Origin of the sequence: Psychrobacter sp. AOP30-A2-5 (assembly GCF_052378115.1) — a bacterium.
In the GTDB taxonomy this organism is placed as follows: Bacteria; Pseudomonadota; Gammaproteobacteria; order Pseudomonadales; family Moraxellaceae; genus Psychrobacter.
Genome location: NZ_JBQSXK010000002.1, coordinates 115,344 through 173,014 on the forward strand (window position 1 = coordinate 115,344; position 57,671 = coordinate 173,014).

Consider the following 57,671-nt stretch of genomic DNA (forward strand, 5'->3'; position numbering starts at 1 on the left):
TGGTCGATAATGATTGATGGCTATAGTAATGCTGCTCACCATCGAAACAGCGGTTGACGCTGATCTGCGTGATTTTTGAGTTAGTAGATAGACTGTGTTTATAAGAGTTGTTCATAAGCGACATCCTTTTTATCCAAAGTAAAGTACACGATGACTTATAAAAAGCATTGGTAAAGTAATACTAGTACTTCTCCAAACTCACTTAGTACTCAATCATTATACCATTCACAAGAATTAAAGTAGTAAGGAAAGCGAGTGTCAGTATTACAGATTCTAGACTGAACGAGCTTAATACGGCTCATCGTGATTTTTGGGTTGCGGGTTTGGGGTTTACTGTTAGTTGTTAATTGGCAGTGATCGCAGTATTAGCCACTGGCTGACCAGAAGCACTATCCTCTACGATATTAATGGCGATAGAATCACTGTCATTAATAATGCTGGCAACTGGTGGTCGGGTTTTATCAAACAATACTTGTTCGAACGCTGGCAAAGCAGTCTCCATCAGACTACCAATCACCATCTGCGGCTCTGATGGTTCAAAACCCATCGCACTTTCACGCTCATTCACACGCAAACGGGCAGCTTTAAAGGCAGATTCAAAACTGGTATTGCTACGCAGGCTTTCAGCAAAAAACGCTTGCCCAAAATAGGTCATCTCAGCAGTATTGGTACAGCCAAACGATGCCTTATCCACCGCTGATGCGGTAATCACCACCGTGGTTGGAGAGGCCAATTCATCGATAAATGAGCCTGAATAGCAAGCAGATACCACAATCACCCGCCAGCGAATACCTGAAGCGTCTAGCGCCTCCCGTAACCATGCGGCGTCTAGATTCTCCATTGCTAATGGTGGATTTGCTAATTGAATGATATTTTCGTTGCCGTGTGAAGACAAGGTTAGGAATAACACATCCTCATCGGCATTCATCTGCTGACCAATTTTCTTTAATCCACGCAGAATACTGGTTTTGGTAGCGATTGGCTCATCAAGCCAACTATAAGTATTGTTGATCAACGAGAGTGAATGTCCACTAGTGCCAAAACGCACATCGAACAGCTCACGCACTTTATTAATCTCAGAGCGAAAAACGTCTTGACCAGAGAATCCTGCCACACCCATAAAATACCAGTCGGTCTTGCCTGAAGTGCTGGGATCGATACTGTTTAATGCTTGCTGTAACAAACGAGGCTGCTCGTATAATGCCGCTTCTGCTAAAACAGGCTCTACAGGAATCTGCTTAAATATAGGCTGGTCCGCGACATTACGCTGCCAAATCGTCAACAGTGCGACTGCACCTACCAATACAATGACCCGCTCCCACCACGGTATACGTAGACGACGAGAAAAAATCCATAATAACGCGAGCGTCTGCCATAAAAACAGCACCAAAAACAGTATGGGTAAAAGTGAATAGCTCCAATCTGGCAACCAACCATAACTGCCTAAAAACTGCACCAAACTTTGTAATAGTGCAGATAAGGTATCAGCCACTAACCACAATACCACGGGCACAAACACCAACGTTTGATTGCCAGAACGCCGTGCCAAAATGATGCCGCCCAATAAAATTATCATCGGCCAAATCAAGTAGCTGACCAACCCTTGCTCATTAAAGATACTGCCATTTTCCGCGGCTAACCAAGAAAACAGTACATTACTACCGAGTGCCAATAGTGCAAATACGGCAAACTGGATAAAGGTAGGTTTTACCCAAGAAAACGCGCGCGTCGACCCTACTAGCATCCACAAGGTTGCAATAATATTGGCAGCGAAATTGAGCGAAAAACGCTGAAGCGATACGGTTTTTAACGACGCAAGTGACAAAGACTTAGACCTCTAGCCAGTCGAGAAAAGAAAGTGAGTTGATGATGATTTTTGGTGTGGCAGCTACCTACGAAATGTCATTAATTCACATTTTTTATATAGCATATGGACATCAAGATTACATGCAATTCACAATGAGATGATTTTAAGAGACGAATAGCAAAGACTAAAAATATGACTAAACAGTTTAGCTCGCTAATATAACGCGATTGTAACGGATTGTCGGTCAAGAGGATAAGGCTGATTTGTAAAATGCGCTTAAATTTGGCTAAGAACATATAAAAAAGGAGGTCTTGAATCCAAGACCTCCTTTTTTCTCAATCATGACTGTATCAAAGACTCACTACTATCTCATCAAAAGCTCATTCACACGTCTTAAATAAGCGGCTGGATCATCTAATTGACCGCCATCTGCTAGTAAGGCTTGGTCAAAAATTACTTGCGCCAATTTATCAAAATCGACGTCAGATTGCTCGCTACTTTCAAGCTTTTTAATCAATGGATGATCAGGGTTGACCTCTAATGTCGGCTTGCTTTCTGGCACATCTTGACCCATTTGTTTAAGCATCTGAATCATTTGTGGTGATAGCTCACCTTCACCAACGACCAAGCAGGCAGGACTATCAACCAAACGCGTCGATACTTTAACGTCTTTGGCACGTTCGCCTAACGCTGCTTTAAGTTTATCGACAACAGGCTTCATGGTTTCTTGCGCTTTTTCAGCTTCCGCTTTTTCGGCTTCGTCTTGCAAGTCGCCCAAATCAACGGCACCTTTCGCGATGTTTTGTAGCGGTGTCTCATCAAATGAGGTCAAGAAGTTCATTGCCCATTCATCGACACGGCTGGTCATCAAAATAACTTCGATACCTTTCTTTTTAAACAGCTCAAGTTGTGGGCTATTTTTAGCAGCTGCTAGATTGTCAGCCGTTAGATAATAGATGGCTTTTTGACCCTCCTTCATACGCGCTTTATAGTCTTCAAAGCTGGTCGTCACACTATCCTGAGTACTGGTCGCATAACGTAGCAATTTGGCAATACGTTCTTGATTGCCCATGTCTTCGCCAACGCCTTCTTTGATAACATCACCAAATTCAGCGTAGAACTGCGCGAATTTTTCTTGCTTATCACTGTCTTCACTGTTGGCTAGACTGGCCAGCAACGTCAAAATACGACGGGCGTTACCATCGCGGATAGACTTCACATCACGCGACTCTTGTAATAGCTCGCGGCTGACGTTCAATGGCAAGTCTGCTGAATCAATCACCCCTTTTACGAAACGCAGGTACATTGGCAATAATTGCTCAGCTTCATCCATAATAAAGACGCGCTTCACGTATAGCTTTAGTCCATGCTGCTGGTCACGAGTATATAAATCGACAGGGGCTTTTTTCGGAATATATAGCAGCTGAGTATACTGAACACGACCTTCGACACGGTTATGCGTCCATGCTAGTGGCGCATCCATGTCATAGGTGATGTTTTTATAAAAATCGATATACTCTTCATCTTCAATCTCAGATGCCGTACGTGTCCATAGCGCGCTGGCTTTATTGATAGTTTCCCATTCATCGGTCAATACCATCTCGCCGCTGGTTGGAGCGCTGTTTTCTTCAGAATCGTCGCCCTCTTCTTTGACATCTTCTTGCCAAACTTCTTTACGCATCTGAATCGGCAAGCTGATATGGTCTGAGTATTTATTAACCAACTGCTTAATTTTGCCACGGTCTAAATAGCTGTCTTCACCCTCACTATATTGCTCTTTTAAATGCAAAGTAATGGCGGTGCCACGAGTTTCTTTCGTGATAGGCTCAACAGTAAAGCTACCCGTACCATCAGATACCCAGCGCACGCCCTTATCCGCAGGCTCGCCCGCTTTACGTGATTCGACGCTAATCGTATCGGCAACGATAAAACCTGAATAGAAGCCAACCCCAAACTGTCCGATTAATTGACCATCTTGCTTTTGTGATTCAGATAGCTTGTCTAGGAAAGCCTTAGTACCTGATTTAGCAATTGTACCCAAGTTTTCGATGGCATCGACTTCATTCATGCCAATACCATTATCGGTAAAGGTGATGGTTTTGGCATCTTCATCGACAGCAATGCGAATTTTTAGCTCACCATCGTCTTCATAAAGACTGTCATCATTGGTCGCTTCAAAGCGCAATTTATCACAAGCATCAGAGGCGTTTGAAACCAGCTCACGCACAAAGATATCAGAATTAGAATAAAGCGAATGGGTGACTAGATGTAGCAGTTGCGCTACTTCCGCCTCAAAGGTATGTTTTTTTAATTCAGGGCTGCTTTTATTAACATTGATGCTATCAACTTTTTGGTTATCAACTGGGGTCTGTTCACTCATAAAAAACTCCTTTAATTTATGTCAAAAACGTATCATAAAATAGCAAGCATTCAACTGTCTCTACTCAGCTACAAATTAAGCAGTTCAATTTCGAATATCGCTAAGCTGTTTATACTAATAGGGGCGCAGCAGAAAATTTCAAGCTAAAAAGCACAATTCAACAAAAACACCGCCCTAGTTTCCTAAGGCGGTGTCGTTATATCGATAATAGATTTAGTAATACGTTTTTAGATAGACCTATCAACTATAAGCAGCTAGGCAAATGCAGCGCTGGATCTGACTCACGAGCATTCATCGCATCTTCAACCGTTAAGCCTAGTGCTTTGGCAACGCCTGCGCCATAAGCAGCATCACACCAGTTACAGTTGCGAATGTGGCGATATTGAATAAAGTCCGGCACACCAGCCATATTATTCGCTGTGTTTTCAAATAGCACTTGTTGTTGCTCAGCACTCATCAAATTAAACAATGCGCGAGGTTGACTAAAATAATCGCTATCGTCTTCACGGAAGTCATAATGCGCCGCATAGCCGTCAATTTTTAATGGTGGCTCAGCATAATCAGGCTGCTCTTGCCACTGGCTAAAGCTGTTTGGCTCATAATGCGGGCGACTGCCATAGTTATCATCGACACGGCCTTGGCCATCACGATGATTGCTCATCACAGGGCAACGCGGCTTATTTACCGGAATCTGTTGATGATTGACACCGACACGATAACGCTGAGCATCGGCATAGTTAACCAAGCGGTTTTGTAGCATTTTATCCGGTGAAACGCTGATACCCGGTACTAAATTACTTGGGGCAAATGCGGCTTGTTCCACATCGACAAAGTAATTGTCAGAGTTTTTGTTTAATTCAAACTCACCCACTTCAATCAGCGGATAATCCCCTTTTGGCCATACTTTGGTCAAGTCAAACGGATGATAAGGAACGGTATCCGCCTCAGCTTCTGGCATGATTTGCACATACATTTTCCATTTAGGAAAATCACCATTTTCGATGGCATCGTACAAATCTTTTTGATGACTCTCACGATCAGAACCAACCACCTCTGCTGCTTCGGCATCGGTTAAGTTCTTGATGCCTTGTTGCGTGCGGAAATGGAATTTGACCCAAAAACGTTCTTTGGCTTCGTTCCAAAAACTATAGGTGTGCGAGCCAAAACCATGCATATTTCTATACGATGCTGGTAGACCGCGATCACTCATAACAATAGTAACTTGATGTAAGGCTTCAGGTAATAAAGTCCAAAAGTCCCAGTTGTTGGTCGCCGAACGCATATTGGTACGTGGATCACGTTTGACGGCTTTGTTTAGGTCTGGGAATTTGCGCGGATCACGTAAAAAGAACACAGGTGTATTATTTCCCACCATATCCCAGTTACCTTCTTCGGTGTAGAATTTCAAAGCAAAGCCGCGAATGTCACGCTCGGCATCAGCTGCGCCGCGCTCACCTGCGACGGTACTAAAGCGCGCGAACATCTCCGTCTGTTTACCCACTTCGCTAAAAATATCCGCACGGGTATATTTAGTGATGTCATTGGTCACGGTAAAAGTACCAAATGCGCCAGAACCTTTGGCGTGCATACGGCGCTCTGGAATCACTTCACGGACGAAATTTCCTAACTTTTCATTGAGCCAAACATCTTGCGCCAATAATGGACCGCGTTTGCCGGCGGTCATGCTGTTTTGATTGTCTGCCACTGGTGCACCATTGCCCATGGTCAATTGGGTCGGTGCATAAGGACATTTTTTATCGCTCATATCATTGTTCATATCGTTGCTCATAGTCATACTCCTGTGAATAGCAAATGGATTAAAGTACAAAACCTATTCTGAATACGCTTCTATTAATAGTTCCAGAATAGTTGTCAGCTTGTTCGAAAAACGGTTTGTTTTTTTCATAGTAATGTCTAATGACAGTCATGTTCTGTGGTTAGATACTATTACAACCCATTACCATTGATTTGTATAATTAATTAATTACATGCTTTCGTTTTGTTTTTCAGAACCACTTAACTTGTTTTTACTCATCCAAATACTTTACTCCTTAGGATGGTTGTTATTAACAATGATAAATATTAACAGTGCAAGCACTCTCTATCAGCCTTGCTATTACTTTTTTAAAGCGAATCGACCATATTAAATAGAGCTTAATTAAATACCACCGAGCAATTAACGCGGCATCGGACGAATGGTCAAAATTTGCTCACTACGACCAAAAGGGCCATGAACGTCATGCAACACGGCGCTCGTTAAGCCAATGCCATCATTGCCATACTGCTGCACCGCTTCGATGCCAAGCCAGCGACCTTGCGGCGCGCGGTGCATATGAATTTGCAAATCCGTATTGGGAAACATCCATTCTAATTCTGACAAGCCAAGCCCAAGGCGCGGCACAACGCCATTGGCCGTGTCGACCATGCCCAATAGATGCACCAAGTCATCAGTTGGCTTGCCCTCGATCATATCCAAATCATTAGTAATCCAGACCATACCGCGTCCTGGGCGACGCTGCGTATCATCAGCGACCAAGCGCACACTCTCAATAAACCCGCCCGGCCAGCCTTTCATGTCTTCCCAGATGGGCAATTCTTCGGGCTTATGTACCGCTTTTTGGTCTTCAATGCCTGCAATCTCGCTGGTATCTTGGGTCATTAGACGCCATGCCCGCGCAATAATCGCATCACGACCGCGACTGCTCATCACTGCTTCAATAAGCTCAATGGTCTTGCCCGGACGAATACAACACGTAGTAATGGTAAAGTCATCCAGTGGAATCAATCCTAAGATATCTAGGCTGATACGAGCGATACGCATGTTTTCTTGCGGCGCATAACCGTTGAGCTCAGCCGTGAGCAATCCTGTCGCTGGTGCCATATGCTGTTCATGCTCATTCCAAGCGCCTTGGGCATGTTTGGTTGGCTGATAATGTGCGACGTTGACGCCGTCTTCTCGCTGTTCTCGTTTGATAAAGTTATAATAAGCTGACATGACTGTCCTATGATTTATTTGATAAGCTCTTGTTGTTTTAATTTAAGAACCTGTCGACTCTTAATGACAAAAAATAATGCAACGACCATCGCGGCAATTAATACGCCATAAAAAACACTCTTTTCTCGCATAAAATGCAGAATATTACTACCTAACACGAATCCCACCACCACGATGACAAACAAATTCACTTTCAATTGCTTGTTAACCTCACCGAGAGTGGCTTCTGCCAATACAAATCCTTTTTTTTGCTTTTTCATTTTGTGTTACCTACTATACGTTACCTATTAGATGTCTTGTACAAAGCCTTATCTATTTACCCACTTGGGTGACTGGGATACGCAAGGCTTTAGGCAGACTGAAAGTGACATTTTCTTCGATGCCTGATAGCTCACTCGGTAAATCACCACCCCAATCTTGCAGCTGCTGTAGCACTTCTTGAATCAGTACTTCAGGTGCTGATGCGCCAGCGGTGACGCCGATACTCTGCACACCATCCAACCAGCTTTTATCCATCTCACTGGCATTGTCGATTAAATACGCACGGCAATTCATCCGCTCAGCCAGCTCACGCAGACGATTAGAATTGGAAGAATTGGGCGAGCCAACCACCAAGACCACCTCACAGCGACTGGCTAAGTCTTTTACCGCATCTTGGCGGTTTTGCGTGGCATAACAGATATCGTCTTTGCGCGGACCTTGGATACTAGGGAATTTTTCACGCAGTGCATCGATAACGCGTGCGGTGTCATCCATCGACAAGGTTGTTTGAGTGACAAACGCCAAACGCTCGGCATTCTGTACGCTCAATGCTGCCACATCAGCTTCGTTTTCAACCAAATGAATGTGACCGCCGTGGCGACGGTTAAAGCGCCCCATCGTGCCTTCCACTTCGGGATGTCCAGCATGCCCAATCAATACCGCATCCATACCCTCTTGCGCAAATTTAGCAACTTCGATATGTACCTTAGTGACCAGCGGACAAGTGGCATCAAATACGGTCAAATCGCGGCGTTCAGCCTCATCTTCGACAGCTTTTGATACACCATGAGCAGAAAAAATAACGATAGAGCCATCTGGCACTTCATGAAGTTCTTCCACAAAGACCGCACCGCGATTGGCCAAATCAGAGACGACAAATTTATTATGTACCACCTCGTGACGAACATAAATGGGCGGTTCAAAACGTGTCAATGCTTCGTTCACAATCGCAATCGCGCGATCCACACCAGCACAAAATCCACGTGGATTGGCAAGATAAATTTGCATAAGAGGGCCTATCATTAGATAATTTATTATTAAAGCTTAAATACACAACATTACTGTCAAAAGCTTTAATTCAAAAATTGGGATGAATTCATTACGCTACTTTAGCATAATTTACTTTTATTGCCTTTGAAAATAGCACGGTACTAGAGGCTGTTTTAACTAGAAGCACACACATATTCATACGTTCAAAGTATTTATCCATAGTGGCAGCGTTAACTGCACTCAATGCACCAAAAACGTGATTTATACTGTGTCATCCTATGCCATCTTTACATCGCTTCGATGATAACGACTGGTCAAAGGCGGCTTTAATTAAAATAAAAGCCACAAAAGCAGTTTATAATAGTGCATCGATGACAATGTCTATCGCCATACATGATGGCGATTTTTCTTTTTACCAGTTTTGAATTGTTTACTAAAACAGCTTTGGCTCTTTTACTCGCACAGATTTGACTAGCACACACTCCATTAGGACACATTGTATGACAGGTTCATTATTTATTATTACTGCCGCCTCAGGTACGGGCAAAACCTCACTGGTAAAGCAGCTACTTGCCACGACTAACGACTTAACCGTCAGCGTATCACACACCACGCGCACGCCGCGTCCCGGCGAGATTGATGGTCATCATTATCATTTTACCGATGTCGAAAAATTTGTGACTGCCATCGGTGAAAACAAGTTTTTAGAACATGCTGAGGTCTTTGGTAATTACTATGGCACCTCGGAGCAAAGCGTGCGAACGCAATTAGAAGCAGGCGTCGATGTTATCTTAGAGATTGATTGGCAGGGCGCATTACAAGTCAAAAAAATCTTTACTGACGCCATTATGATTTTTATTTTACCGCCAAGTATTGCCACTTTACGTCAGCGTCTATCGACGCGTGGGCAAGATACTATGGAGGTAATAGAGCAACGTCTGGCTGGCGCAGTGACTGAGATGGCGCAATATGTCCATTTTGATTTCGTGATTATTAATGACAATTTTGAGGTCGCTTTGACTGAGCTAAAAGCCATTATCGTGGCGGACAGGCAGACGCTTAAGCGTCAACAGCAGCGGTATCATCGCACCATCAGCAATCTACTTAGTAATAAAGTAGAAGAGTAAAGCAAGAACGAAATACTACTGTCAACACAGTCGATGAGCGCTTATTAATAGATACGTTAATAGACACGCAAAAAGCAACTACGCGGCTGGGCAAAAAATGCTATAATGTCTCGCTATCCCCCTTTATATTTTGATATTATTTTTATTGAGTGGCGGGCAAGCTCCGTGACTAATAAAAACAACCGAGGTAGCTACATATGGCACGAGTGACGATTGAAGATTGTTTGGATAATGTTGATAATCGCTTTGAACTGATTTTAGTGGCAAGCAAACGCGCACGTCAATTGGCTAAAGGTATCGCTGAACCATTGGTTGATGTGGATAATGACAAGCCTACGGTATTGGCATTGCGTGAAATCGCTGCTGGTAAAATCACTCGCGATATCCTAAATCAGCCAGAGCACAACTTTGCCACCAGTTCATTAGATTTGGCACTGTCAGGCGATCATGGTTTTTAAGACACTGTATTATTAAGATACAGCATTGAAGATTTGTCTTATAAAAACTATAAAGCTAACCACTACCTTATAAGACAAATACACACAGTGATGACATATTGACGAGAGACCACAGCATAGGCTGTGGTTTTTTGGTTGTAATAGCTGGTTGCTGTGATATTGCTTTGACTGTTTTAGTCACCATTTATACCTGAAAAACTACCATTGAGTTAGAATTTCTAAATTTTTATAGCACCTGTTCGCTTAGCAGTTGACATTGAATGCGATTTACGATTAATTAGAGGATGGTCTACCTATTTTTGTCTTTTTTCTCGAAATTTTTTATATTGATAGTATTCCAGCATTCATTCAGTCACCATTTACCCGATAGACAGTCAGGCAAACAGGTAATGGAAAATAGGATCGTTACTTTATGAGTCAAACCTTACCCAAACTCAGCCATCATTTAGTCGATGAGGCTCAATACAATTTACTGCGCTCAGTAGGTTACCTCACTGCTGCTGAACGCCGTGATATTATTGATGCCTGTGAGTTCGGTGATATTGCGCACATCAAAGATAAGCGTAAATCAGGAGAGCCTTATATCACCCACCCGATTGCGGTGGCCGAGATACTGGCAGGTTTTCGTTTGGATCGAGATACGATTATTGCAGCGATTTTGCATGATACGGTCGAAGACACCGAGGTGAGCGATGAGCAGATTGAGCAGCGCTATGGCAAAATAGTGGCGAGACTGGTCGACGGTGTGACTAAGCTAAAGTCGTCCTCCCACAATAAACAGCAAAACAAAGCAGCCACCTTCCATAAAATTTTGACAGCCACCCTTGCCGACCCACGTGTATTGATTATTAAGCTTGCAGACCGCTTACATAATATGTCGACACTAGATGCAGTACGCCCAGAAAAACAACGCACTACAGCACAAGAAACATTGGACTTTTATGTGCCGTTTGCGCGGCTGATGGGTCTTAATGATATTGCCGATTATATCGAAGTGCTCTGTTATCGTAATCTTGATTCTGACATGTACAACAAACTGTCTGACAAGCTACTACAGCACGGGCTTGGGCGTAACTTTCAAAGAGAGGCCATCCATCGCTATCTGAGCATTGTCCTCAATAATTTGGGGTTGAATGGTCTGGTCAAAGTTTTAGACAATCGCGTGGTCATCTACCGTCAGTTTTTCCGTAATCGCGGTGAAATCAACGCTCTACTCCGTCATTATGCCTTTGAGATTGTCCTCGATAATGTCGAAGCCTGTGACAAGCTGGCCTATTACTTAATTAAAAAATACCAGATTGATGACTCTCATATCGCTGATAATATTCGTCGTCCGCTACCGGGTGGCAATCAGTCGCTCACGCTTATCTATGAGCGCGATAACGATGTCGTCAAAGTGACGATTTTGACCAAGCAAATGCAAAGCGCAGCGCGGCTTGGTGTCATCGGTGCAGAGCATGCCTCAGACGTTAGCCAATCGGTTATCCAAGCCTCATTACGCAATATGAAAGACTTGGTCGATGAAGACAGCTTAGATGAAAATAGCCCAGACTTTTCAGCGGCAGTCTCTACCATTAATGAGCTGATGGATTACCTACACTCCAGTAAAATCATCTGTTATAGTCCAAAGGGTCGCGCTTATGAGCTACCACAAGGCGCAACCGCACTAGACTTTGCTTACGCTGTCGGACCGATGGTCGGCAATGTAGCCGTTGGCGCCAATATCGATGGCAAAAAAGCCAAACTTGGCACAGTCGTTAAGAATGGGCAGCTGGTTGAAATAGAAGTCAATAGCCACTCAGAACCAAAAGCAGAATGGCTAGGATTTGTCGTGACCAATAAAGCGCGTGAAGAGATTTTGCGTTGGTTTAAAGACTTGTCTCCTGCTGATAAGCAACACCATGGTCAACAAGCCTTAGATCGGGCGCTAAAAACCTATCAAAAAAGTCTCGATGACTTAACCGATAGTGACTGGAAAAACCTCACTGAATGGCGTGGCTTGACCGAAAAATCCGAACTGTTTGAGCAAATAAGCTCTGGTACGTTATTACCACAGCTGGTAGTAACTCGCTTGTTTAGCGATGAAGTCAATGATTTACAAGCACAAGAACACAGCGATGATATGACCCAACCACAGCAGCTGATCGTCAATGCGTCTGGGGTTGAGCTTGATTTTGCCAATTGTTGTCACCCTATTTATGGTGATCCTATCGTCGGTCACTTGTCCCGTCACGGTCTGGTTGTTCATCGACACAAGTGCTTTTCACTTGACGATATTCGTAAAGACAATCCTTATCAGGTTATACAGTTGCGCTGGCGTAATGACAAGGCAGTAAAACAAGGTGACGCTGGCGAACATGACATAAAAAATACCGGAAAGATTCGCTTTCCAGCCTATTTAAAACTATCTATTGCCCTCAGCGACGAACAAATTACTGAAGTAATCTATCATTTGCGCCAATTAAATATAGGGGTAGAAAAAGTAGATGTGCGTAGCAGTGATACCATTATTCATATCATCGTTCGTAGCCGCAATCATCTAGCACAAGGCATTCGCGAACTACGCTCCTTGCTAGGTTTCCCAAACATCATCAGGCTGTATCAGCTGTAGTGCTGGTAACAAGGTATAGTGCGCGTGGTGTAGTGCGCGTGATAAATTGCCACCAACACTCACTCAATAGAACATTGAATAATGGATTTAGAAAATTTTAGAAAGACCTGAAATAATGATAAACTGTGTTTTTTGATTTTTAGCAAATAAACGTAGAGCGTGTCATCATTTGTATGGTGAAAAACGAGATGTAAATGATGAATAATGCGCCCTTACCTACCAAACCAGAAAAAGATAAAAAGGATATAATATGACTCGTCAAACCATTCAAACTGATAAAGCACCTGCTGCCGTTGGTACTTATTCACAAGCCGTCAAAGTCGGTAACACCGTCTATATTTCAGGACAATTGGGTTTTGACCCTGATACCATGGAATTAAAAGAAGGTTTTAAAGCACAGGCTGAGCAAGTGTTCGAAAACATCAAAGCCATCTGTGAAGCGGCTGGTGGCAGCTTAAATGACGTGGTTAAATTTAACGTATCATTAACAGACTTGAATGATTTTGCTGTTTTAAACGAAGTATTCGTTGCCAATTTGAGCGAGCCATATCCTGCCCGTGCAGCCGTCCAAGTAGCGGCGTTACCTAAAGGCGGTGTGGTCGAGATTGAGTCAATTTTATATATTGAGTAACTTAAGCCATATCATCATGTAAATAGTAAGGCTTAATACATAGACGCACTTAATTCTCAAGTCATTACGCCAAAAAAGCCACTGCTAAAAAGTAAGGCCAAAGTAAGCCCAAATATCAATATTTGGGCTTATTGCTATTATTCTTATCAATATTACAATCTAGATATCTAAAAGCTGGTTATCTAAAGTCCATTTACCTAAAAACTGTTTATCCAAAAACCATTTACCTGAAACTGGGAACGCATTCTATGTTGGTACAAGTTGCTCTACCCGTGCCCCTTTATCGGGTATTTGACTATAGCGTACCAGCAGATATAAACACCTTATCAAGCCCTTCTTTACCCCCTATTGGCTGCCGTGTCGAAGTATCCTTTGGTCGTCAAACTTTAATCGGTATCGTCGTCGCTCATATTCCAGAAGCAAATAGCAGCGTGCCACTTAATAAGCTAAAACCTATCAATAAATGCTTGGATGCTGAGCCTATTTTAGAGACCAGTATGCTAAAGCTGGCACATTGGCTAGCGCGTTATTACCACTACCCGCTTGGTGACGTTTTAGCAGTCATGCTGCCAACTCTCGTTCGTCAAGGTAAGCCGCTGGATTTACTGATTACCCATTGGCGAATTTTGCCACAGGTAAGCGACGCTGACTTTCGTGCCAACGCCAAAAAACAAAAACAACAATTTGATATGCTTAAGCTGCATGGCGAGCGCGGCGCGAGTGAAGATGTTTTATTACTAGAGGGCATGGAAAGGAGTTTTTTAAAGGCGCTCGAAGACAAAGGGTTAATCGAGCGCTATATTCAGCCCAAACAATCACCTGCGCCTGTTAAATTAGCAAAAATGCCCCTTGATCTCAATGACGAGCAACAACTCGCCGTTACCGCCATTATTGCGGCTCATGAAGCCAATCGCTACACGGGATTTTTATTAAATGGCATCACTGGTAGTGGCAAGACAGAAGTCTATCTGCAAGCGATGCAAGCCGTATTGGAAGCTGGCAAGCAGGTATTGATTTTGGTACCAGAGATTGGATTGACACCGCAAACACGCGCGCGTTTCGCCAGTCGCTTTGCCGCTCACATTGTCTTATTGCATTCTGGCATGAATAATACTCATCGCTTACAAGGCTGGCAAGACTGCCGTACGGGTCATGCTCAAATCATTATTGGCACGCGCTCAGCGGTGCTATATCCTTTTGCAGATCTGGGCTTAATTGTCGTGGATGAAGCGCATGATGGTTCTTATAAGCAGCAAGATACCTTGCGCTATCATGCCGCTGACGTCGCGCTGTATCGTGGACTACAAGCCAATATCCCTGTCGTATTGGGTACGGCCACGCCATCTCTTGAGCATCTAAAACTGGTCGATGACGGTAAGCTGGTGGAGCGCCAACTGCAAACTCGTCCCGGTAATGCGAAGCTTGCGACCATGCAGCTGATTGATGCGCGCCTGCAAAGTACTCATCAACAAACAACGGACGACGGCGCGCGCTATGATACTGGGCTGACCGATGCGCTTATTGGGGCAATACGGCAAACGCTAGAAGCGGGTGATCAAGTATTGATATTTTTAAACCGCCGCGGCTATGCGCAAGTTTTGCTCTGCGAAGCTTGCGGCTGGCAGGCTGATTGCCCGCGCTGCGACGCCCATTTAACCGTTCATTACAATAGCCAGTCCCAACACAACGCTTATAGTAGCTCCTATTTAAAATGCCATCACTGTGATTGGCAAGCCTATATTCCAACAGTTTGCCCTGATTGTGGCAGTCAAAATTTGGATGCCAAAGGGATGGGCACGACGAGGCTTAGCGAAAACCTGCATGCGATTTTTGCCAATCCGCAAACCAGTAAAGAGCTTTACCCCATTATCCAAATCGATCGCGATACCACCAGACGTAAAGACAGCTGGGAGAATATCTATCAGCGTATCAATCAAGGCAATCCTGCCATCTTGGTTGGCACGCAGATGGTCGCCAAAGGTCATCATTTCCCCAATGTTACGCTTGTCTGCTTACCCAATGCTGATCGTGGCTTTTTATCAGCCGACTTTCGCTCGCCGGAACATACCGCGCAGCTCATGATTCAAGTCGCAGGGCGTGCCGGTCGTGGTGATAAGTCGGGGCGCGTACTCATTCAAACATTGCAACCTGACAATGAGCTGCTATTAAAACTGGTCAAAGATGGTTATTTGTCTTTTGCTCGCGAGCTATTGCAAGAGCGTAAAATGATGGGTTTACCGCCGCATAGTCATGCTGCCCTGATACGCTGTGAAGGCAAAACCCTTGCCGCCACGACGCAAGCCCTTAAAGATGCGATTGCCATTTTGCCAAATGGCCATAATCTCGCCGTACTAGGACCTATCGATGCACCAATGAGCAAAAAGAACAGTCGCTACCATGTGCAATTGCTGCTGTTAGGCAAAGACAGACAGCAATTACACCATGTATTAAACCAATGGTGGCAGCCCGTATTGACCTTGCCAAGTGCCAAGTACCTTAAACTCACTTTAGATATCGACCCTGTTGGTTGGTAGCCGCCAACGCCTAACCATCACTCTTTAAGCCCAATTACTCTTCTATAGCTCGCCGTTAATAAAGAACGTTATTCAAAATAGGAAATTCATCGTTTACTGCCTAGATACAGCAAGCGTTTATTAAATATGCTAAATTCTTTATATCTGGCTAGTTTGCGAATAGCAAGCCCAGCCTTATAAGCAATCAAATTTCCTCTTCTGTCATTCTGAGTGTTGTTATGAGTCAAAATAAATCAAACGCTGAGCAAGGCAACCATTCTCTTCAGAATGATACTGTTAATGTGGCTAACCATCTGCATAAAGAGGATGAGAGCAACTACACTCATGACAATCAAGCCACTCACGATCACGATGAACACTTAGAGCAAACAACAGCCCCGCGAGATACCAAGGGCTATCAGCGCACCTTGCTGTTTAGCTTTATCATTATCACAGGCTATATGTTTATTGAAGCCATCGGTGGCTGGCTGACTGGCAGTTTGGCGCTATTATCTGATGCAGGTCACATGCTCAGTGATGCAATCGCACTTGGCGCAACGTTAATGGCATTTAAAATTGGAGAAAAAGCAGCCACTCATCAAAAGACGTTTGGTTATAAACGCTTTGAGATTTTAGTCGCAACAGTCAATGGTGCGACGCTGGTCATTATTGCGCTAATGATTTTTTATGAGGCGATTAAGCGCTTTAATTCACCGCCTGAAATTGCTACCCAAGGGATGCTTATCGTTGCTACTATCGGTATGTTGGTCAATATTTTGGTTGCGTGGCTGATGCATCGAGGCAGTCGCGGCGAAGATGCACATGGTCACAGTCATGCTGGTAGTCACAAAGACAGCCACGAGGACAGTCAAGGAAAAAATGAGAGTAAAGCACCGGTCAATCTTAATATGCAAAGTGCTTACCTGCATGTATTGAGTGACTTAATGGGTTCGGTTGCCGCTATTGTTGCCGCGCTTTTGATGATGAGCTTCGGCTGGGTTTGGGCAGATGCAGCGGCCTCGGTGATTGTCGCAATACTGATATTATTTAGTGGTTATCGCGTCGTGCGTGATTCCGTACATATTTTGATGGAAGGCACGCCAGAAGGCATATCCTTAGTGGATGTAGAAAAAAAACTGCTTACCCATCCGCAAGTACAAGAAGTCCATGATTTGCATGTTTGGAGTATTACCAGTGGTTTAAATGCCTTGTCTTGTCACGTCGTTGTCGATGGTGAGATGAGTATTCATGAATCCAGCATATTGATTGCCAATTTAGAACAAAGCTTGCTTGAGCTCGGCATCCATCATGCGACCATTCAGGTAGAAAGCGCATCACGTCAGCAGACTGAGGCACATAGCGATGCGCTGGTCTGCGACATCTCAGAACAACAAACAGAGGGTAATAATCATATTGGTCACAATCATTAAGCATGAAACATTGAAAATCAGACTTTGAAAGTCAGACATTAAACATTGAAAAGACCATTCTTCATTCAAATATCAATTTAAACGTTGCCTATGATTGGCGACGTTTTATCAAATGGTGGCAATAATAACGCCGAATGCACCACATTAGCCAAAGCGCTGTGATTAACCAGATACCTAACCCCAACGATAAGAATATGATTCGAATCCAAAAATCTCATGCGTCAGTCCTGATGTGCATTAAATAATCAGATGCCAAATAATCAGATGCCATATATGACGCAACTAGCAACTAAAACTAAAACTAAAACTAAAACTAAAACTAAAACTAAAACTAAAACTAAAACTAAAACTAAAACTAAAACTAAAACTAAAATAATAGCGCCAGTCCTGCCCCGAAAACCCTTAAAATTATTTTGCTAAAAATCTTCAATAATCCGCGCAATTTACTATCAGTTGGCTAATCATCGTGCATGAATTTAACTTCTTATGCGCCGACATAAACAGGCTTTATTTTAAATAAGCTTATATCACGCCGATTTTTAGCATTGTAATGGCATGTTAAAAATGATGGGAAATTTAGCCTCGCCGCCATATTTTTCATATAAATTCTGTATACTTAAAGCTGAAACACCCAATTTACCACTAATGGATTATTTTCTGCCATGTCGAGACGCTCAGCTCCTTTTGTTGCTCCAAGCTACATTGATGACCCTATCTCAGCAGAGGGTAAAAAGCATGCCAAAGCATTGTTATCAACATTGCAAGAGGACATTGCTAGCTTTCGAGATGAGCAGTTTCCACCTGATATTTTGCGTCAAATTCGTGATATGCCAATTTATGAAGGCAATATCGCCGAAGTCCACGCCTATCAGCAGCGTTGGCATAATCTGCTTGAGCGCGCCATGGCGTTTTATCCTGCGGCCACCCTACCGCCCGATCACCTGCCGCTACCAGCCAGCCTTGAGATACCGCAATTTATCTATCATGTTCAAAGGCTACATTTGACCAAGACCCGTGCAAAAGAATCCAAAAGCTTCGGTTCGGTCGGTGCGCTTACTGATAAGTGTGGTGATTATAGTGCTGATGAAATTGCGCGTATGAGTGCAGTATTTGATAATGATGATGAGGCGCGTTTGGTGGCGCATCGTGAATTTATTGATTTGCGCGCCTATGTATTTTGCCGTGATAGCAAGGGCGAGATGCTGGAGCCTGAACGCGTACGTTTTTATCGAACGGGTCTTATCGTCCATGCTCTGCCCGATTTCAAAATCGTAGACAGTCGCCAGACCCCGCGTAAACGCCGTAACGATGCTTATAACAATCCACTTGCCGATAATGGTGTGTGGAAGATTTATCGTAAAAAATAACGTATGCTAAGATTTTTTATTTTTGCCATGCCCATATTGTGTTGCTTATTTTATCATGACTGCTAAGGATTCCAGATGTTCGCTGCCGCCACCGGCTCACCAAATTTAATGTTACAAGCTACAATCTTCTTAGGAGCAGCCCTGCTCTTTGTACCCCTTGGTAAACGTTTTGGCATTGCGACGGTCTTAGGTTATCTCATTACAGGATTGATATTGGGGCCCAGTGGTCTAGACGTCGCAGGCGATGCTGAGAGCTTATTACACTTCTCTGAGTTTGGCGTGGTCATGCTGCTATTCATTATCGGACTTGAGCTGCAACCCTCACGATTATGGGCACTGCGGCGTTCGATATTTGTCCTCGGTGGTTTGCAAGTTGGTCTGACTGGCACATTATTAATGGGGCTGTTACATCAAATTTTTGGCTTACAGCTCGATACTGCTTTTATCGTCGGTTTTGGCCTTGCCTTGTCATCCACAGCTTTTGTATTACAAATATTGACGGAAAAACAGCAGCTTTCTAGCACCCACGGTCGTGAAGCGTTCACGATTTTATTATTCCAAGATATTGCAGTTATCCCTTTGTTAGCCGTCATTCCTTTCCTATCAGGGGTGCGCGAACAAAGTTATGATTTGATTTATTTTGGCAAAGTTTTTGCGGTTTTTGCTGGACTGATTTTTGCTAGTCGTTATGTCGTTCGTCCCTTTTTTAAGTTTGTAGCCTCTAGTGGCGCATCAGAACTGCTGACCGCCGTTGCGCTATTTATCGTGATGGGTGTGTCTATTTTGATGGGTCAAATTGGTTTATCGATGGCATTAGGTGCTTTTTTGACAGGGGTGTTGCTCGCAGATTCTGAGTATCGCCATGAGCTAGAAGCCAGTATTGAGCCGTTTAAAGGATTGCTACTTGGCTTGTTTTTTATGTCGGTCGGTATGTTGACTGATGTCAAACTCATTTTGGCAAAACCTATCTTTATCATCGGCTGTGCAATGGCATTGATGGCTATCAAATTTGGTGTCATTACCGCCATTGCAAAGATATCAGGCAATCGCTGGCCAACCAGCATCAGACTGGGTGTGACGCTCGCTCAAGGTGGTGAATTTGCTTTCGTGTTATTCAGTGTCGCTACCGCTCAAAATGTGTTGCGACCTGAGCTTGCCAACACCCTGAACCTTATCGTCACTATCTCCATGGCGCTCACACCGCTGGCATTTTTGTTACTTGAAAAAATCGGTGAGCCGTTATTTGCCAAAAGCAAACCCAGCCGCGAATACGATGCCATTCCCGATCATGAACATCAGGTCATTATTGCTGGCTTTGGGCGCGTCGGTCAGATTATCGGTCGTGTACTACGCATGCACAACATCGAATTTACCGCCATTGAACGCTCAGCGAATCGTGTCGATTTCGTTCGTAAATTTGGTAACCAAGTCTATTACGGCGACCCAAAAAACCCTGAGATATTGCGCGCGGCTGGTATCAAAAAAGCCCGTGTGTTTATTTTGGCCATCGATGATTTAGAGCGCTCTATCACCACGGCTCAATACTTGCGTAAAAACTATCCAGACTTGATTGTCTTGGCACGGGCACGTGACCGCCAGCATTATTATCGGTTGCGTGAGGTCGGTGTGCGTCATATTTGGCGTGAGACTTACCTATCATCCTTGGATATGTCGCGTGAGTCGCTACAACTGCTTGGCATCTCACCAGAAAAAGCGCGCGAGACGGTGCAAACTTTCCGCGATTACGACGATGACTTGATTGAACGTCAGCAAGCGATCTATGATGATGAAGCCAGCATGATTGAATCCGCACAATCAGCGATGGCAGAGCTAGAAAGCTTGTTTGATGAAGACATTGATAAGGCACGAAAAATGGACTTAACGGATTTTTATGACGCGCTAAAAAGTAAAGCAACACCCGTTGATAAAAAGGACGACGTTGCAACTGACTCTAACACCTAAGTATTTATATATTTTAAAGCGTGTTTGATGACTCACAAATAGGCACTGTCAGTGTCATGGTTAGATCATCAAAAATGCCCTAATCGGGCATACAGCTTGCTGGTGCCAGTTTCTTATTTAGCGAACTTGTACAGCTCCAACTATCGCTGTCTGGCACATGGTAAAAAACCAGTGTCTGCTGATTTAGATAGCGGATAGGGAACTGAACATTTTGTATGGTCGCAATGACTGCACAATCCGTTTCTACTACGCCAGCGGCCTCTTTATCGATATCAATTCGTATCTGCTGAGTGCCTGTATCAATAGGTAAATTCATTGGACATTGCCCTGTCTGTTGATAAATCAGTGCCACACGATTTTGTACCGTTTTGGCTGTATCATACGCATCGAACAGCACTTCATTGGCTTTTGGCTTGGCAATAATTGGCAGAAACTGTATCTTAATGACCATTAAAGCAAAAGCAAAAATACCAAACCCCAATCCTAACCCAAATAAACTGACCCCACCTTCTCGGCGCAGATGCACCTTTTGCGCTGCTTCATCACGCGGATAATCATCGATAGCATCTGCAATCTCACGTCGCGCCATGCGGTAATAATACGCATCCGTCCAACGCGCCACCATGAACGACCAAAATAACCAAATGATCGCGGCAATACCTATGCGTGTCGCCATCTGGTAAGCATCAGGGATGAAGGACATTGCCAAAAATTCAAACGCAACCAATACCAGTGCCACATTGAGCTGAATAAACGACCAGCCAGCCACGCTATAGACAATCGCATCCATATAGCGTTTGCGATAGAGGAGCCAAGGAAACGTCACAAAAAATGCTGCCCAATGCCATTTTGGCGAAAGATAACCTTGTGCATCGAACTGCTCAAAGCGTTTTAGATAATAATGCTGGCTACGGTGACCGATGAACCATTTATCAAGTTGTGTACGCTTAGCAGGAGTCAGCTGTTCTTGGTAAAAAGGGGGCGGCGAATCCGTCTCGATAAATAGCATAGATGACCCCTATTAACGATGAAGAAAAATTTAAATCCATTACTCACTTTATATGATAACGCCAAAACCGATGTGCAGAACAGTAAAACGACAGATAAATACCGCTAATTCAATGTAAAAGAGCGTCAAGGCAGCCGAATGGCAATCTATATGTGATACGTCAAACAAGGTCAACGCTTTCACTCTTTTATGCTGGATCAGCGATAACAATATTAAAAAAGGATTGTGCGTTCACAGCTGTATAGATTTAACTTATAATAAGCATACATCACCCATTTTATTAAGCCTTGTCAATCCTATGAGTCAACATTCTGATCTTAATGATAACATCGATAGTACGAATACTACTGATGAGCAAAAAGTCCTCAGCACTAACACCGAAAGCAATACTGATATTGACATTGAAGCCAGTATTAGTAATGAGAGTAAGCCTGAAGAAAGCAAACATCTACGTATCGTCAATACTTTTATGAAACGACGTACGCACATGAATAAAAATGCCGAACTGGCACTAACCGCGCCAGAATTTTCTGAGTACCTGGTCAATAACAGTTTCGGTGATGGCAATCTTGATGGTATTGACAATCTACGAACGCTATTCGCTGATAGCCCTAACGGTAGTGAAGCACCGCTTACTTTAGAGATCGGTTTTGGACTGGGTGATTCGTTCATTGAGATGGCGGCAGCAGAACCTAGCCGCAATTTCGTTGGTGTCGAAGTGCACGAGCCAGGCATCGGTAAATGCGCCTATATGGCAGGTACGCAAGCGCTAACCAATGTCAAAATCATCAACGGTGACGCCATCCAATTGCTCAAGCAACTACCAGAAAACCATATTGATCGCATCCAGCTTTACTTCCCTGACCCATGGCAAAAAAAGCGCCATCACAAGCGCCGCTTCGTCAGCCCTGAACGTATGGCGATTGTGACTCGTAGTCTAAAGCAAGGCGGCTGGTTTCATACCGCAACCGACTGGGAGCATTATGCCTTTTGGATGGTTGAAGTATTAGACGGTTTTACTGGTTTAACCAATCAAGCAGGCGCAGGTAACTTCACCGACCGCCCTGACTTTCGTCCAATGACCAAATTTGAGCGCCGCGGTATAAATAGTGGACATGGCGTTTGGGATTTAATCTATATCAAAGACTAGATTTGGCTCACTTATCTTCGGTGACTTCTGCATAGCGGCTAAATTATTTAGCCGCTTTTTTGTGCTTGCAAATTATCTAATGACAATATTATTTGATTTTTTTCAGCTACAACCCTTAATAGACAAGCTATAAGTATTTTTATTAAAAATAATAAAAATTTTTTAATACGTGAAACATCGTCTATTTTCATAGAGTTTTTAAATTAATAATGCTATATATAGGGGTAAAAAATATATTGCAGCGCCACACTCACAGGTTACCTACCTACTCAAACATTGATAGTATAAGGGATTCATGAGTTCTCCCCATAAGCTGTGGATAACCCTGTGCATAAGTACGCACTTGACAACAATTTTCCTAGATAGCTCAAAGGATGAGGTAAAATCGTTCATTTTTTATACAATTTAAAAAACCTTTTAAATCAGTAAGTTACACGGTATTTCATAATACTGTAATTTATTTTTAATATATTTTTAAATTAAATTAATCCTCACTGATGTTTCACAAAAGCTAAATTCAGACGCTTTATTTCTTGTGGACAACTTTTAATGCTATTGACAAACGGCAGTATTATCCTATCCAAAATTAGGATATATTCATCAACTAGATTACACAAGTTATCACTTATATACAATGCGACAGTTAGTGTCGTTTAGCATCATTGTATCCTCTATATGCTCCTTGGTTTTTGTTATAATCACCTTATCTAATCAACCGCACTTTAGAAAACAGTTAAGGCTCAACGAGCATAATGTTACCTACAAATTACACCTGTTGGCGCTGATTATGAACTTAATTTTACTTTTATCGTTATTTGATTTTACTGTATAGTAGAGTGATATATCCTATATTACTGTCTACACCACCGATACCCTAACCCATTCATCCTAGATAGACATTGAACGAACGCTGCCTATTATTTAGATAGCCATCAGCACTATTGAGCCGTTAACCTTCGTAGCTACAAACATTTTATTTATCATACCAAATTTATAGTTTTAACCAATGATTGAAGACAAGGAATCCAGTATGGACGACAATAAAGCCAAAGCCCTTAAAGCAGCACTCGGTCAAATCGAAAAGCAGTTTGGTAAGAATACCATCATGCATTTAGGTGACGACTCAGCTATTATGGATGTCGATGTAGTATCAACAGGTTCGTTGGGTCTGGACATTGCACTTGGCATTGGTGGTCTACCAAAAGGCCGTATCGTAGAGATTTATGGTCCAGAAAGCTCAGGTAAAACGACCATGACGCTACAAGCTATTGCAGAGTGTCAGAAACAGGGCGGTACCTGCGCCTTTATCGATGCTGAGCATGCCCTTGACCCTGTTTATGCGCGTAAGCTTGGCGTGAATACTGACGAGCTATTGCTGTCTCAGCCTGATAATGGTGAGCAAGCACTTGAAATCACCGACATGTTGGTGCGCTCTGGTGCTATCGATATGATTGTCATTGACTCAGTCGCTGCCTTGACGCCGCGCGCAGAGATTGAAGGCGAGATGGGCGACTCACATATGGGTTTGCAAGCACGGCTCATGAGCCAAGCACTACGTAAAATCACTGGTAACGCCAAACGCTCTAACTGTATGGTGGTATTTATCAATCAAATTCGTATGAAAATTGGTGTGATGTTTGGTAGCCCTGAGACCACGACTGGTGGTAACGCGCTCAAATTCTACGCCTCAGTGCGTATGGACATTCGCCGTATCGGTGCGGTCAAAAATGGTGATGAAATCATCGGTAACCAAACCCGTGTCAAAGTCATCAAAAACAAAATGGCACCGCCTTTCCGCCAAGCAGAGTTTGAAATAACTTATGGTGAAGGTACCAACCACTTAGCCGAAGTGATTGACTTGGGTGTTGAAATTGGTGCAGTTGGCAAAGCAGGCTCTTGGTATAGCTATGGCGACGAAAAAATCGGTCAAGGTAAAGCCAATTCTGTGCTGTTCTTAAAAGAAAACCCTGCGATTGCGCAAGAAATCGAAGCTAAAATCCGTGAAGAAAAGCTTGGATCAAAGAAAGAGATTAAAGCCGAAGATAAAGCCAATGAAGCGTTGGTTTCTGATCCTGTACAATAACGGCGCAATGATTAACCGTTATCAATAATCATGACTTGTTATGAAAATTAAATTGTTATGAACATTAAAACCTTAGCTGAAATACTCGCTGAATCCGATGCCGATTCAGCGAGTAGTCCTACTATCAAATCAAAAAAACCTTCCAAATCTTCCAAACACTCTGAATCCTCCAAATTTTCTCAGCATTCCTATCAAGGCAATCCTAAAAAAACGGCTAAGACACGCAAGCATTTAACTTACTACCGTGAAAACCATTCATTATCTGACGATGCTGACTTTTCAGTAGAATCCGTTGAGGCTCAATCTTCTACCAATAAAAATCCTGCTAAAACCAAGAAACATAAAAAGCGTTTTCACCCAGCGGCTAACTTTAACCCTGAGCCTAGTGATGTGCCCGCTTATCAGCAACCAGAAGCACAAAGTATCAAAGAGATGCTGGCTGAAGTTAAAAAAAATATTCATGGTGAACCAAACGATAGCGCGGCTACTTATGATGAATTTAACAAAGAATCACAGTATACAACCGATGCTGCCATTACCAACACTTCTGCGCACAGCACAGTCGACAGTCAGATGGATAACCTACCTGCTGCTCTTAAGGCCTATTTGCGCACGCCTGAACAACGACAAGCAGAAATAGATGAGATCAAAGCCGAAAGCCGCTTGCGTTGGTTGGCGTTTTATTATTTATCACACCGTGAGTACGGCAAGGCTGAGCTTAAGCAAAAGCTTATTGATAAAGAGCAAGCCCCAGATAAAATTGATGCGCTACTCGATGAGTTTGAGGAAAAAGGCTACCAAAGTGATTATCGCACGACGCTCATGCTCATTCGTGAAAATATCCGTAAAGGTCGGGGACGTGGGCGTATCAAGCAGGAGTTTTATCGTAAAAAGATTGCCATGCCCAGTAATATCGATGAGTTAATCGATATGGCAAATGCAGAGTCAGAAGAGTTTAGGGAGTTTGTAGATGATAGTGCAGATAATCTAGTAGATGGTGTCGATTGGCTCAAACTGGCAGTCACAGCGCGCACTAAGAAGTACGGCGATGACATACCTATCGAACAAAAAGACAAAGCAAAGCAGCTACGGTTTTTGCAATATCGAGGCTTTCAGAGCGATATCTGTTTTGCCGCGCTCAATTATACATTAGACACATTAGATGAGCGCTTTTAAGCCACCCTCACTTTTTTTAAAAACGACCATCTGTACATAAGACAATATGACTTGAGCGATCTATTAATAATAGCCGAGCACTTTCCACCAAATCAAACCAGCACCGATCCAGATGACCAAATTGACCACACTCATTATTGCACCAATACTCCACCACTCTCTTAACGTCACATAGCCAGAGTTAAAAATGACTGGCGCAGTACCGGTTGCATAATGCGTAAGCGTCATCATGATGTTGCCCGCTGCGGCTAAGATCAGCGCATATAACATCGGCGGTGCGCCCAAGCTTAAACCCACCGCATAAAATGCTGCAAATAGTGCAGTAATATGAGCCGTGGTGCTAGCAAAGAAATAATGAATATATAAATACACTAGGGTCAAAATAGTCACAGCCCCTATCCAGCCAAGCCCAGTCGTGCCAATCATCGATTCGATATTGCCAGAGAACCAGCTTATCAGTCCAAGCTTATTAAGATAAGCGGCCATCATAATAAGGGCACCAAACCAAATAATGGTATCCCATGCTGACTTCTCTTTTAAAATATCGTCCCAAGTCAGCACGCCCGTTAATATTAAGGTCGTCAAACCAATAAATGCTGTGGTGGTAGCATCAACGCTATATTGCTCACCTAACATCAATGCGGGAATATTCGCCCACAATAACAGCATCAGAGCAAATACCCCGAGCATGATTTTTTCTTGGCTGCTTATTTTTCCCATTTCTGCCAAATTTTCCTTGGCAAAACCTTTTGCATCGGGCGTGATTTTAACATCAGGTGGATAAATTATATAAATGAATAACGGCATCACAAGCAAACATAGCATACCAGGTACAAACATCGCCACTGCCCAAGTGGTCCATGACAGTTGAATATCACCGCCTGTGGCTTTATTCACCAAATCTACAACCAAAGGATTGGGCGCAGTAGCCGTAATAAACATCCCAGAGGTAATAGGATTGGCATGATAGTTCACCATCGCCAAATAACGACCAATTTTATTTTGAGTGCCTTCTTCTGGCGTCGAATGAAAGCTTTGCGCGATAGACTTCATAATAGGATGAATAATACCGCCGCCACGCGCCGTATTAGAAGGCGTAATGGGTGCTATCATCAATTCAGCTGCAGTCAAAGAATAAGCCACGCCGATGGTTTTTTTACCAAAAATAGAAATAAAATAATAGGCAATACGTCGACCCAAACCCGTTTTTATCAAGCCACGCGATATCATGACTGCAATACCAATTAGCCAAATCAACGGACTTGAGTAGCTTGATAGTGCATCGCTAATAGCTTGTGCTGGGCTATCACTAGTCACACCTGTAAGTGCGACTAGGGTGACGGCAATGATAGCAATGGCACCAATGGGTAATACTTTGCCGATAATGGCGACAATAGTGGCGATGAATAACGCCAGCATGTGCCATGCTTCAGGGGTGACGCCAGTAGGCACAGGTATCACAAACCAAATGATCAAGCCGACCAAAATGGCAACCGCTGCTTGAATAGGCTTAAATGGCATGATTAACTATCCTTATAAATGCTTATACCATCACGCAGTCATATTATATAAAGGATCATCAAAGTAGCCACTGCGACAAAAGACTCAATGAATCATATGACCATCTTATAAGATTTATAGAATTATTTTTCTATTATTCACCATTTTTAACATATCTATTTAGAATAAAGAGTAAATATTCAGTAATTGAGTACCAATAGTAGGGTTAAACTAACAGCCATAAAAAAGAGCACGTTGGATAACGTACTCTTTTTTATAGTACTAACTTTGTGGCATTAACGATTACGACTTTCTTTAAAAAATAAATTTATTTTAACGCACCTAATCGACTAGATAGCTGATTGATGATTTGATCAATCTCTTCATCGGCTTCAGATTCATTATCCAAATTGCCACTTGGTGTCAGCTGATTCATTACTTCTGGCAGCAATTCAGCAAGACCTTGACGGACTTCTACGTCGTTAGCACCAGTATGTGCTGCAACCTGCTGAATCTCATTTTCATCGAATAACTGACTGATATCATTTGGATCAAGATTGTCATTGTCTTGCTGGTTACTCATCCAAGAACGCGCTTGGTTTTCATAACCCATACCTGTAATTTTAGATAATGCACCACTCAAGCCACCATTGCGTTTGATCCAGCTTAGTACCATTGGCATGAGTGCAGCGATTAGCATACCTTTACCACCGAATCCAGATTTTCTCGTTTGACTACCCATGGCTTGACCACCTAGCACACTGCCTAAAATATCGCCCAGACAACCAGCACCAGCATTGACGCCGCCACTTTGATTGCCACCAGTGAGTCCACCGCCTGTTAACCCACCGAGAATATCATCTAAGCCAAAACCGTTGTCTGGCTGACGATCATACTGGCGTGGATTGTAGCCACCAGTTTGACTACCACCGCCGAGCACGCTACCCAATATATCCCCAAGACCACCTGTACGACGTGGATCAATGCGTTGATTTACAGGATTACGCTGCGCATCTTCAGGATCCATCGCACGACGGGCCACCTGACTAACCAAATTCCCTAATAAGCTCATTCTCGATTCCTTTTTGTCATATTATTTATTATCTATAAACCGCTAAAAACTTCGCTGCTAATTTAATATATTAAGCAACAGCGTGATTTACTTGTGCGATTCACAATTCTCTTGCAATATAACAAATCTCTTTCGCTATCAAGATAGGTGTTTTGTTATGACATGTAGGCGTTCGTAAATTCATGGAAAAAACCGCTCATTGGGTGCTATAAAAAAATACTGCCTTAACTCGTATTTTCGGCGTTTATGTTAGGCATATTGAAGATTCAACTATGGCACTGATAAGCACTATTTATGAATATTCAATATAATCTAGCCAAAGCATTCAACTCTCGCCATTGTTCAGGGCTCACTTGATCTCGAAAGATGGTCACTGATAAAGAGCGCTGATAAGGCTCTACAACATTAAATTCAAAGCTTATCGCCCAGCTATATCCAGAGACAGCGATTAATTGTGCCTGCCATAGCTCATCACCGCGACCCGTACGGATCAGTAGCTGCCAATGTTGATCAACACGATGACTAAGTGGTGGTTGGCTCAGGTGCAGCAGTATGGGTCGTGATAATGTCAAATAAATAATCACCGCGGCGGTAACCATTAAAATAAGCACATATTGCCATAACAGTAAAGAAGCAAGCCACGCCAGTACAGCCATGACGGCGGTCAACCCACTATAAAGCAGCAAACGCACATAGCTGGCAGGCCGAATAGCCGTATCAATACGTAACGAATTTGCCAAGGTCATATTTTATCACCAAAAAAAACGGCAGACCATTATGTTGCTCAGGCCTATCTATGCCAGCTCTGGACAACCATTTTTTATATCTAAATCAGTCTTTAAGTCAAATCTTTGGTATGACGCCATGTCTTAATTTTATTGACTAACGCCCATATTTCTTCGTTTTCTGGACGATTTTGATTGGTGAAATAATCCAACAAATCAGGGTCTTCATGAGTCAGCATTTCTGCAAACGTCTCTTGTTCAGCAGGCTCTGCCGTTAAGTAAATTTCTTTAACATAAAGGTCAATATAAAAGTCTAACTCTTTTAATCCGCGGCGTGCTTGATAGATAATGCGGCGCTGTTCATTGGTTGGTTCTGGCTGAATCGGGGTGGTCATAAAAGTACTCTCATTATTTTAAATTGGGATTAAGGATAATTATGCGCAGATAATTGACGCCACAAGGCGACCGCTTGCTGCATCATCGCCACATTATGGGTGCGTATAATGCCAGCGCCTTGCTGTAGGGCAAAGATACCAGCTGCCGTACCTACCACATCACGATCTACCGCGTTAGTAGTAGCAACGACTTCGACGCCACTCTTGCTCAGTACTTCCGCTAAAAAACGTTTGCGCGAAATGCCAAACATCATCGGAAAACCAAGCGCTTGTAGCCTGCTAAGCTGGCTTAATAGTGCGCAATGATGCTCATAATCTTTCGCAAAACCAAAGCCTGGATCGATAATAATTTTCTCACGCTTAACACCGATTCTTGTTACTTCGTCAATACGCGATAATAGCTCAGCCCTTACGTCACTAATGACATCATCATAGTGTGCCAAATTATTCATCGTTGTTGGCTCGCCGCGCATGTGCATGAGCATGACTGGTATATCAAGCTCAGCCGCTAGTACTGCTGCACCCTCACATTTGAGTGCGCGTACATCATTCCAAATATCAGCACCAGCGTCAAAAGCCGCTTTCATAACCTCTGGATTACTGGTATCAATGGATAGCCAAATATCCTCCCCGCATTGCTGCCTAATGGCTCGAACCACTGGCACAACACGCTGCATCTCTTCAGCAGTGCCCACAGCATCCGCATTGGGGCGAGTAGACTCACCGCCAATGTCGATAATAGTCGCGCCCTCTTCTATCATTTGCTGACAATGCGCAACAGCCTTATCTACCACATTGAACTGTCCACCGTCTGAAAACGAATCGGGTGTGACATTAAGAATACCCATAATATGAGGCTGCGATAGATCTAGTGTTTTATCACGACTTGATATCTTATAGCTGGGTAAGGGCTGAAATAAGGACATAACCAAATTATCTCTCATTAAAACATTCTAATTATTGCACTGTGCTTGTTATACGCTGTGCTTATGATACCAGTAAACTCTATTCTGTACTAAACCCTTCACGAAATATGGACAACAAAAAAGCCCTTTATGATAAAGGGCTTTTTCTATTGGATATGAATCAACTGACAACTACATCGCTGGTAACGGTGGCGGTGTTGAGTTGGTTGTTTTAATATCATTTTTCGATAAGTTGACTTCATTGTGCTGATAAACTCTAGGTGGACGTGGGTCTTCACCTGCTAGGATATCTTGCAACTGATCACGGTCAATGGTTTCCCACTTCATTAGAGCATCTACCATCGCATGCATTTTTTCTTGATTGCCTTCAATCAATTCACGCGCGATATCATATTGCTCCTCTAACATACGGCGAACTTCTTCATCGACCTTTTGCTGCGTGGCTTCTGAAATCGTACGACTGCTAGAGCCAAAATAGCCTTGCGAGCTGTCCTCATCTTCATAAACCATAATACCAAGCGCATCAGACATACCGTACTTCGTCACCATGGCGCGAGCCATCTTGGTTGCACGTTCGAAGTCGTTAGAAGCACCCGTCGACATTTGATTGATAAAGACTTCTTCAGCGATACGACCGCCGAATAAGATAGCAATATCGCTCAGCATTTTTGATTTATACATACTGGTTTGGTCATGCTCTGGCAACTGCCAAGTAACCCCAAGCGCAAAACCACGCGGCATGATCGTTACTTTATGCACAGGATCGGTACCTGGTAGTAGCTCAGCGACTAAGGCGTGACCTGCTTCATGATAAGCGGTCGCACGGCGCTCCTCTTCACGGATGACCATTGATTTACGCTCAGGACCCATATATAGCTTGTCTTTTGCATCTTCAAAGTCATTCATATCAACGCTGGTCTTGTTGCGACGTGCTGCAAACAATGCCGCTTCGTTGACAAGGTTGGCCAGCTGCGCACCACTGAAACCTGGTGTACCGCGAGCCAATGCATTAGCATCCACACCGATAGTATTCGGCAGCTTTCTCAAATGCACTTTAAGAATTTGCTCACGGCCTTTGATATCTGGCAAGCCCACTTGTACCTGACGGTCAAAACGACCTGGACGCAATAGCGCTTTATCAAGCACATCCGCACGGTTGGTCGCTGCAATGACGATTACGCCTTCATTGCCTTCAAAACCATCCATTTCCACCAATAATTGGTTCAGTGTCTGCTCACGCTCATCATTACCGCCGCCCATACCAGAGCCACGATGACGACCGACTGCATCAATTTCATCAATAAAGATGATGCAAGGCGCGCTCTTTTTAGCCTGTTCGAACATATCGCGTACACGTGAGGCGCCGACACCGACAAACATCTCAACAAAATCAGAACCTGAGATTGAGAAGAACGGCACTTTAGCTTCACCAGCAATGGCTCTGGCTAACAAGGTTTTACCGGTACCTGGAGGACCTACCATTAAGATACCACGTGGAATCGTCGCACCCAGTTTGGTAAATTTATCAGGGTCGCGTAAAAACTCGACCACTTCAACCACTTCTTCTTTGGCCTCTTCACAACCAGCCACATCTTCAAAGTTCACCTTGATTTGGTCTTCAGTCAGCATTTTAGCTTTTGACTTACCAAAGCTCATAGGGCCGCCGCCTTTACCGCCAGCGCCGCCTTGCATGTTACGCATGAAGAATAAAAACAGACCAATAATCAATAGAATTGGGAAACTGGCTATCAGTAATTGCATCAAGACGCTTTGGCGTTTTGGGGCAGTCCCTTGGACTTCGACTTGGTTCTCACGCAGCAATGGCATAAGCTCATCATCTGACACAGCTGGTCTAATGGTCTCAAAAGATGAACCATTTTTCTTTTCGCCGGTGATTTGCTCGCCATCGATTTCAACGCTGGCTACTTGGTTTTCTGACACGGCGGTCACAAACTCAGAGTAGTTAAGGCTATCCGGCTCGGATGATTGATCAAAGCCGCTAAACACCAGCACCAAAACGCCGATTACCACCAGCCACAATAAGGTATTTTTTACCATGTCGCTCACTAGTTATTCCCATCCCTTACTTATTGGTGTGTTTATTAAACACGTGACGTCTATAAACGTATCGCTCATTTTTTAGTAGATATATTCATAGCCAAAATTTATGAGTCAGACTCATACAACTCAAATGCTGCATGGGGACTGTTTTCACAAGTTATAAATATCAATGACCTATATATCTATCGTAGATGAGCACATCAGGCGCTTATTGTCAGACGACTTTGCCTAAAACATATGCTTGAAACAAAGTTAATATACCATGATATGTGGTGCTAACCTGCATAATTCAAGCAGGTTTCGCTATTATTCAGTTAACGATTGTAGCGGGTTCAATACGCTCATGAGACTATGTTATGGTGACACATTGTCTCGCTTACAATGGCTATAACATAACGACGTTATGATTATTTAATCGCTATCCAAAACATCTCTTTTGACCGTGGTCGTGATGCACCTGGCTTGATACTACGGATTTTACTAAAATCCTGCTGAATCTGCTTGCGTAATTCTTGTGTGCCTTCACCTTGAAACACTTTCATAATAAGTGCGCCACCTTCTGGTAAGGTTGCAAGCGCGAAGTCCACTGCCAGCTCGCATAAATACATCATACGTGGCTGATCGATTGCGCTGTTTCCTGCCGTATTTGGTGCCATATCGGACAGCACTACATCGACCTGCCTATCACCAACCTCTGCCATGATCGCATCAAACACTTCTGCTTCGCGAAAGTCGCCTTGAATAAAGGTCACATCAGGCAATGTATCCATCGGCAGAATATCAGAGGCAATCAAAATGCCCTTTTCGCCTACTAGCTGACCTGCCACTTGAGACCAACTGCCTGGAGCACTGCCCAAATCTACAACCGTCATGCCTTTTTTAATAATATTGGTTTTTTCATTAATTTCTAATAGTTTATAGGCGGCACGGGCACGATAGCCATCTTTTTGCGCTTTTTGCACATAATGATCGTCAATATGCTCTTTCATCCAAGCGCTACTACTCTTTGACAGTTTTTTATTTTCGATACGCGTGGCCAAAATACCTGCTCCTATTGCTTTGCAAAACATTCATACATATTACTGAATTAGCTAAAAGATTTATGAAGCACTTTCGATATGGGTTAAATTCATTCGAATATGCTATCAATCAAGATTTTTCTACATTTGCAGTCTTAAACTGGCGAAATTCTATTGGTTAAAACACTGATTTATCAGACAGTAGCGTTTATAATGTGCCCAAACATTCAGTTTAACATTTTCATCACGTAAAATCGTGCAAAATCCTGCTGATCTCATGCAAGATGACCACAGATTATCTATAATGGTCATCAACTGCTCTTAATAGCACTGTCTTTTATTTTTACCAACACCTAGGAATTCTATGCAACTCGATAACGCTACCATCAAACGCCTAAGAGGCATTGGTCACGACCTCAAACCTATCGTCATGATTGGCAACAAAGGTATTACCCCAACCATTACTGAAGAGATTGATCGCGCGCTATCAGATCATGAGCTCATCAAAGTAAAGCTGCCTGCTGGCACAAAAGAAGAGCGCGATGTCATCGGTGCGGAACTTGCCAAAGCGGCTAACGCGTCTTTGGTTCATTCTATTGGTCGTATGGCATTGTTACTACGTAAAAATCCAAACGCCAACCCAAAATTGTCTAACTTAGCGCGTCATGCACAATAATATGTGATGACTAGCTGGTTTGAGTGATGTGATGGTATGGTATGCCATATCAACTCAAATCATAGCCACATGGTGACGATAAACATAAAAGCCGCGATGCATCTTGCTCGCGGCTTTTATGTTGTCTGCTCGTTTTAGATTTACTTAGCGTGTAATATTAGCTCGCTTAGTCGGTACCATTTTTCTTATGGTTACTTCTGTATTTTTATTGTTGGGTCTTAAATTATGAATCAATCATTCAATCTCTGTGTGGCCACCGAAACCATAGCAAACGATGCGCAGCAACTGGGTGTAACAGTGGATGAGTTACAGCGCATCTGTATAAATGTGAGTGCTCAGATTATTCGACAGCCATCACTCCACTTACAGCTAACCTATCAACTCACCCTGCCCAACCAAATGCTAGCAAAGCAGCTAAATTGGTCAATGTGGCAGCAATCGCAAGTAAAATTCGATGATTACTTGTGGGAAGAGACTTGCCTTGAGTGTTTTATCGCTGGTCGTCTGATAAATGATGAAAATCTAACGGATGCTCAAAAGGCAACGCCCTATATCGAGATTAATGCCAATCCAGACGGTCGTTATGCGCTATATCAATTTGCAAGCTATCGTAATCCTGCGACCTTACCGCCAACACCCTTATATGCAGCTGATGGACAGGCGCGCGCGTCTATTAATTGGATAAATAATGTAAAGCCAACATTAAGGTACGTGGAGAATCCTTTATTTAATGATCCATCAGTCGCAAATAAACCTCATCATTATGAGCGCAGCTTTAATGTACCAGTAATCCAACTACCCAATCAGCAGTACGCCATCGCAAATACTGTGATTGAGCAAATACATCCTTGCGTTATTTTATGGTTTGGTGAGATTGCTTTATATTTTGCCCCAAACCACGCCTCCCCGCCTGACTTTCACAATCGTAGCCACTGGTCGAGATTTGAGCTTTAACTCTACTTTTAACTTAAGCATTACAACTCAAAGCGCAAAAAAAACCAGCAACGCTATAAAGAGCATTACTGGATTTGGAGAAAACTTTTAACTTAGACTATATCTAACTGTCTACTATTTATCAGCCATCGCGAGGTAAATACCACGGTCTGATGCATCATCGACATATTGCGAATCACGCCATGTCGTATAGCTGTAAGTGCCACTGTATGGGCTAATGCTGTTTTGGCGGAAATCAGATACCCAATCGTTACCATCAAAGATCTGGATATGACCATGTGGACGGTTTGACGTACGATTATAGACAACGACGTCACCCACTTGTGGCTGCATATCATTACTGATCTTGGTAAAACCTGCTTGAGCAAGTGTGCCGCGAGAGGCATACTGATAAGCTGAAGGGTTAGGCGTAAATTCGTAACCTGCTGATTGTAGCGCTTTACGTACATAGCGAGCACAGTAGCCAGAGCTTCTAGACAGTGCTACTCGCGATGCACTTGCCGCTGCGATAGCAGGAGCAGAATTGCGATCAGGAGCGCGGCTTGATTGCTGCTGACGCTGCTCATAAGACAAACGGCTGGTAAGCGAAGCAAGCTGGTATTCTTTTTGCTTGGCATGCGCACTTAAATTATCAATGGCTTGACTGATCTCATCATTGCTATATACATGAGCACCACTGCTAGTGCTATAGATATTGCGGCTAGAACCGTAGTTCGCAGAAGCAGAGATGTTAGTGATGGTATGACTCAAGGTATTATTTGGTTGAAAGGTTGTTTCGACAGCACCACTTGTCTGTGCTATACCCATTCCCAATACTGACAAAATTAATAAAGCTTGTTTCATAAATTTACTACCTATTGTTAATACAAGACCGCTCGTCATCCGTGACAAAGCATCAATTAGTTTAGAGGAGATGACCATTACAAAAACATGATAAAATCCTTGTTAAAACAGCCCGCTATTTCTTCTGTAGTGACTAATGCTGGTATTATCTGTTAATACCATATTCCGCTTAGTTCACTGTCTCGCAAATCGTTCAGTATCAATTGCCTTTAGCATGTCAATTATGAATATCGATTTTGTCACCTATTAGATGAGTCATCACGATGTCAAAAAAACAGCCAAATCGGCTTGCCCAACTTATCGACCATCAAGCTTTTGCTGGTAGCGCACTACCCCGAACGCTTGCTGACAATATGCGGCTATACATAGAAGCGACCAACGAGGTAAAAGAGCTATTGGTAGATTGTCTACCTGAAGAAATTCTTAATACCTGTTGGGTCGTAGGCCTCACCTACGAGCAATTAATACTCAGTGTGGGCTCAATGACTGCTGCCAATCATATTCGCTATTTGCAGAGCGCTTATTTGCAAGTCTTAACAGAGCAGTCAATTACATTTAAACAACTCAAGCAAATTCGCGTCGTCGTAGCTAAAAATTCAGCTGATAATCATTCATCTAAACAACTATCAGCAGTATCAGCAACTTTGTCAAAATCTAGTAAAGCCAATGAAAATCAGGCTCTTAGCCAAAACACAAAGCGGACTATATCACAGGCCGCAGAGCATGTCACCACTGATGAAAATCTCAAAAAAGCACTTTTACGTCTGGCAAATCATTGAAATTATTAATGTTACTATGTAAAGTTGTGTAAACAAAACCGTAAAAATCAGCTGATAACGCTGCGATTTTGTAATGGTGCAAACAAAAAAAATCACCTGCTAGCTCCGTTCACATTATGAACGTCACCAACAGATGATTGAAAAACTATCCACAGCTTCGATATTCTCTACTCTAGAGCAGAATTGTTAAAATAATCTAAACAATACATTCAAAAAAACGAATATTATTAGAATGTAATTACAGCCGGATTATGTAATATTGCGTAAATGTTTCGATACTTCGTGTATATTCCTGTATTCATCCTTCAACAGTCAAACCTTCGAGAGGTAAATACTGAATTGGGCATGTTACATTGTCATCAAAAGTTACAATTTCAAAATTATTATGGTCAGATAGTATCTCACGTACCAATAAATTGTTTAACGCGTGACCAGATTTATAAGCATTAAATCGACCCAAAATCGGATAGCCAATCAAATATAAATCACCTAAAGCATCCAAAATTTTATGGCGAACGAACTCATCATTAAAACGCAGACCTTCTTCGTTAAGAATATTTGCCTCATCAATAACAATAGCATTATCCATACTGCCTCCTAACGCCAAATTATTCTGACGTAAGGCTTCTATATCTCGTAAAAATCCAAAAGTACGGGCTGAACTCAATTGCTCAATGAAGTTTTGCGTCGAAAACTGCAACTGGGCATGCTGAAAATCTTTGTCGATAGCAGGATGATCAAAATCAATCTCAAAATTTAGCTCAAACCCTTCATAAGGACGCAGTTCTGCCCATTTATCGTCTACTTTTACTCTTACAGGTCTGACGATTTTTATAAACTTCTTTAAAGCATCTTGTTCACAGAATCCTGCGTCAAGCAGCAACGCTACAAAAGGAGCGGCACTACCATCCATAATCGGTATCTCTGAGGCCGATACACGAATTAAAAGGTTATCCACGCCAAGTCCTGCAATGGCACTAAGCAAATGCTCGACCGTCCCCACACGTGTGCCACCAAACACTAGGTTTGACGACATCATAGTGTCTTGTACTAAAAAAGCACTGGCTGGAATCGGCTGACTGCCTTCGATATCAGAACGCTCGAAAACAATACCTGTATCAATAGGTTGCGGATGAAACTCTAAGTCAACAGGCTGACCACTATGGAGACCAATACCTGTAACAGCAATAGCAGTTTTTATGGTTCTTTGGTTCATGGCTGTCTTCTCACATATTTTGTTACAATTGCCATAGTGTATCATTACCCGCCCCTAGTTCGCCATAGTTAAAACTCGCTAATTTCCTTATCTCCTTGATTGATAACACTTATCGTCAATAAATTTTGATGGTTCTCATGTCTTATTGATCACATTGCCTCTGTTAAAACAGGGAAATAACAGCTAAATGTTACAATCATAAATTGTTTTATCAGCCTATTTATTAGTGATTATTTTCGCATTGAGAGGCGATTCTTATAAATAGAGCGCTCTCATAGCTGAATCTGTTTGCTAATATATGGACATTTTCTATAGGCACAAAAAAGCCAGCAACTTAGTACTGGCTTTTTTTATCCCAAACATCTGAAAATATTATTTATTTTGTTGACGTTTTAGATAGTCTTGAATGCTATTGGTTTTGGTTTTCGCCTGCTCTTGAGGCGCGCTTGAGCGAGTAGCACTAGCCGTTTCTTGATACATCTGAGCTTGCGATTGCTTCTGGCTGTTTAAAGCACTGGTATGCACGTTAGGGTCAACAGGCTGAGTGCTATTGACAGAAGGAACTGGTGCCTCGACTACTTCTGGCTCTTGTCCAGCGTTTTCATCTAAAGTCAGACCCGTTGCAATAACAGTGACATGTAAGTCATCACCCATTTTTTCATCAATCACTGAACCATAGAAAATATGTGCATCGTCAATATCTGTAATTTCTTCGACAATAACACTGATTTTGCTCATCTCATCTAATGAGAGTGATTCAGAAGAAATCACGTTAACCAATAGACCTTTTGCATTTTCTAAACGCAAGTCATCAAGTAATGGTGATCTGATGGCTTTCTCAGTTGCTTGACGCGCACGATCATCGCCGCTAGCACGGCCGATACCCATCATTGCATGACCTTTGGCAGTCATAGCAGTGCGGATATCGTTAAAGTCGATATTGATCATACCTTCACTAGCGATAGTTTCGGCAATACCTTGAACCGCATGTAATAACACATCGTCCGCTTTCTTAAAGGCATCTTGCATAGAGATATTGCCATAGACACTCATCAACTTATCATTCGGAATCGTAATGATAGAATCAACAAAATTAGTCAATTGCTCAATACCAGCTTTAGCAGCCTTGATACGTTTGCCACCTTCAAACTTAAATGGCGTCGTAACAACCGCTACCGTCAACACTTCCATTTCTTTAGCAATACGAGCAACCACAGGCGCTGCACCCGTACCTGTACCACCGCCCATACCAGCAGTAATGAACACCATGTCTGAATGTTCGAGTAATGCACGGATGGCTTCTTCTTCGCTTTCTGCTGCTTCACGCCCAACTTCTGGGTTCGCTCCTGCGCCCAAACCGCGATTCGTTTTTGCGCCAAGTTGCAATTTATGCGGTGCAGTTAAACGATCAAGCGCTTGTTTATCCGTATTAGCACAGACGAACGTTACACCTCTAATCCCTTGTTGTACCATATGTTCAACCGCATTACCGCCACCACCACCAACACCGAATACAGTGAAGCTTGCTTGGCCGTTATTTTGAGGCTGGTTATCATCTGGCATGGTGTATTTTGACATAAAAAGGTTTCTCCAGTTGCAGATAGCGTGATGGTCGATACTTGGTAACACACTTATATGGCGCGCTATCGACTTACTATATATAATTGTATTTAAATAAAACAGGGCAATGGCTTAGATAATTGTGCTAGCCAAAATATGCCATTATGGTACAGGGTGTTACTTTTCGTATTCTTGCCTATTATATAGCTGCATACTCTTATGCTGCTTAATATAAGTATGTTTTGCCAACAGATTATAATATCTTTTTGAGTACACTAGCAAAACGCTGCCCTGCACTTTGAAAAACACCAGTGACTCGATTTTTTTGAATCGCTTCAGGCTCGCTTTTTTCACTACGGCGAAACTGCTCGCTTTGACTATATAATAGTGTACCAAATGCCGTTTGATAAGCACGATCATTTACTTGACTGTTTAGCTGCTTAAATGACTCATCATTATCAAAATGATTATGAGCACTAATAGCAGGATGAGTGTTGGTTAATACTACGGGCATTTTGAGCAATTTTTTGGTAAAGGGTATCATACCTTTAATCGCCGTACCGCCACCTGTGAGTACGATACCTTTGTCGATATAGCCGATGAGATCAGCCTCATGCAATTGACGAGCAACTTCCGTAAATATCTGCACATAGCGCGCTTCAATAATGCGGGCTAGATTATAGATACCAATATTAATCTCGTCACCTGTTCCTTGTGGTTTAAAGATAAAGAATGAGCTAGGATCGACACTATTGACATCGACAGTACCATGAGTTTTTTTCAGCTTTTCAGCCTCAATCATGGAGATACCAAAATCAGCTGAGATATCCATCGTCACTTCGTGGCTGCCTGTCGCGATACAATGGGTAAATATGAGCTTGTTTTCTTTATAAACGCAAATACTGGTCGTACTAGCACCAATATCTACCAAACAAACCCCTTGCTGGCGCTCGTCACTCATCAAACTGTATTCAGCACTAGTCACTGCATCAAATACAATGTGGTCAATACCAACATCACAGCTTTGCAATAATTTTTGGATATTCTGACGACTAGCAACGGGCATCATCATCATGTGGTACATCACAGTAATATTATGCGCCATCATTTCGATCGCATCATCCACCATGAAATCTTGATCATCGACATAAATACCTTGCTGACAGCAATGCATTAAATAATAGTCTGATGATAGATCGCGTGACTTGGCATTAGACAACGCCTGCACCATATCTTTGGCACGTACCGCCTCATCTTCTACACGTACCTCGCCTGCACTATTTTTGCTTGATAATTCCGGTGTCGCTAAGGTCAACCACACACTATGCACGCGGCAATTGGCAGTATCTTCTGCTTCTTGAATGGCTTGTTTAATAGCACCTTGTAGACGTTCACGGTGTTTTATTTGACCTTGGTAAAAATCGCTATTTTTGACTTGTCCCACGCCCAGAATACGGATGTCTTTTGCAGAGACAACGTTACCAATAACGACATAGACTGCCGTGGCACTTAGATGGACAACAACCAGATTTTCAGTATTTTTCATGGTACCAGACAAATTATCGCTAAACAGGAGACCAAATGACGTCTCCATTAGATCATTAAAAAAGGCGTTATCAACACGCTATGATATTGTATATTCTGTGCTACAAACTATCAAAATAGCTCAAACTAAAATGCTAACCAGTTTTTGCTTGTGCTATCTATCTATCGTTATTCTGCTTCATCGATTTTTGGCTGTGCCATATCCCAAGCAATGGTAAAACCATTTTTATAGCGCAAATCTACAGACTGTATTTCGCCTCGACGCTCACTTAACTGATTGCCGAGCAGCTGACTCAAACTCAGCAGCTTTTGCGCAGTATTCTCATTATCAACAATCACACGCAGTCCATTGTCAAAACGAATCAGCCAAGTCATTCTTGGTGACAGGATAATATCTTCGACTTGCATACCAAGTGGCGCATACCAGTCGTTAACTTGCTGCATCTGCTGCATGATAACTGGGGCTTGCGTTATCTCACCTTGTAAGGTGGCGAAGCGTTCTTGCGTCAGATCTTTACTATCAGCAGGGACAAAAACCGCACCTTTTGCATCCACCAAACGCTCTGTACCAAAATTAGCAACCGCTTGCTTAGGTAATGCAGTAACGACTATGCCCCGTTGCCAATCACGAGAAATACTGACCTGATCAACCCAAGCCATACCCGTCGTAATATCTCTTAACGCTTGCAAATCAGAGGTAAAAAAGCTGCTTACCTTTTGTTGATTCATAACCTGTTGCAATGCGCGATACTGGGTAACTGTCAAACCCTGATTATTCACATGGATAGAAGCTGGCGGTGCATCACGCAACGCTTTTCCACCCATTATCAATATCAGTACGAGCAACCCTAGTACCAATACCATAAAAAAATATTTGAGCGAAGTCGGTACTTGGAACTTAGAGTTTGGGCGACGGGTTTTATCACTCATCAAGTCAGTTACCTCGTTGACAGTTTGAGCCATAACGACCTTTGTCCCTATATTTGCATAAAACTGATCATGCTATTTATAAATGTAACTCTGCATATTTTTGCAGAAGCCTATTAAGTTGACATATTATCAAAATATTTTACTAAAACGATTTATAGGATGACATTATGCTCATTTAAACGTAACATTTTTCTTAATTTATGAATAACTTATGGGCTAAATTCATAGAAAACAGAAATATCACTAAAACAGACCTATAATTACAATATTAACGTATTTTATAGTTAAACAATAGCTTAACCCCTACTAGTGACAACGAATTTACACAAGTTTACATGACGCTGTGGTATAGCAGCTCTAGTGATACATTAACCCGTTCTCGTCTAGTAGTATTCTCAGCCTATAAGAAGAATTTAACTCTGATCATTCATAAGTTTTATCACTGGTTTATTAAGACAGCCTACTAATGACAACTGTCTTAATAAATATTAATAGCATTATGAACAATGTTAAAGAATGAACAATGTTAAAAAGTATCGTTGCTAAATAACTGTTTAAGCAATGACTGCTACACTAATCACTCTAATGTCTGCGCTAAAATATGCCAGCACAATGCATCAAAGTCCATGCCTCGAGCCTTGGCTGCCATCGGAACCAAGCTATGGCTGGTCATGCCTGGCACTGTATTGATTTCAAGCAACCAGAAGTTGCCTGCTTCATCTTGCATAGCATCGATGCGTCCCCAGCCTTTGGCATCAACGGCACGGAACGCTGCAAGGCTCAGATCTTGTAAATGCTTTTCTTCAGCAGCGCTCAGACCACAGGGGATATAGTAACTGGTATCATTACGATTATACTTGGCTTCAAAATCGTAGAAGTTGGTAATATCAGCAGGTTCAAGACGAATGACTGGATAGGCTTCATCGTCGATAATGACGATTGTGAACTCGCGACCGGTAATCCAGCGCTCAGCCATGACCGCATCACCGCACTGTACCGCCGTTGCATAAGCCGCTGGCAACTCGTCCAGATTGTTGACCTTAGTCATACCAATACTGGAGCCTTCATGAACGGGCTTAATAATAAGTGGTAGACCTAGCATGTTGACCACTTGCTGCCAGTCAGTCTCAGCTGTTAACAATGAAAATGGCGCGGTTGCTAACCCACAACCCTGCCACAATTGCTTGGTACGAACCTTATCCATACCCAGCGCTGATGCCAGAATGCCTGAACCCGTCTGCGGAATATCAAACCATTGCAGCACACCTTGCAACAAACCATCCTCGCCGCCGCGACCATGCAACACATTGAACACGCGGTCATACTGGCGTAGCTCTGTGATGTCTTGATGCTTAGGGTCGAAATGAGTGGCATCAACACCTTGGTTTTGTAGCGCCTGCAATACGGCAGCACCACTGTCTAATGACACGCTGCGTTCATTGCTACTGCCGCCGTAGACAACCGCCACTTTACCAAATTGTCTGGCATCTTTTGCATCACTGGTCGTCGTGTTTAGAGTGGCATCATTGCTCTCTAAATTATCTGAATTTTGAGTGCTGGTATTTTCTTTAGTATCAGTCGTCATGAAGATCGTTCCTAGAATTTTTTAGCTTACTTAATGTAAAGGTTATTGGCAGCCAAGTCGACAGCGATCTGCCCTACATTACCTGCACCTTGAGTAATGAGCATGTCATTGGCTTTTAATAAACGCTGCATGACAGGAGCTAAATTGTCCTTGTCAATAATCGTCGGTTCAACTTCACCGCGCAACCGAATACTGCGTGCCAATGACTTGGTATCAGCGCCAGTAATTGGGCTTTCACCTGCTGAATATACGTCTAATAATAATAATTCATCAACGCTGGAGAGTACTTCAACAAAATCATCAAAGCAATCACGGGTACGACTATAACGATGCGGTTGAAACATCATTACCAAACGACGTTCAGGGAAACTTTGACGCGCCGCTTTAATGGTGGCATCGACTTCTTTTGGGTGATGGCCATAATCGTCAATCAATAAAACATTACCCTCATCAAGGCTGACAGAAGCATGCTGCTCAAAACGGCGACCAACGCCTTCAAATTTTTGCAGAGCGCGTTTGATCGCTTCGTCATCGACCCCTTCATCGGTCGCCATGGTGATAGCGGCAAGCGCATTGTAAACGTTGTGAGTACCAGGAATGTTGAGGGTCAAACGTAAAGGTTCACGGTCACGGCGCAATACCGTGAAGTGAGTTTTCGTGCCTTCCGTAACCAAGTCGATGGCTTGAACGTCGTTAAAAGGCTCAAGTCCAAAGGTCAGTACGGGACGACCAATATCATCAATCATGGCATACAATTCTGGATCATCACCGCAGACCACCGCCAAACCGTAGAATGGCATGTTTTGTAAAAACTGAATATAAGCGGCTTTTAATTTATCAAAACTATTCTCATACGTTTCCATATGGTCTTGATCGATATTGGTGACAATCGCGGCCATCGGATGTAACGATAAAAACGACGCATCAGACTCATCGGCTTCTGCCACCAAGAAACGACTGCTACCCAGCGCAGCATTTTTACCAGATGCATTCAGCTTACCGCCGATCACGTAGGTAGGATCGAGTTGCCCTTCTGCCATCATGGTAGTCAACAAACTGGTCGTAGTAGTTTTGCCATGAGCGCCAGCAACAGCGATACCGTGACGATAACGCATCAACTCGCCCAGCATATCGGCACGGCGTACCACTGGCAAACGCGCTTCTAATGCCGCCTTAACTTCAGGGTTGCTGCGATCAATTGCTGACGATACAACGATGACATCAGCATTGGCAATATTTTTGGAGTCATGACCGATCGCAATATCAATACCAATCTGTGCCAAACGTTTGGTCACTAAGCTCTCAGCAATATCAGAACCACTAACCTCATATCCTTGATTGTTCATCACCTCCGCGATACCGCACATCCCCGAGCCACCAATACCGACAAAATGCAAATGCTGAATACGACGCATTTCTGGTATTTCAATCAAACGCTTAGGTAAAGCTTTCGCAGGGTTAGACATAGGGCTTCTCTTTATTAAAGGCTAATAAAATTTAGTGTATCAAAATAATTGGTAATAAAAACAGTCAGCTATAAGAATGTGGGCTACAGCGTTTGCCAGATAATATCAGCAACTTGCTTGCTCGCACTTCGATTGGCAAGGGCATGGCCTTTTTTGGCCATCGCTAGGCACTTCTCTCGATTAAGGGCAGCAAGCTCATTGCTCAAACGCTGCGCTGTCAACTCAGACTGCGGTAACAAAATCGCCGCATCGTGTGAGGTTAAAGTACGGGCATTAGCAGTCTGATGGTCATCTACCGCATGCGGCAGCGGTACAAAAATTGCGGCAATACCAACGTTCTGGATTTCCGTAACCGTCAATGCGCCTGCTCGGCAAACAATAATATCTGCCCAATTATAAGCGGCGGCCATATCGTCGATAAAAGGCTGTACCACAAACTTGTGCATATTCAAATCTTGCTCATCGTAAGCCGCTTGTGTGGCAGCCTCATTGTTACGCCCGCATTGGTGACGCACTTCAAAAGGCTGATTAAGCAATGCCAGCGCTTTTGGCACAGTGTCGTTTAAGGCTTGTGCACCAAGTGAGCCACCCACCACCAACAATTTGAGCGGTGAGTTGTCATTAACATCATAACGCACCGTCGGTTCAGAGACACCAGTAATGGCATTACGTACTGGGTTACCAACCGTTTCAAGCTTAGCATCCTGTGCACTATTGGCAAAGGTATCCTCAAATGCTTGCAGCACCTTGGTTGCAATCTTGGATAGGTAGCGATTACTCATGCCTGCAATGGCATTTTGTTCATGGATAATCAGAGGCGTATTGGTCAGACGTGCGGCGATGCCGCCAGGCGCTGTCACATAACCACCGAAACCGACAACTATGTCAATTTGATTACTACGAATCACCTTTATAACTGCCATCGTCGCTGATAATAAAGTCACTGGCAACTTCAATAAACGCCCGATTCCTTTACCGCGTAAACCCTGCATCTCAATCGCATGAAAAGGATAACCAGTCGGTGCAACTAAGCCATTTTCCATACCATTTGGCGTTCCTAGCCAATGAATAACCGCACCACGCTGAGTCAATTCCTCAGCCACTGCCAGTGCTGGGAACACATGCCCGCCAGTACCCGCGGCCATCATTAATATATGCGGTGCTTTCATGAACGCCTGCCTATCTTTTCTTTATTTATATGAAGGACTTATTATCCTATGATCATCTTAGTCATCAGCCAATAATGACCCTATAAAATCTCGCATAGTATAGTGTAAATCGTTGGCTGATATATAGCACTTTATGCACTGTCAATAACAAAAATCCAAGCCGCGAGCAATCACGACTTGGCTTTTATAAATACTATCGAAAAATCATAAAAGCATCGTTTATAAATGACGTTTTATCGCCTTTTTATGCGCTATGAAAAGATGCTGTTTATCAATCTATCTTAGCACACTGTTTTTTAAGTATTGTGCGCATAGCTTAGTGATAAATCACTCTATCCTTACAGTGTTGCGCAAACTGCTACTTTATTCTCAATGGCGATGATAAAATCGGTCGCAATATCTGTACCGCATTGATCATCAATCTCACGTACACACGTTGGGCTGGTGACATTAATCTCGGTAATACGACCGCCGATTAAGTCGAGCCCGACGAACATTAGACCTTTTTCTTTAACAATCGGGGCGACTACTTGGGCCACTTGACGTTCGACATCGGTGAGCGGCATCGCAACACCGCTACCACCCGCCGCAAGATTACCACGGGTTTCGCCTTTGGTGGGAATACGTGCCAAGCTATAATCGACCACTTCACCATCAACGATCAACACGCGCTTATCACCTTCCTTAATCTCTGGTAAATAACGCTGTGCCATAATCGGCAAGGTTTCAAGCTCGGTTAAAACCTCAAGCGTGACGCCGATATTTGGACTATCAGCGGTCAAGCGGAAAATACCCGTGCCGCCCATACCATCTAATGGCTTAACAATGACGTCTTGCTGCTCAGCGATAAACTTGCGAATATGCGCCTGTTTACTGGTCACAATCGTTGGGCTCATATAATTGCTAAACCACGTGGCAAATAGCTTTTCATTACAATCACGTATCGCTTGTGGATCATTGACCACTAGCACGCCTGCCGCTTTGGCATGATCAAGCATATAAGTGGCATAAATAAAACGCATGTCAAACGGCGGATCTTTACGCATCAACACCACGTCATAGTCGCTGATTGGCGCTGTCGCTTTATCCCCTAGTGTATAAAAATCTTCAGGATCACGCTTGACGGTCACTGACTGCGTATCAACCATCAGTTGCCCACGATCCAACCACAAGTCATGAATCTGACAATAGCCAAGGCTGTGCCCACGGTCTTGTGCCGACCACATCATCGCAAGGGTCGTGTCTTTTTTATAATTAACCTGCTCGATAGGATCCATAATAACGAGTATGTTTAACGATTTTTTTTGATTTTCTTGGCTCATGATAAAGCTCACTTACGTTATATTATTAATGTAGAACAGCTTCGAACTCAGTGCCCAACTATACGCCGTACTGCGCGCGATAATGTTGCATCTTGGCAAGTTGGGTCGCGTCTTTATGCTGACCGCTTTGTACACCATGGTCATCTGCCAAATAACTGATTAAATCATCGATATCGACAAGTGCGCGCACTGGTACCTCTAATGTCGTCGCCAACTCTTGAATAGCAGAATGCTCAGCCTGACCTTTTTCTTTACGGTCAAGTGCAACGATAATACCAGCAACGCTAGCGCCTGCTTGCTCTAAAATCTCAACCACTTCGCGCATCGCCGTACCAGCGGTAATGACATCATCGAGTACCCAGACAGCTTTACCACTAACGTCAGCGCCTACTAAGTTGCCACCTTCGCCATGAGTTTTAGCTTCTTTACGATTATAGCCCCACTTGGCATTGATACCATGATGAATCCATAAGGCTTGCGCGGTTGCTGCCACAAAAGGAATACCCTTATACGCTGCCCCAAAGATTACCAGCTCCTGCTCATCTGTACCGTTATGACTAGCAGCCATTTGCTCAGCCAAGGCATCAGCATAACCACACGCGAGCAACGACAACATCTCACCCGATGCCAGCAAGCCTGCATTAAAAAAATACGGACTGATGCGACCAGACTTGAGGACAAACTCGCCAAATTTGAGAACTTGATTGTCTAAAGCCAGTTGGATAAATTGATGTGAGGAAAAAGAAGGGTGTTGCGCATTAGGCATTGAAGCATTAAGCATGGAAGCGTTCCTATTGACAAAAAGAAGAGCAAAAAATTGGCGTTATTGTACGCATTATTGATCAGCTTGACCAACCATTGATGTCGTAATCCTGCATGTTAGGATAACGAGTCAATAGGCCACTGCGCGATGAGAGATTAAAATAACACTGACCGTCATCGCTCACTTGTATCTCCCAACCTAAATGATACGCGGCAACAATAACATGTCCTGTGAAAATGCGTATTTGACGGTAGGCATGACGCTGCGATGGCTCACAAATGATTTGACTCAGCAGATAACTGCGTATGTGCTGACAGATTTGCGCGGCGCTGTAGCGGTGATTGATACTTTTGCGTGTCTCGCACTGCCTCAATGCATGGACAGCAACGCTACACGCCATAATATCAGTAGCCAAACTGCCCTCGCCTGTCTCAAATTGCTGCGGCTGCAACACCACCTGCCAATCTTCGGCATAAACACTGTTGAGCAACTCATCTGGGTTATACCGTTTGGTCAATGCACGGAAAGAAGCTTGTGTGTTTTTAGCATTACTACTAACGCTCGTATCGGTACTTACAGAAGAGAAATTCAGTATAAAACCGTAACGATGCAGTTTTGGATAAGCACGAAGCGCCTGCTGAATATCGGCCATGTCGAGCAAAGTCATACCATTTAATGATGATAATAATGGTTGCGCGCTGTGATTGTGATAAAAACTGTCTGGAAACTCGACAAGCTCTGCTGCCCGCAGTAATGACAGATGCTCGCCCAATACTTCTGAAGCAATCAGCGACCATTTTGACAAGCTGTGTTCTTTAGGCTGATAAAAACGCGCAGAGCGACCATAGAGTCGTTGCAATTGACCATTTAAGCGCCTAGCAGGCTCTGGAATATCGCTCAAGGGTCTGGCAGGATCAAGTGCCAAGCGACTCGGGTCAAAATTAGGATGTACAATCGCAGGTTGGGTACTATCTGGCAAGATAGACGAGTGCTCAGCATTGCCTTCTGAAATTGTACCGCCTGCTGCTGTAAGATCAGCACTGGGTAAATGAGTGTCAGAAGTAGAAGGCTGGGTCATGAAATCTCCATAGGCTATAAAATATAAAAACAATTTTAATTAAATCAAACTGGCATATTACTCTTGATGTTGTTCTTGATGTTGTTCTTGATGACGCAAAATATCACGGTAACCGACTTGCCAATCAGGATATGCCAACCAAGCTAATGGAATATTACTGTGCAAGCGTTTTCCCGTAACCGCTACTTTTTTATCGTCAAGAGCAGGAGGCGTTTCATTGATCTGCTGACTTAACCAAACGCCCAACTCAAAAGTCGTGACTGGCGCGTAATCAGTAGCAATATAAAGGGGCTTGGGCGCATCGATAGTCAATACGTTAGCGATGATAGCGACCAAATCGCGATCCATAATCCGATTGCTCCAATGCGCGGCTGCCACTGCTTCCTTTTGTAGCTCGCGGGCTTTACGCAGACGCATGAGACGCGCGCGGCCATAAATACCGCTTGGACGAATGATAATGGCTTTATCACCAAAGCCTTGTTGTAGGACTTGTTCTGCTTGCAATATCACCTGCGATGCTTCGCGTTTTGGCGGCACAGGTGCAGTATTGTCATCAATCCATTCGCCATTATCTTGCCCATAAACACCCGTTGATGAAATAAAGACAATGCGTGAAAGGTTGGTGAGTTTGTCCGCAAGCGTTGCCAAATGCTGGCTAATTGCTAAGTAGCTATTATGATAACCACTGGTCGAATAATCATCGGGGGTAACGATAATTGCTATCGCCGTAAAATCTTGCAGCTGCTCAGCCGTCAGAGTCAATGCATCGGCTTGCATAAATTCAGCGTTATCATCCAAAGAGTAATGATGGCGCTCACCACGAGCCAAACCTGTGACATTTAAGCCGTTCTGTGACAGCTGATTGCTGACTGGCAAACCAATATCACCTTGACCAATAATCAATAAATTTTGCGTACTCATCATTTATCCTTTATTCGAACGCCATTTCTAATGACTGCCTATACATCTTTTTAATAACCTATACATCTTTTTAGTAATAAGTGTTAAAAATAGCGTCTGTACGACAGCTGGATGTCTTCATTGGCATCAACACGATCTTGCCATTCGTAGTTGGCATTAATGCGTAATGCTTGTTTTTTATCGATATCATACTGCAGCCCTAATGTCGATATCGGCTGCCAATAATGACCACGGGCATTAGACTCATCGCTGCTGCCATGATACCAATATGGCAGTTGCAATTCAGCCTGCGCGCGTAACTGATTGTTAATCTGATAACGACAGCCTGCATTGACGCCAGCACCAACGCGAAAGCCTTTATTGATACCGCGCCCTGCTTGCGCTGTGCCGGACAAAAAGGTATAGCATAGCTGCGGCGGCATCTCGCCTGTACCTGTGCGAGGCGTGCCAAATGCCCATGACCAACCTGATTCATAGCCCAAGCTCCCAACTAAATGATCGCGACCGTCTTGCTGGGAGCCATCATTCACACGCGTCGCCTCGATGCTAGCGCCCCAGGTTTTACCTTTTTTGGCAGAATTGACCGGATTAAATGAGCGCCCACGAATCAATGTCACATTTTGCAAAACCACACTGTTTGGCTGATTGGCTTTGTCATTATCGGTGTCGTACAGGCGCAAAGTCGCAGATGCGCCTTCTAAGTCAAAAAACTGTGGGAATCCTGAGGGACGATCGAGAATATCATGATAGCCCGCTCGTAAGCCCAAATCGATATAGTTATTATCACCGCGCTGCCCTAGTCCCATATGAGCCAGTTGCAGTGGATGTCTGTCTATTGGATTGTTATCTGATACCGCTATATTAGGCTGCAATAACGTCTGTCCATCAGCTGACATACTCGAAACCGCATTGAGTTGGGCAGATTTAATCTCATTGATCGTCTGTTTTGCGCTGTTGTGATAGCCGAATTGCTCGCGCTGCTCTTTAACCTTATTCAACTGCGCTTGGCGTAAAGTGCTATCGGCAGGAGTATAGTTGGTGCTGGCAAGTAAGCCTTCATCATCAAGCAACTGCACGACATCTGAGGGAATAACCGCATAAGGCAGCTGACTCAATAAGTGCTGCTGCGGACGCACCACATCAATTAAGCGTAAAATCTCAGACGCACAGTTATCTGTGGTGAAGTAATACGGCAATTTTAAATCTTTGGTTTCCCAAACGTGCAACATAATCTGCTGTACTTCCGCTGGAGTCAAATCCAATTGATACGTCCATGCGTCACGCTCGTCTTCTTGCAGATACTTGGCCAGCCTTGCGGGATAAGGGTCAATTTCAATGAGATTGTCATAACCGCCGGTCATTGACTTGATGGCATACACCACAAAATTGTCTTTTGGATTACCACCAACCGTATAATTCAGCGCAACCGCGTGATGAATCTGGCTCGGATCAGCCACGCTCGATTTTGAGTCGATACGCAATAAGGTATGAGCAAAGGCTGATAAAGGGTTGTCTAAATATTCTTGGGCAAACATGATAGAGAGCTGCTCGGGGGCAATCTTCTGCATCCATTCATTCAATTCGGGACAGTCAACTTGTAGCGTCGCCTTATCAATGTTCAATGTATCGGTCAACCATTGTACACGCGCTGGAAAACGACATAATACCGAATTGTTGGCAGTATTTTTTTTGACAGTACGGTTATTCGTCGTCGCTACCTCATTAGCGAGAGCGACGAGTAATGCATCTAGCTCGGCAGCTGAATCATGCTGTCCATTCTCACTTAAAAAAAAGTCAGCCTCATCAACCATGCTGGTGTTTTTTTTCTTACCAATCAAATTCTTTTGATCATCAAAGAAATATAATAAACGTCGCCATGTCGTATGTTGGGCTAAGTTTTGCGTTGCTGCTTGCTCACGCCACTTGGCTAATAATTGCTCAGCGTTACTTTTTTCTAGCCCTTGGGTATCTTCTGGAGCGTCATTATTTGGCGTATTATTAGCGATTGCAGCAGCTTGCGGCGTAGGCGCTAATGCCTCTGTCGTTACTAATGATGATGGGGTTGGCAAAAAAGCTTGCGTTTGTGCAGAGAGTAGCAATCCTGCAATAGCAAGTGGTAAACGCGCTCGTTGACTCATAGTAGTTAGGGTACAATCTACAGATAAAAAATTAGGCTTTAGAGACATGGGGTAAACCTCGCACGTTATTATTCATACGCCGATAGCGTGATTGATGGCTGGTTGATAATGCCGATTGGATCGTCCACTAAAATAACCTCAAAAACCATATAAGAGCTAGATCATTGAAATATCTTAGTCAAAGTGGCTGTTATCAAAGTTGTTACTATCAAAGCTACTGTTATCAAGGTAGCTATTATCAGACTGGCTATTGATTGATAAAAATGGCTAGCAACCAGCGGTCAATGCCCACTTATTAATATCATGATAAAAGAGAATATTATGTCCATAACACCCATAACGATTAACGATGGCAGATTATCAGCAGCCACATACCTTGCATCACCAAACTGCAATCTGCGACCAACAGATATGAGTATTGATACTATTGTTATTCATAATATCAGCCTACCTCCGAACGAGTTCGGAGCATCTGATGCTGACGGCACCCATTACGTTAAAGCATTATTTACTAATCAGCTAGACTGGGCGGCGCATCCCTATTTTCAAACGATTAAAGGCGCGGAGGTTTCGGCTCACTTATTTATCGAGCGTGATGGCGCGATAACTCAGTTTGTTAATTTTAATGAGCGCGCGTGGCATGCTGGACGCTCTAGCTATTTGGGTCGCCCTGAATGTAATGATTATAGCATCGGTATTGAGCTTGAAGGGTCTGATTTTGTGTCCTTCACCGCCGCACAATATGAGGTACTTGCAAAAGTGGTCTGTGCCATTTATGCCGCCTACCCCAAAACTCGTCGTCATCTAGCAGGTCATAGCGATATTGCCCCTGGTCGCAAAACAGATCCCGGTGATTATTTTGAATGGGCAAGATTGCGTGAGATGGTCGCCAACATTCTTGAGGGTTAAGTCATATGGATAATTATTTTGTCAATCCTGTTAAAAGCTCTATTAACTGTACACAGCATATTCCACATCCAATCCATTTATCTCGATTACGAAAATGCTATAATCCGTCAGCTTTTTGATAGCAGCAACTTAGTAAACAACCATCAGTAAACAACCTTCATTAAACAAATTAGCACAATAGGTTCTCATGGCAAAAAGTCGGTTATTTCGTTCAACCATGGTGGTCAGTAGTATGACCATGCTGTCTCGTATCTTAGGTCTGGTACGCGATGTCGTATTGTTAGGCGTCTTTGGCGCTGGTGGTCTGATGGATGCCTTTTTAGTCGCCTTCAAAATCCCAAACTTTTTGCGGCGTTTATTTGCAGAAGGTGCCTTTAGTCAAGCCTTTGTCCCTGTACTGTCCGAATACAAAGAAAAATATAGTTTGCAGCAGGTACAAATCTTAGTCAGTCGTACTTCAGGCGCTCTGTTGTTAATTTTGTCGATGCTTACTGTGGTTGTTATTTTAATGGCACCGTGGGTCGTGACTTTATTCGCGCCTGGTTTTGCGGATCAACCAGGTAAGTTTGCTATTACCGCTGAATTACTGCGTCTGACCTTTCCTTATTTGCTATTTATTTCTATGACCGCCTTTGCCAGTGGCATTTTACAAAGCTACGGACGCTTTGCTGCGCCTGCTTTTGCACCCGTGTTATTGAACCTATGTATGATTGGTGGTGCGCTAATTTTTGCTCCTATGTTCGATGTTCCTATCATGGCGCTAGGCTATGCAGTCGCTATCGCAGGATTGTTGCAATTCTTACTGCAGCTACCGCAGCTATGGCAACAAAAGCTGCTGGTCGCACCCAAAATCGACTTTCAGCATGAAGGCGTTCGCCGTATTTTAAAACTCATGCTGCCTGCTATCTTTGGTGTCTCTGTCACTCAGATTAATCTGCTGCTCAATACCATTTTTGCGTCATTGATGATTGGCGGCTCGGTTTCTTGGCTGTATGCCGCAGAGCGTATGAGTGAGCTGCCATTAGGCTTGATTGGCGTGGCAATCGGTACAGTCATTTTGCCAAGCCTATCAAAAAGCGAGGCGCAAAAAGACGATGTTAGCTTTAAAAAGACCATCGATTGGGCGGCACGCTTAATCATTTTAGTCGGTGTTCCGGCATCAGCAGCGTTGTTTATACTTGCCGATGTACTGATGCAAGCGCTGTTTTTGCGCGGTGAGTTTACCTTACGCGATGCGCAGATGAGTTCGCTCGCATTACGTAGTATGGCTGGTGGTATTTTAGGCTTTATGCTTATTAAAATCTTTGCCCCTGCTTTTTTTGCCCGTCAAGATACCAGAACACCTGTAAAAATCGGTATCATTTCTGTCTTTGCCAACATGGTTTTTAGTGTCATTTTCATCGGTATATTTTATTTCTTAGAGATTCCGCTACATGGCGGCTTGGCATTAGCAACCACGGGCGCGGCCTTTGTTAACGCAGGCTTATTATATTACTTCTTACATAAACGTGATATTTTCCGCTTTGGCAGCCATTGGAAGAAACTATTCACCCAGTTTGCGATTGCGACCAGCGCTATGATTGGCGTACTTTATGTCATGCTGTCTTACTTCCCTAGCGATGATGCTCAATGGCGACGTATCGCCGCTTTGCTCATTATGTGTGCCGTGGGAGCACTGGTTTATGGCGTGGTATTACTAGCCACTGGTTTCCGTCCACGCCAGCTAAAGCATGGTTAAGCAGCTTCACTTACGAAACCAAAACAAGCTTAGTAAGAGAATGGATAGTGAATGACGCGGATAGTTGCCATAATTAACCATTAACGAATAAATGAAATCTGAGGGCTAATAATGACAACCAAACGAGTAACCTTGCTACGCTTACCAACTATCCTGACTGCTGGTGTCCTTAGCACTGGACTGCTTTTAAGTGCTTGTAGCGATAACGATAAGACAGCTAATAGTGCCGAAGATACGGCAGCCATCGCTGAAGGCAGTTCTGATAAAAGCATTGATGCTGAAAATAGCGCTGCTAATCAAACGTCAGCAATGGATACGAATAGCACAGTTGGCAGCGAGCAGATGACTGACAATAGTAAAGATGAAACGGCTATTGATAGTGATGATATCAATCCAGTCACCTCTGCAACCAAGCAAAAGAGCCTCGTAACCAATCCCACCCAAGCTGGTACGCCGGAACATACTGTAAAGCAAGCACTAGATAGCTTGTATTATGGCGAGGTAAAAGAAGCCGTTAAATATTATAAAGTAGATATGGCAAACTTCGAAGAAGAGCTGGCTAAAACCCAGTATGCCTTTCAGCAAACCGTCGATGGCGTCACTATTACCGATACTCAATATAACGATGATAAAACCCGTGCCACCATCATTGGGGAGCTGATGTTAAAAGGACAAAGTGCGCCTGCACCGTTGACTTATGAGCTGCAAAAAATTGAAGGTCAATGGAAAATCCTAGGATAAGACGCCTTGCTGTCCTCATTTAAAATCACTTTAGCTTAAGTTATTTTAGCTTAAGTCACTTGAACTTGGACTATCTTATCTTCAATGATTTTATTTGATACCAATCTAAATTTAATATTAATCTGACGACACTGGCTTGCCAAGCATTACAACATCAGCGATAAAGCCTTGCATATCACACACTTTTGGCATATATCCCCATTGCTCAAAACCAAGCTTACGGAATAGCCCTAAGCTTGGCTGATTGTGCGCAAAAATAAGCGCGATCACATTATGAATGCCTAGGCTTGGCGCTTGTGTCAACATCCAGCATGTCAATAAGCTGCCCAACCCTTGACCGTGATAATCCTGATGCAAGTAGATACTAATCTCAGTACTGATATGATAAGCCGGTCGTGCATATAAATCGCTAAAGCTACCCCAAGCGACGATTGTTGCTGTCTCTGTTTTCGCTGCATTCTGCGTGGTCTTATGCATCGCTTTTACGACATAAATAGGACGCGTCGGACTGTTTATATGCTCATCAAACCAATCTGCACGCTCTTCACAAGTCACTGGGGTAAGATTGGCAGTGGCTTGCTTACCTGCAATAGCCTGATTGTAAATCGCCAAAATCTCTGACAAGTCGTCTCTACTTGCACGCTGCACGACAAACTCATCCGTGAGATAGTGTTCTAACAAAACAGTTGGTACAGCATTCAAGGCAGCAACGGACATAAGGTCTCCGTAATTATTAATTAATAGTCTATGAGTGATAATTGTTGCAAGACAATCCATCCATAAAGAGGGTCATTACAAAAGCATGTGCACAAACATCACGGTATTTTAAGATGACAGAGCGGATAGCGCCATACTTTTATTGTCAGTAGACTATAGGATGTTAGTGTGGTCATTTTACTTTATAATGGCTGATTTTAAACACATTGATTTTGGTACGGGTGTGTTTTTTATCTGGTTTTATCTATCATAGCTGAAAATTTATGAACACCTATTTTCTTGAGCAACTGATTGCCTCGCCAAGTAATTTGACTGCAAATACTAGTCCAGTAGATTTAGCGCCCTGTGTGCTCACTATCGGTAACTTCGATGGTGTCCATCTCGGTCATCAAGCGATGCTTGAACAAGTCCGTGATATTGCCCATGCACAAAATCTTGGTTCTGCTGTCATGATATTTGAGCCACAGCCTCGTGAATTTTTTGCGCCAGCAACCGCGCCTGCTCGCCTCACCAATCTCGCTGAAAAACAAGCTTTGTTAGCAGAATATGGCGTTGAGACCTTGATTGTGGCAGGATTTGATGCAGAGTTTCGCTCGCTATCCGCCCAAGCATTTGCGGATCTCTTAGCTCTGCGCTTAAATGTCAAAGCGTTGGTGTTGGGTGATGACTTCAAATTTGGTCATGACCGTACTGGCGACAGTCAGTTTTTGCGGAATTATGGCTTAGATGTGACCAATCTACATACCGTCATCGATGATAGTGGCAAAGCGGCACGTATCAGCTCTACTCGCGTTCGGGACTTACTATTGGCTGGTGATATTGACGCTGCTAATGCGCTACTTGGTCGCGATTATGCGATTACAGGAATGGTCATTGGTGGCGATAAAATAGGTCGCACCATGGACTTTCCTACTGCGAATATTGACCTACAGCGTTTAAAACCTGCCCTGCATGGTATCTTTGCTGTTGATGT

Annotated in this window: 47 protein-coding genes (2 of these 47 cut by a window edge); 18 read left to right on the forward strand and 29 right to left on the reverse strand. The window is 43.3% G+C overall.

Annotated elements, in window-relative coordinates; translation table 11 throughout:
- The 7 genes from fghA to ispH form a co-directional block, all read right to left on the reverse strand.
- Window positions 1–115: the start of an S-formylglutathione hydrolase gene (gene fghA / locus ACT3S4_RS02850; protein WP_201560666.1), read on the reverse strand. The gene continues 776 nt to the left of window position 1, outside the view; the window shows 115 of its 891 coding nt (coding positions 1–115); the start codon lies at window positions 113–115; the stop codon falls past the left edge of the window.
- A 228-nt stretch (window positions 116–343) separates the two neighbouring features.
- Window positions 344–1,825, reverse strand: a complete 1,482-nt coding sequence (locus ACT3S4_RS02855) for a C13 family peptidase (RefSeq protein WP_201560665.1) — start codon at window positions 1,823–1,825, stop codon at window positions 344–346.
- A 346-nt stretch (window positions 1,826–2,171) separates the two neighbouring features.
- Entirely contained in the window at window positions 2,172–4,187 is a 2,016-nt protein-coding gene (gene htpG, locus ACT3S4_RS02860) for a molecular chaperone HtpG (protein WP_444760407.1), read from the reverse strand.
- 244 nt (window positions 4,188–4,431) lie between these two features.
- Window positions 4,432–5,964: a catalase gene (locus ACT3S4_RS02865; protein WP_280513819.1), complete on the reverse strand. Its 1,533-nt coding sequence runs from the start codon at window positions 5,962–5,964 to the stop codon at window positions 4,432–4,434.
- A 399-nt stretch (window positions 5,965–6,363) separates the two neighbouring features.
- Window positions 6,364–7,182: a thioesterase family protein gene (locus ACT3S4_RS02870; protein ID WP_444760408.1), complete on the reverse strand. Its 819-nt coding sequence runs from the start codon at window positions 7,180–7,182 to the stop codon at window positions 6,364–6,366.
- 14 nt (window positions 7,183–7,196) lie between these two features.
- Window positions 7,197–7,442, reverse strand: coding sequence for a hypothetical protein (locus ACT3S4_RS02875; protein WP_045454149.1), 246 nt, complete (start codon window positions 7,440–7,442; stop codon window positions 7,197–7,199).
- Window positions 7,443–7,494: 52 nt separating this feature from the next.
- Complete coding sequence (gene ispH / locus ACT3S4_RS02880) at window positions 7,495–8,451, reverse strand: 4-hydroxy-3-methylbut-2-enyl diphosphate reductase (RefSeq protein WP_045444223.1); 957 nt, start codon at window positions 8,449–8,451, stop codon at window positions 7,495–7,497.
- Window positions 8,452–8,933: 482 nt separating this feature from the next.
- On the opposite strand from ispH, the gene gmk reads away from it, so the two are divergent.
- From gmk to ACT3S4_RS02920, 8 genes are all read left to right on the forward strand, one after another.
- A complete protein-coding gene (gmk, locus tag ACT3S4_RS02885) occupies window positions 8,934–9,560 on the forward strand; it encodes a guanylate kinase (protein ID WP_055124697.1) in 627 nt (208 codons plus the stop codon).
- A gap of 197 nt (window positions 9,561–9,757) precedes the next feature.
- A complete protein-coding gene (rpoZ, locus tag ACT3S4_RS02890; protein WP_045444217.1) occupies window positions 9,758–10,018 on the forward strand; it encodes a DNA-directed RNA polymerase subunit omega in 261 nt (86 codons plus the stop codon).
- A 412-nt stretch (window positions 10,019–10,430) separates the two neighbouring features.
- A complete protein-coding gene (locus ACT3S4_RS02895) occupies window positions 10,431–12,629 on the forward strand; it encodes a RelA/SpoT family protein (RefSeq protein WP_045444214.1) in 2,199 nt (732 codons plus the stop codon).
- Window positions 12,630–12,879: 250 nt separating this feature from the next.
- Window positions 12,880–13,260, forward strand: coding sequence for a RidA family protein (locus ACT3S4_RS02900; protein ID WP_087815098.1), 381 nt, complete (start codon window positions 12,880–12,882; stop codon window positions 13,258–13,260).
- 248 nt (window positions 13,261–13,508) lie between these two features.
- On the forward strand, window positions 13,509–15,794 hold the full coding sequence (locus ACT3S4_RS02905; protein ID WP_201560663.1) for a primosomal protein N': 2,286 nt from the start codon (window positions 13,509–13,511) through the stop codon (window positions 15,792–15,794).
- A gap of 218 nt (window positions 15,795–16,012) precedes the next feature.
- Window positions 16,013–17,203 (forward strand): cation diffusion facilitator family transporter, encoded by a 1,191-nt coding sequence (locus ACT3S4_RS02910; protein ID WP_201560662.1) that lies wholly within the window; start codon window positions 16,013–16,015, stop codon window positions 17,201–17,203.
- A gap of 662 nt (window positions 17,204–17,865) precedes the next feature.
- The gene (locus ACT3S4_RS02915) at window positions 17,866–18,570 is read left to right on the forward strand and encodes a hypothetical protein (RefSeq protein WP_201560661.1); all 705 of its coding nucleotides are present in this window, start codon (window positions 17,866–17,868) and stop codon (window positions 18,568–18,570) included.
- A gap of 75 nt (window positions 18,571–18,645) precedes the next feature.
- On the forward strand, window positions 18,646–20,532 hold the full coding sequence (locus ACT3S4_RS02920) for a monovalent cation:proton antiporter-2 (CPA2) family protein (RefSeq protein WP_055124702.1): 1,887 nt from the start codon (window positions 18,646–18,648) through the stop codon (window positions 20,530–20,532).
- Window positions 20,533–20,611: 79 nt separating this feature from the next.
- Here the strand turns inward: ACT3S4_RS02920 and ACT3S4_RS02925 are convergent, their stop codons facing one another.
- Window positions 20,612–21,541, reverse strand: a complete 930-nt coding sequence (locus ACT3S4_RS02925; protein ID WP_444760409.1) for a pilin — start codon at window positions 21,539–21,541, stop codon at window positions 20,612–20,614.
- 298 nt (window positions 21,542–21,839) lie between these two features.
- On the opposite strand from ACT3S4_RS02925, the gene trmB reads away from it, so the two are divergent.
- The 3 genes from trmB to ACT3S4_RS02940 all read left to right on the forward strand — a co-directional run bounded on the left by trmB (window position 21,840) and on the right by ACT3S4_RS02940 (window position 25,950).
- Window positions 21,840–22,691 carry a tRNA (guanosine(46)-N7)-methyltransferase TrmB gene (trmB, locus tag ACT3S4_RS02930; protein ID WP_201560658.1) on the forward strand — a complete coding sequence of 284 codons (852 nt, stop codon included), beginning with the start codon at window positions 21,840–21,842 and terminating at the stop codon, window positions 22,689–22,691.
- A 1,030-nt stretch (window positions 22,692–23,721) separates the two neighbouring features.
- A complete protein-coding gene (gene recA, locus ACT3S4_RS02935; RefSeq protein WP_201560657.1) occupies window positions 23,722–24,774 on the forward strand; it encodes a recombinase RecA in 1,053 nt (350 codons plus the stop codon).
- A gap of 57 nt (window positions 24,775–24,831) precedes the next feature.
- A complete protein-coding gene (locus tag ACT3S4_RS02940) occupies window positions 24,832–25,950 on the forward strand; it encodes a regulatory protein RecX (RefSeq protein WP_201560656.1) in 1,119 nt (372 codons plus the stop codon).
- Between the two features lie 63 nt (window positions 25,951–26,013).
- Here ACT3S4_RS02940 and ACT3S4_RS02945 read toward each other — a convergent pair whose 3' ends face one another.
- The 7 genes from ACT3S4_RS02945 to ACT3S4_RS02975 form a co-directional block, all read right to left on the reverse strand.
- Complete coding sequence (locus tag ACT3S4_RS02945; RefSeq protein ID WP_444760410.1) at window positions 26,014–27,471, reverse strand: anion permease; 1,458 nt, start codon at window positions 27,469–27,471, stop codon at window positions 26,014–26,016.
- A gap of 307 nt (window positions 27,472–27,778) precedes the next feature.
- Complete coding sequence (locus ACT3S4_RS02950) at window positions 27,779–28,522, reverse strand: YidB family protein (protein WP_201560655.1); 744 nt, start codon at window positions 28,520–28,522, stop codon at window positions 27,779–27,781.
- A gap of 302 nt (window positions 28,523–28,824) precedes the next feature.
- The gene (locus ACT3S4_RS02955; RefSeq protein WP_201560654.1) at window positions 28,825–29,268 is read right to left on the reverse strand and encodes a hypothetical protein; all 444 of its coding nucleotides are present in this window, start codon (window positions 29,266–29,268) and stop codon (window positions 28,825–28,827) included.
- Between the two features lie 92 nt (window positions 29,269–29,360).
- The gene (locus ACT3S4_RS02960) at window positions 29,361–29,642 is read right to left on the reverse strand and encodes an FAD assembly factor SdhE (protein WP_045444191.1); all 282 of its coding nucleotides are present in this window, start codon (window positions 29,640–29,642) and stop codon (window positions 29,361–29,363) included.
- A 29-nt stretch (window positions 29,643–29,671) separates the two neighbouring features.
- A complete protein-coding gene (folP, locus tag ACT3S4_RS02965; RefSeq protein ID WP_444760411.1) occupies window positions 29,672–30,568 on the reverse strand; it encodes a dihydropteroate synthase in 897 nt (298 codons plus the stop codon).
- 171 nt (window positions 30,569–30,739) lie between these two features.
- Window positions 30,740–32,635, reverse strand: a complete 1,896-nt coding sequence (gene ftsH, locus ACT3S4_RS02970; protein ID WP_055124711.1) for an ATP-dependent zinc metalloprotease FtsH — start codon at window positions 32,633–32,635, stop codon at window positions 30,740–30,742.
- Between the two features lie 401 nt (window positions 32,636–33,036).
- On the reverse strand, window positions 33,037–33,669 hold the full coding sequence (locus ACT3S4_RS02975; RefSeq protein WP_444760412.1) for an RlmE family RNA methyltransferase: 633 nt from the start codon (window positions 33,667–33,669) through the stop codon (window positions 33,037–33,039).
- A gap of 343 nt (window positions 33,670–34,012) precedes the next feature.
- Between ACT3S4_RS02975 and ACT3S4_RS02980 the strand changes: the two genes are divergently transcribed.
- Both ACT3S4_RS02980 and ACT3S4_RS02985 read left to right on the forward strand, forming a co-directional pair.
- On the forward strand, window positions 34,013–34,324 hold the full coding sequence (locus ACT3S4_RS02980; protein ID WP_193012510.1) for a YhbY family RNA-binding protein: 312 nt from the start codon (window positions 34,013–34,015) through the stop codon (window positions 34,322–34,324).
- 225 nt (window positions 34,325–34,549) lie between these two features.
- On the forward strand, window positions 34,550–35,278 hold the full coding sequence (locus ACT3S4_RS02985) for a hypothetical protein (protein ID WP_444760413.1): 729 nt from the start codon (window positions 34,550–34,552) through the stop codon (window positions 35,276–35,278).
- A gap of 114 nt (window positions 35,279–35,392) precedes the next feature.
- Here ACT3S4_RS02985 and ACT3S4_RS02990 read toward each other — a convergent pair whose 3' ends face one another.
- Window positions 35,393–36,121, reverse strand: a complete 729-nt coding sequence (locus ACT3S4_RS02990; RefSeq protein ID WP_238048774.1) for a CHAP domain-containing protein — start codon at window positions 36,119–36,121, stop codon at window positions 35,393–35,395.
- 263 nt (window positions 36,122–36,384) lie between these two features.
- Here ACT3S4_RS02990 and ACT3S4_RS02995 point away from each other — a divergent pair, with 263 nt between their 5' ends.
- Entirely contained in the window at window positions 36,385–36,900 is a 516-nt protein-coding gene (locus ACT3S4_RS02995; protein ID WP_238048773.1) for a hypothetical protein, read from the forward strand.
- 298 nt (window positions 36,901–37,198) lie between these two features.
- Here ACT3S4_RS02995 and lpxC read toward each other — a convergent pair whose 3' ends face one another.
- The 12 genes from lpxC to ACT3S4_RS03055 form a co-directional block, all read right to left on the reverse strand.
- Window positions 37,199–38,116, reverse strand: a complete 918-nt coding sequence (gene lpxC / locus ACT3S4_RS03000; protein WP_055124715.1) for a UDP-3-O-acyl-N-acetylglucosamine deacetylase — start codon at window positions 38,114–38,116, stop codon at window positions 37,199–37,201.
- Window positions 38,117–38,488: 372 nt separating this feature from the next.
- Window positions 38,489–39,694 (reverse strand): cell division protein FtsZ, encoded by a 1,206-nt coding sequence (ftsZ, locus tag ACT3S4_RS03005; protein ID WP_045454113.1) that lies wholly within the window; start codon window positions 39,692–39,694, stop codon window positions 38,489–38,491.
- Between the two features lie 235 nt (window positions 39,695–39,929).
- Window positions 39,930–41,222 carry a cell division protein FtsA gene (gene ftsA, locus ACT3S4_RS03010; RefSeq protein WP_198329470.1) on the reverse strand — a complete coding sequence of 431 codons (1,293 nt, stop codon included), beginning with the start codon at window positions 41,220–41,222 and terminating at the stop codon, window positions 39,930–39,932.
- A 167-nt stretch (window positions 41,223–41,389) separates the two neighbouring features.
- A complete protein-coding gene (locus ACT3S4_RS03015) occupies window positions 41,390–42,184 on the reverse strand; it encodes a cell division protein FtsQ/DivIB (protein ID WP_060491764.1) in 795 nt (264 codons plus the stop codon).
- A 544-nt stretch (window positions 42,185–42,728) separates the two neighbouring features.
- The gene (locus tag ACT3S4_RS03020; protein WP_444760414.1) at window positions 42,729–43,736 is read right to left on the reverse strand and encodes a D-alanine--D-alanine ligase; all 1,008 of its coding nucleotides are present in this window, start codon (window positions 43,734–43,736) and stop codon (window positions 42,729–42,731) included.
- Window positions 43,737–43,762: 26 nt separating this feature from the next.
- On the reverse strand, window positions 43,763–45,202 hold the full coding sequence (murC, locus tag ACT3S4_RS03025) for a UDP-N-acetylmuramate--L-alanine ligase (RefSeq protein WP_444760415.1): 1,440 nt from the start codon (window positions 45,200–45,202) through the stop codon (window positions 43,763–43,765).
- Window positions 45,203–45,285: 83 nt separating this feature from the next.
- On the reverse strand, window positions 45,286–46,371 hold the full coding sequence (murG, locus tag ACT3S4_RS03030) for an undecaprenyldiphospho-muramoylpentapeptide beta-N-acetylglucosaminyltransferase (RefSeq protein ID WP_444760416.1): 1,086 nt from the start codon (window positions 46,369–46,371) through the stop codon (window positions 45,286–45,288).
- Window positions 46,372–46,709: 338 nt separating this feature from the next.
- Window positions 46,710–47,693, reverse strand: coding sequence for a glutathione synthase (gshB, locus tag ACT3S4_RS03035; RefSeq protein WP_444760417.1), 984 nt, complete (start codon window positions 47,691–47,693; stop codon window positions 46,710–46,712).
- Between the two features lie 58 nt (window positions 47,694–47,751).
- The gene (pyrE, locus tag ACT3S4_RS03040) at window positions 47,752–48,474 is read right to left on the reverse strand and encodes an orotate phosphoribosyltransferase (RefSeq protein ID WP_444760418.1); all 723 of its coding nucleotides are present in this window, start codon (window positions 48,472–48,474) and stop codon (window positions 47,752–47,754) included.
- A gap of 61 nt (window positions 48,475–48,535) precedes the next feature.
- The gene (locus ACT3S4_RS03045; RefSeq protein ID WP_444760419.1) at window positions 48,536–49,534 is read right to left on the reverse strand and encodes a hypothetical protein; all 999 of its coding nucleotides are present in this window, start codon (window positions 49,532–49,534) and stop codon (window positions 48,536–48,538) included.
- Window positions 49,535–49,591: 57 nt separating this feature from the next.
- A complete protein-coding gene (locus tag ACT3S4_RS03050) occupies window positions 49,592–50,455 on the reverse strand; it encodes an SDR family oxidoreductase (protein ID WP_444760420.1) in 864 nt (287 codons plus the stop codon).
- An 83-nt stretch (window positions 50,456–50,538) separates the two neighbouring features.
- Window positions 50,539–52,641, reverse strand: coding sequence for an Lnb N-terminal periplasmic domain-containing protein (locus tag ACT3S4_RS03055; RefSeq protein WP_444760421.1), 2,103 nt, complete (start codon window positions 52,639–52,641; stop codon window positions 50,539–50,541).
- A gap of 273 nt (window positions 52,642–52,914) precedes the next feature.
- Between ACT3S4_RS03055 and ampD the strand changes: the two genes are divergently transcribed.
- The 3 genes from ampD to ACT3S4_RS03070 all read left to right on the forward strand — a co-directional run bounded on the left by ampD (window position 52,915) and on the right by ACT3S4_RS03070 (window position 55,981).
- The gene (gene ampD / locus ACT3S4_RS03060; protein WP_444760422.1) at window positions 52,915–53,502 is read left to right on the forward strand and encodes a 1,6-anhydro-N-acetylmuramyl-L-alanine amidase AmpD; all 588 of its coding nucleotides are present in this window, start codon (window positions 52,915–52,917) and stop codon (window positions 53,500–53,502) included.
- Between the two features lie 187 nt (window positions 53,503–53,689).
- Window positions 53,690–55,240, forward strand: a complete 1,551-nt coding sequence (murJ, locus tag ACT3S4_RS03065; RefSeq protein ID WP_444760423.1) for a murein biosynthesis integral membrane protein MurJ — start codon at window positions 53,690–53,692, stop codon at window positions 55,238–55,240.
- A 111-nt stretch (window positions 55,241–55,351) separates the two neighbouring features.
- Window positions 55,352–55,981: a hypothetical protein gene (locus ACT3S4_RS03070; protein ID WP_444760424.1), complete on the forward strand. Its 630-nt coding sequence runs from the start codon at window positions 55,352–55,354 to the stop codon at window positions 55,979–55,981.
- Between the two features lie 117 nt (window positions 55,982–56,098).
- Here ACT3S4_RS03070 and ACT3S4_RS03075 read toward each other — a convergent pair whose 3' ends face one another.
- A complete protein-coding gene (locus ACT3S4_RS03075) occupies window positions 56,099–56,698 on the reverse strand; it encodes a GNAT family N-acetyltransferase (RefSeq protein WP_444760425.1) in 600 nt (199 codons plus the stop codon).
- Window positions 56,699–56,961: 263 nt separating this feature from the next.
- Between ACT3S4_RS03075 and ribF the strand changes: the two genes are divergently transcribed.
- On the forward strand, window positions 56,962–57,671 hold the 5' portion of the coding sequence (gene ribF / locus ACT3S4_RS03080; RefSeq protein WP_444760426.1) for a riboflavin biosynthesis protein RibF. Its footprint extends 331 nt past the window's final position; the window shows 710 of its 1,041 coding nt (coding positions 1–710); it begins with the start codon at window positions 56,962–56,964; the stop codon falls past the right edge of the window.

Excerpts from the sequence above, each read along its gene's own strand:
- htpG (WP_444760407.1), bottom strand. The coding sequence starts at position 4,187 with ATGAGTGAACAGACCCCAGTTGATAACCAAAAAGTTGATAGCATCAAT.
- ACT3S4_RS02865 (WP_280513819.1), bottom strand. The coding sequence starts at position 5,964 with ATGAACAATGATATGAGCGATAAAAAATGTCCTTATGCACCGACCCAA.
- ACT3S4_RS02870 (WP_444760408.1), bottom strand. The coding sequence starts at position 7,182 with ATGTCAGCTTATTATAACTTTATCAAACGAGAACAGCGAGAAGACGGC.
- ACT3S4_RS02875 (WP_045454149.1), bottom strand. The coding sequence starts at position 7,442 with ATGAAAAAGCAAAAAAAAGGATTTGTATTGGCAGAAGCCACTCTCGGT.
- ispH (WP_045444223.1), bottom strand. The coding sequence starts at position 8,451 with ATGCAAATTTATCTTGCCAATCCACGTGGATTTTGTGCTGGTGTGGAT.
- gmk (WP_055124697.1), top strand. The coding sequence starts at position 8,934 with ATGACAGGTTCATTATTTATTATTACTGCCGCCTCAGGTACGGGCAAA.
- rpoZ (WP_045444217.1), top strand. The coding sequence starts at position 9,758 with ATGGCACGAGTGACGATTGAAGATTGTTTGGATAATGTTGATAATCGC.
- ACT3S4_RS02895 (WP_045444214.1), top strand. The coding sequence starts at position 10,431 with ATGAGTCAAACCTTACCCAAACTCAGCCATCATTTAGTCGATGAGGCT.
- ACT3S4_RS02900 (WP_087815098.1), top strand. The coding sequence starts at position 12,880 with ATGACTCGTCAAACCATTCAAACTGATAAAGCACCTGCTGCCGTTGGT.
- ACT3S4_RS02905 (WP_201560663.1), top strand. The coding sequence starts at position 13,509 with ATGTTGGTACAAGTTGCTCTACCCGTGCCCCTTTATCGGGTATTTGAC.
- ACT3S4_RS02910 (WP_201560662.1), top strand. The coding sequence starts at position 16,013 with ATGAGTCAAAATAAATCAAACGCTGAGCAAGGCAACCATTCTCTTCAG.
- ACT3S4_RS02915 (WP_201560661.1), top strand. The coding sequence starts at position 17,866 with ATGTCGAGACGCTCAGCTCCTTTTGTTGCTCCAAGCTACATTGATGAC.
- ACT3S4_RS02920 (WP_055124702.1), top strand. The coding sequence starts at position 18,646 with ATGTTCGCTGCCGCCACCGGCTCACCAAATTTAATGTTACAAGCTACA.
- ACT3S4_RS02925 (WP_444760409.1), bottom strand. The coding sequence starts at position 21,541 with ATGCTATTTATCGAGACGGATTCGCCGCCCCCTTTTTACCAAGAACAG.
- trmB (WP_201560658.1), top strand. The coding sequence starts at position 21,840 with ATGAGTCAACATTCTGATCTTAATGATAACATCGATAGTACGAATACT.
- recA (WP_201560657.1), top strand. The coding sequence starts at position 23,722 with ATGGACGACAATAAAGCCAAAGCCCTTAAAGCAGCACTCGGTCAAATC.
- ACT3S4_RS02940 (WP_201560656.1), top strand. The coding sequence starts at position 24,832 with ATGAACATTAAAACCTTAGCTGAAATACTCGCTGAATCCGATGCCGAT.
- ACT3S4_RS02945 (WP_444760410.1), bottom strand. The coding sequence starts at position 27,471 with ATGCCATTTAAGCCTATTCAAGCAGCGGTTGCCATTTTGGTCGGCTTG.
- ACT3S4_RS02950 (WP_201560655.1), bottom strand. The coding sequence starts at position 28,522 with ATGAGCTTATTAGGGAATTTGGTTAGTCAGGTGGCCCGTCGTGCGATG.
- ACT3S4_RS02955 (WP_201560654.1), bottom strand. The coding sequence starts at position 29,268 with ATGACCTTGGCAAATTCGTTACGTATTGATACGGCTATTCGGCCTGCC.
- ACT3S4_RS02960 (WP_045444191.1), bottom strand. The coding sequence starts at position 29,642 with ATGACCACCCCGATTCAGCCAGAACCAACCAATGAACAGCGCCGCATT.
- folP (WP_444760411.1), bottom strand. The coding sequence starts at position 30,568 with ATGTCCTTATTTCAGCCCTTACCCAGCTATAAGATATCAAGTCGTGAT.
- ACT3S4_RS02980 (WP_193012510.1), top strand. The coding sequence starts at position 34,013 with ATGCAACTCGATAACGCTACCATCAAACGCCTAAGAGGCATTGGTCAC.
- ACT3S4_RS02985 (WP_444760413.1), top strand. The coding sequence starts at position 34,550 with ATGAATCAATCATTCAATCTCTGTGTGGCCACCGAAACCATAGCAAAC.
- ACT3S4_RS02990 (WP_238048774.1), bottom strand. The coding sequence starts at position 36,121 with ATGAAACAAGCTTTATTAATTTTGTCAGTATTGGGAATGGGTATAGCA.
- ACT3S4_RS02995 (WP_238048773.1), top strand. The coding sequence starts at position 36,385 with ATGTCAAAAAAACAGCCAAATCGGCTTGCCCAACTTATCGACCATCAA.
- lpxC (WP_055124715.1), bottom strand. The coding sequence starts at position 38,116 with ATGAACCAAAGAACCATAAAAACTGCTATTGCTGTTACAGGTATTGGT.
- ftsZ (WP_045454113.1), bottom strand. The coding sequence starts at position 39,694 with ATGTCAAAATACACCATGCCAGATGATAACCAGCCTCAAAATAACGGC.
- ftsA (WP_198329470.1), bottom strand. The coding sequence starts at position 41,222 with ATGAAAAATACTGAAAATCTGGTTGTTGTCCATCTAAGTGCCACGGCA.
- ACT3S4_RS03015 (WP_060491764.1), bottom strand. The coding sequence starts at position 42,184 with ATGGCTCAAACTGTCAACGAGGTAACTGACTTGATGAGTGATAAAACC.
- ACT3S4_RS03020 (WP_444760414.1), bottom strand. The coding sequence starts at position 43,736 with ATGACGACTGATACTAAAGAAAATACCAGCACTCAAAATTCAGATAAT.
- murC (WP_444760415.1), bottom strand. The coding sequence starts at position 45,202 with ATGTCTAACCCTGCGAAAGCTTTACCTAAGCGTTTGATTGAAATACCA.
- murG (WP_444760416.1), bottom strand. The coding sequence starts at position 46,371 with ATGAAAGCACCGCATATATTAATGATGGCCGCGGGTACTGGCGGGCAT.
- gshB (WP_444760417.1), bottom strand. The coding sequence starts at position 47,693 with ATGAGCCAAGAAAATCAAAAAAAATCGTTAAACATACTCGTTATTATG.
- pyrE (WP_444760418.1), bottom strand. The coding sequence starts at position 48,474 with ATGCTTAATGCTTCAATGCCTAATGCGCAACACCCTTCTTTTTCCTCA.
- ACT3S4_RS03045 (WP_444760419.1), bottom strand. The coding sequence starts at position 49,534 with ATGACCCAGCCTTCTACTTCTGACACTCATTTACCCAGTGCTGATCTT.
- ACT3S4_RS03050 (WP_444760420.1), bottom strand. The coding sequence starts at position 50,455 with ATGAGTACGCAAAATTTATTGATTATTGGTCAAGGTGATATTGGTTTG.
- ACT3S4_RS03055 (WP_444760421.1), bottom strand. The coding sequence starts at position 52,641 with ATGTCTCTAAAGCCTAATTTTTTATCTGTAGATTGTACCCTAACTACT.
- ampD (WP_444760422.1), top strand. The coding sequence starts at position 52,915 with ATGTCCATAACACCCATAACGATTAACGATGGCAGATTATCAGCAGCC.
- murJ (WP_444760423.1), top strand. The coding sequence starts at position 53,690 with ATGGCAAAAAGTCGGTTATTTCGTTCAACCATGGTGGTCAGTAGTATG.
- ACT3S4_RS03070 (WP_444760424.1), top strand. The coding sequence starts at position 55,352 with ATGACAACCAAACGAGTAACCTTGCTACGCTTACCAACTATCCTGACT.
- ACT3S4_RS03075 (WP_444760425.1), bottom strand. The coding sequence starts at position 56,698 with ATGTCCGTTGCTGCCTTGAATGCTGTACCAACTGTTTTGTTAGAACAC.